General features: G+C 60.9%; 48 protein-coding genes and 2 pseudogenes (1 of these 50 running past the window's edge). 27 read left to right on the forward strand and 23 right to left on the reverse strand.

The window, feature by feature from the left end; translation table 11 throughout:
* Positions 1-301: 301 nt before the first annotated feature.
* Entirely contained in the window at positions 302-2,194 is a 1,893-nt protein-coding gene (gene mrdA, locus HDC32_RS31355; RefSeq protein WP_184746655.1) for a penicillin-binding protein 2, read from the forward strand.
* Between the two features lies 1 nt (position 2,195).
* Here the strand turns inward: mrdA and HDC32_RS31360 are convergent, their stop codons facing one another.
* A complete protein-coding gene (locus HDC32_RS31360; protein WP_184746657.1) occupies positions 2,196-2,597 on the reverse strand; it encodes a GFA family protein in 402 nt (133 codons plus the stop codon).
* 99 nt (positions 2,598-2,696) lie between these two features.
* Here HDC32_RS31360 and HDC32_RS31365 point away from each other — a divergent pair, with 99 nt between their 5' ends.
* The gene (locus HDC32_RS31365; protein WP_131700062.1) at positions 2,697-3,164 is read left to right on the forward strand and encodes an SRPBCC family protein; all 468 of its coding nucleotides are present in this window, start codon (positions 2,697-2,699) and stop codon (positions 3,162-3,164) included.
* Between the two features lie 44 nt (positions 3,165-3,208).
* Here HDC32_RS31365 and HDC32_RS31370 read toward each other — a convergent pair.
* Positions 3,209-3,534: pseudogene (locus HDC32_RS31370) on the reverse strand (TonB-dependent siderophore receptor); the annotation flags it as partial.
* Positions 3,535-3,577: 43 nt separating this feature from the next.
* Here HDC32_RS31370 and HDC32_RS31375 point away from each other — a divergent pair.
* The 3 genes from HDC32_RS31375 to HDC32_RS31385 all read left to right on the forward strand — a co-directional run bounded on the left by HDC32_RS31375 (position 3,578) and on the right by HDC32_RS31385 (position 7,339).
* Complete coding sequence (locus tag HDC32_RS31375) at positions 3,578-5,935, forward strand: DNA polymerase II (RefSeq protein ID WP_145337053.1); 2,358 nt, start codon at positions 3,578-3,580, stop codon at positions 5,933-5,935.
* Between the two features lie 31 nt (positions 5,936-5,966).
* On the forward strand, positions 5,967-6,599 hold the full coding sequence (locus HDC32_RS31380; RefSeq protein ID WP_145337054.1) for a glutathione S-transferase family protein: 633 nt from the start codon (positions 5,967-5,969) through the stop codon (positions 6,597-6,599).
* A gap of 164 nt (positions 6,600-6,763) precedes the next feature.
* On the forward strand, positions 6,764-7,339 hold the full coding sequence (locus tag HDC32_RS31385; protein WP_131700059.1) for a DUF4174 domain-containing protein: 576 nt from the start codon (positions 6,764-6,766) through the stop codon (positions 7,337-7,339).
* A gap of 36 nt (positions 7,340-7,375) precedes the next feature.
* Here HDC32_RS31385 and HDC32_RS31390 read toward each other — a convergent pair whose 3' ends face one another.
* The 15 genes from HDC32_RS31390 to HDC32_RS31460 form a co-directional block, all read right to left on the reverse strand.
* Positions 7,376-8,410, reverse strand: a complete 1,035-nt coding sequence (locus HDC32_RS31390) for an acyltransferase family protein (protein ID WP_311771996.1) — start codon at positions 8,408-8,410, stop codon at positions 7,376-7,378.
* A 68-nt stretch (positions 8,411-8,478) separates the two neighbouring features.
* On the reverse strand, positions 8,479-9,888 hold the full coding sequence (locus tag HDC32_RS31395) for a lipid II flippase MurJ (RefSeq protein WP_184746659.1): 1,410 nt from the start codon (positions 9,886-9,888) through the stop codon (positions 8,479-8,481).
* Complete coding sequence (locus tag HDC32_RS31400) at positions 9,888-11,315, reverse strand: O-antigen ligase family protein (RefSeq protein ID WP_184746661.1); 1,428 nt, start codon at positions 11,313-11,315, stop codon at positions 9,888-9,890. The genes HDC32_RS31395 and HDC32_RS31400 overlap by 1 nt, the downstream gene beginning before the upstream one ends.
* Before the next feature lie 2 nt (positions 11,316-11,317).
* Positions 11,318-12,421, reverse strand: a complete 1,104-nt coding sequence (locus HDC32_RS31405) for a glycosyltransferase family 1 protein (RefSeq protein ID WP_184746663.1) — start codon at positions 12,419-12,421, stop codon at positions 11,318-11,320.
* Positions 12,412-13,629 carry a glycosyltransferase family 4 protein gene (locus tag HDC32_RS31410; protein ID WP_184746665.1) on the reverse strand — a complete coding sequence of 406 codons (1,218 nt, stop codon included), beginning with the start codon at positions 13,627-13,629 and terminating at the stop codon, positions 12,412-12,414. Before HDC32_RS31410 ends, HDC32_RS31405 begins: the two co-directional genes overlap by 10 nt.
* An 8-nt stretch (positions 13,630-13,637) precedes the next feature.
* Positions 13,638-14,966: a beta-galactosidase gene (locus HDC32_RS31415; protein ID WP_184746667.1), complete on the reverse strand. Its 1,329-nt coding sequence runs from the start codon at positions 14,964-14,966 to the stop codon at positions 13,638-13,640.
* Positions 14,956-16,146, reverse strand: a complete 1,191-nt coding sequence (locus HDC32_RS31420; RefSeq protein ID WP_167656624.1) for a glycosyltransferase — start codon at positions 16,144-16,146, stop codon at positions 14,956-14,958. Before HDC32_RS31420 ends, HDC32_RS31415 begins: the two co-directional genes overlap by 11 nt.
* Entirely contained in the window at positions 16,146-18,137 is a 1,992-nt protein-coding gene (locus HDC32_RS31425; protein WP_184746669.1) for an exopolysaccharide transport family protein, read from the reverse strand. Before HDC32_RS31425 ends, HDC32_RS31420 begins: the two co-directional genes overlap by 1 nt.
* Before the next feature lie 14 nt (positions 18,138-18,151).
* On the reverse strand, positions 18,152-18,928 hold the full coding sequence (locus tag HDC32_RS31430; protein WP_131700050.1) for a polysaccharide biosynthesis/export family protein: 777 nt from the start codon (positions 18,926-18,928) through the stop codon (positions 18,152-18,154).
* A gap of 29 nt (positions 18,929-18,957) precedes the next feature.
* Positions 18,958-19,869, reverse strand: a complete 912-nt coding sequence (locus HDC32_RS31435) for a glycosyltransferase family 2 protein (protein ID WP_131700049.1) — start codon at positions 19,867-19,869, stop codon at positions 18,958-18,960.
* 1 nt (position 19,870) lies between these two features.
* Positions 19,871-21,331 carry a mannose-1-phosphate guanylyltransferase/mannose-6-phosphate isomerase gene (locus HDC32_RS31440; protein WP_184746671.1) on the reverse strand — a complete coding sequence of 487 codons (1,461 nt, stop codon included), beginning with the start codon at positions 21,329-21,331 and terminating at the stop codon, positions 19,871-19,873.
* The gene (locus tag HDC32_RS31445) at positions 21,331-22,770 is read right to left on the reverse strand and encodes an undecaprenyl-phosphate glucose phosphotransferase (RefSeq protein ID WP_184746673.1); all 1,440 of its coding nucleotides are present in this window, start codon (positions 22,768-22,770) and stop codon (positions 21,331-21,333) included. Before HDC32_RS31445 ends, HDC32_RS31440 begins: the two co-directional genes overlap by 1 nt.
* 441 nt (positions 22,771-23,211) lie before the next feature.
* Positions 23,212-25,698 carry a TonB-dependent receptor gene (locus tag HDC32_RS31450; protein WP_184746675.1) on the reverse strand — a complete coding sequence of 829 codons (2,487 nt, stop codon included), beginning with the start codon at positions 25,696-25,698 and terminating at the stop codon, positions 23,212-23,214.
* Between the two features lie 106 nt (positions 25,699-25,804).
* Entirely contained in the window at positions 25,805-26,755 is a 951-nt protein-coding gene (locus HDC32_RS31455) for a FecR domain-containing protein (RefSeq protein WP_184746677.1), read from the reverse strand.
* Positions 26,742-27,257 carry a sigma-70 family RNA polymerase sigma factor gene (locus HDC32_RS31460; RefSeq protein WP_184746678.1) on the reverse strand — a complete coding sequence of 172 codons (516 nt, stop codon included), beginning with the start codon at positions 27,255-27,257 and terminating at the stop codon, positions 26,742-26,744. Before HDC32_RS31460 ends, HDC32_RS31455 begins: the two co-directional genes overlap by 14 nt.
* Positions 27,258-27,417: 160 nt before the next feature.
* Between HDC32_RS31460 and HDC32_RS31465 the strand changes: the two genes are divergently transcribed.
* Complete coding sequence (locus HDC32_RS31465) at positions 27,418-28,047, forward strand: LysE family translocator (RefSeq protein ID WP_184746680.1); 630 nt, start codon at positions 27,418-27,420, stop codon at positions 28,045-28,047.
* A gap of 11 nt (positions 28,048-28,058) precedes the next feature.
* On the opposite strand, the gene inhA is transcribed toward HDC32_RS31465, so the two are convergent.
* Positions 28,059-28,739 carry an isonitrile hydratase gene (inhA, locus tag HDC32_RS31470; protein ID WP_184746682.1) on the reverse strand — a complete coding sequence of 227 codons (681 nt, stop codon included), beginning with the start codon at positions 28,737-28,739 and terminating at the stop codon, positions 28,059-28,061.
* 90 nt (positions 28,740-28,829) lie between these two features.
* Between inhA and HDC32_RS31475 the strand changes: the two genes are divergently transcribed.
* Positions 28,830-29,798, forward strand: a complete 969-nt coding sequence (locus HDC32_RS31475; protein WP_184746684.1) for a GlxA family transcriptional regulator — start codon at positions 28,830-28,832, stop codon at positions 29,796-29,798.
* Here HDC32_RS31475 and HDC32_RS31480 read toward each other — a convergent pair.
* The 3 genes from HDC32_RS31480 to HDC32_RS31490 form a co-directional block, all read right to left on the reverse strand.
* Positions 29,768-30,694 (reverse strand): alpha/beta fold hydrolase, encoded by a 927-nt coding sequence (locus HDC32_RS31480; protein ID WP_184746686.1) that lies wholly within the window; start codon positions 30,692-30,694, stop codon positions 29,768-29,770. The two genes, HDC32_RS31475 and HDC32_RS31480, sit on opposite strands and share 31 nt — an antisense overlap.
* Before the next feature lie 84 nt (positions 30,695-30,778).
* Complete coding sequence (locus HDC32_RS31485; protein ID WP_131700039.1) at positions 30,779-32,605, reverse strand: glycoside hydrolase family 15 protein; 1,827 nt, start codon at positions 32,603-32,605, stop codon at positions 30,779-30,781.
* The gene (locus tag HDC32_RS31490; protein WP_131700038.1) at positions 32,598-33,398 is read right to left on the reverse strand and encodes a glucose 1-dehydrogenase; all 801 of its coding nucleotides are present in this window, start codon (positions 33,396-33,398) and stop codon (positions 32,598-32,600) included. Before HDC32_RS31490 ends, HDC32_RS31485 begins: the two co-directional genes overlap by 8 nt.
* Before the next feature lie 253 nt (positions 33,399-33,651).
* Between HDC32_RS31490 and HDC32_RS32280 the strand changes: the two are divergent.
* From HDC32_RS32280 to HDC32_RS31565, 15 genes and pseudogenes are all read left to right on the forward strand, one after another.
* Positions 33,652-34,242, forward strand: a pseudogene (locus tag HDC32_RS32280) (HAD family hydrolase); the annotation flags it as partial.
* 123 nt (positions 34,243-34,365) lie between these two features.
* Entirely contained in the window at positions 34,366-35,589 is a 1,224-nt protein-coding gene (locus HDC32_RS32285; RefSeq protein ID WP_131700072.1) for a transaldolase family protein, read from the forward strand.
* Positions 35,586-36,314, forward strand: a complete 729-nt coding sequence (locus HDC32_RS31505) for a sulfotransferase family protein (RefSeq protein ID WP_131700037.1) — start codon at positions 35,586-35,588, stop codon at positions 36,312-36,314. The genes HDC32_RS32285 and HDC32_RS31505 overlap by 4 nt, the downstream gene beginning before the upstream one ends.
* Before the next feature lie 10 nt (positions 36,315-36,324).
* A complete protein-coding gene (locus tag HDC32_RS31510; RefSeq protein ID WP_131700036.1) occupies positions 36,325-37,050 on the forward strand; it encodes an SDR family oxidoreductase in 726 nt (241 codons plus the stop codon).
* Positions 37,047-38,183: a hypothetical protein gene (locus tag HDC32_RS31515; RefSeq protein WP_184746688.1), complete on the forward strand. Its 1,137-nt coding sequence runs from the start codon at positions 37,047-37,049 to the stop codon at positions 38,181-38,183. The genes HDC32_RS31510 and HDC32_RS31515 overlap by 4 nt, the downstream gene beginning before the upstream one ends.
* A 7-nt stretch (positions 38,184-38,190) precedes the next feature.
* The gene (locus HDC32_RS31520) at positions 38,191-38,961 is read left to right on the forward strand and encodes a bifunctional 2-polyprenyl-6-hydroxyphenol methylase/3-demethylubiquinol 3-O-methyltransferase UbiG (RefSeq protein WP_131700034.1); all 771 of its coding nucleotides are present in this window, start codon (positions 38,191-38,193) and stop codon (positions 38,959-38,961) included.
* 10 nt (positions 38,962-38,971) lie between these two features.
* A complete protein-coding gene (locus tag HDC32_RS31525; RefSeq protein ID WP_131700033.1) occupies positions 38,972-40,201 on the forward strand; it encodes an MFS transporter in 1,230 nt (409 codons plus the stop codon).
* A complete protein-coding gene (cysC, locus tag HDC32_RS31530; protein WP_145337072.1) occupies positions 40,198-40,812 on the forward strand; it encodes an adenylyl-sulfate kinase in 615 nt (204 codons plus the stop codon). Before HDC32_RS31525 ends, cysC begins: the two co-directional genes overlap by 4 nt.
* Positions 40,813-40,908: 96 nt before the next feature.
* On the forward strand, positions 40,909-41,544 hold the full coding sequence (locus HDC32_RS31535; protein WP_184746690.1) for a CGNR zinc finger domain-containing protein: 636 nt from the start codon (positions 40,909-40,911) through the stop codon (positions 41,542-41,544).
* Positions 41,545-41,635: 91 nt separating this feature from the next.
* Positions 41,636-42,136 carry a sigma-70 family RNA polymerase sigma factor gene (locus tag HDC32_RS31540; protein WP_131700030.1) on the forward strand — a complete coding sequence of 167 codons (501 nt, stop codon included), beginning with the start codon at positions 41,636-41,638 and terminating at the stop codon, positions 42,134-42,136.
* 29 nt (positions 42,137-42,165) lie between these two features.
* Positions 42,166-43,119 (forward strand): FecR family protein, encoded by a 954-nt coding sequence (locus tag HDC32_RS31545; RefSeq protein WP_184746692.1) that lies wholly within the window; start codon positions 42,166-42,168, stop codon positions 43,117-43,119.
* Between the two features lie 97 nt (positions 43,120-43,216).
* Positions 43,217-45,622: a TonB-dependent receptor gene (locus HDC32_RS31550; RefSeq protein ID WP_184746694.1), complete on the forward strand. Its 2,406-nt coding sequence runs from the start codon at positions 43,217-43,219 to the stop codon at positions 45,620-45,622.
* Positions 45,623-45,820: 198 nt separating this feature from the next.
* Positions 45,821-46,798: a type III secretion effector protein gene (locus tag HDC32_RS31555; protein ID WP_184746696.1), complete on the forward strand. Its 978-nt coding sequence runs from the start codon at positions 45,821-45,823 to the stop codon at positions 46,796-46,798.
* Positions 46,799-47,089: 291 nt separating this feature from the next.
* Complete coding sequence (locus tag HDC32_RS31560; RefSeq protein ID WP_131700069.1) at positions 47,090-47,257, forward strand: type III secretion effector protein; 168 nt, start codon at positions 47,090-47,092, stop codon at positions 47,255-47,257.
* A 171-nt stretch (positions 47,258-47,428) separates the two neighbouring features.
* Positions 47,429-48,334: a hypothetical protein gene (locus HDC32_RS31565; protein ID WP_237683179.1), complete on the forward strand. Its 906-nt coding sequence runs from the start codon at positions 47,429-47,431 to the stop codon at positions 48,332-48,334.
* A gap of 58 nt (positions 48,335-48,392) precedes the next feature.
* Here the strand turns inward: HDC32_RS31565 and HDC32_RS31570 are convergent, their stop codons facing one another.
* Positions 48,393-49,544 (reverse strand): MFS transporter, encoded by a 1,152-nt coding sequence (locus HDC32_RS31570; protein WP_131700028.1) that lies wholly within the window; start codon positions 49,542-49,544, stop codon positions 48,393-48,395.
* A 332-nt stretch (positions 49,545-49,876) separates the two neighbouring features.
* Here HDC32_RS31570 and HDC32_RS31575 point away from each other — a divergent pair, with 332 nt between their 5' ends.
* The 5 genes from HDC32_RS31575 (at position 49,877) to HDC32_RS31595 (ending at position 56,968) form a co-directional block, all read left to right on the forward strand.
* The gene (locus HDC32_RS31575; protein ID WP_167656638.1) at positions 49,877-50,863 is read left to right on the forward strand and encodes a diaminopimelate epimerase; all 987 of its coding nucleotides are present in this window, start codon (positions 49,877-49,879) and stop codon (positions 50,861-50,863) included.
* Between the two features lie 312 nt (positions 50,864-51,175).
* Complete coding sequence (locus HDC32_RS31580) at positions 51,176-53,194, forward strand: type VI secretion system tip protein VgrG (protein WP_145337075.1); 2,019 nt, start codon at positions 51,176-51,178, stop codon at positions 53,192-53,194.
* Positions 53,194-54,030 (forward strand): DUF4123 domain-containing protein, encoded by an 837-nt coding sequence (locus HDC32_RS31585; RefSeq protein WP_184746698.1) that lies wholly within the window; start codon positions 53,194-53,196, stop codon positions 54,028-54,030. Before HDC32_RS31580 ends, HDC32_RS31585 begins: the two co-directional genes overlap by 1 nt.
* On the forward strand, positions 54,023-54,805 hold the full coding sequence (locus HDC32_RS31590) for a hypothetical protein (RefSeq protein ID WP_167656641.1): 783 nt from the start codon (positions 54,023-54,025) through the stop codon (positions 54,803-54,805). The genes HDC32_RS31585 and HDC32_RS31590 overlap by 8 nt, the downstream gene beginning before the upstream one ends.
* 12 nt (positions 54,806-54,817) lie before the next feature.
* Positions 54,818-56,968: a lipase family protein gene (locus tag HDC32_RS31595; protein WP_184746700.1), complete on the forward strand. Its 2,151-nt coding sequence runs from the start codon at positions 54,818-54,820 to the stop codon at positions 56,966-56,968.
* 9 nt (positions 56,969-56,977) lie between these two features.
* Here HDC32_RS31595 and codA read toward each other — a convergent pair whose 3' ends face one another.
* Positions 56,978-57,671, reverse strand: the 3' portion of a protein-coding gene (gene codA, locus HDC32_RS31600; RefSeq protein ID WP_131700023.1) for a cytosine deaminase. The gene runs 542 nt beyond the window's last position; the window shows 694 of its 1,236 coding nt (coding positions 543-1,236); its start codon lies beyond the right edge, outside the window; its stop codon occupies positions 56,978-56,980.

Below are 57,671 nucleotides of genomic sequence, written 5' to 3' on the forward strand. Positions count from 1 at the left end.
TTCCCCATGTGAGAGTAGGTCATCGTCAAGATTAAATTCCGAAACCCCATTTGCGAAAGCAGATGGGGTTTTGTTTTGCGCGGTCGAAAAGTGCGCACGCCTAGCCGAGTGAGCTGTTGAATATCCTCAAGGGCGGCTGCCGTATCACCGTACCCGTCGAGATGGAACTCACTTCAGAGTGCCGTTGGGGAATTCAATGCAAAGTGTTTCTGCATTTTTGGTATGGTGCAGCACATTTCTCAAGGACTGATCTTTCATCGCAGGACGCGGCGTCGACCTTCTTCAACGAGATGCTGTAGAAATGCCCGCACCGATACCGATTAAAGATCACGAAAAAGAGAACCGCCTAGTCAACAAGCGCCTGCTCGCTTGTGCGTTGTTGGTGATAGGCATTACGTGTGCCCTGGTGGGGCGTATGTATTTCCTTCAAGTCGTACAGTTCGACTACCATTCCACGATTTCTGAGAACAACCGCGTCCACGTGCTGCCCATCACTCCGACGCGCGGCCTTATCTATGACCGTAATGGCGTGGTGCTGGCTGATAACCGACCCAGCTACAATCTGACCATCACTCGCGAGCGCACCACCGACCTCAAGGGTGAACTCGACGCTATCGTCAACTTGCTGCACCTGCCTGTCGAAGACCGTGCGCTGTTCGACAAGGCCCTGAAGCAGGCACGCCACCCGTTCGTTCCTGTGACGTTGTTTTACGAGTTGACCGAAGAGCAAATTGCATTGCTGGCGGTGAATGAGTTCCGCCTGCCAGGGGTAGACGTAGAACCGCAATTCGTCCGTCACTACCCGCTGGGTGCGCACTTTGCCCACTCCATCGGCTATGTGGGACGGATCAATGAGAAAGAATCCAAAGCCCTTGATTCGGTGGAATACCGTGGCACACAGTCCATCGGCAAAACCGGTATCGAGCGTTTCTACGAATCCGAACTGCATGGTCATGTCGGCTACGAAGAGGTCGAGACCAATGCCCAGGGCCGCGTACTGCGTGTGCTCAAGCACACCGACCCTATCCCCGGCAAAAATATCGTCCTGAGCCTCGACGTGAAGCTCCAGGAAGCTGCGGAAGAGGCCTTGGGCGATCGCCGTGGTTCGGTGGTTGCCCTTGATCCGCAAACCGGCGAAGTGCTGGCCATGGTCAGCAAGCCGAGTTTTGACCCGAACCTGTTCGTCACCGGCATCAGTTTCAAGGAATATGCCGCGTTGCACGACTCCATCGACCGGCCGCTGTTCAACCGCGTATTGCGGGGGCTCTACGCGCCGGGTTCGACCATCAAGCCGGAAGTGGCTATCGCCGGCCTCGACAGCGGAGTCGTCACCGCACAGACACGTGTGTTCGACCCTGGTTACTACCAGCTCCCTGACTTTGACCACAAATACCGCAATTGGAACCACAGCGGCGACGGCTGGGTAGACATGGACGCTGCCATTATGCGTTCCAATGACACTTACTTTTACGACCTTGCTCACAAGCTCGGCATTGACCGCCTGCACGACTACTTGGCCGAGTTCGGCCTGGGCCAGAAAGTCTCCCTGGACATGTTCGAAGAGTCCGCTGGCTTGATGCCATCCCAGGCTTGGAAGCGCGCCACACGGCGCCAACCCTGGTTCCCAGGAGAAACCGTGATCCTCGGCATTGGCCAGGGTTACATGCAAGTCACACCGCTGCAATTGGCCCAGGCCACGGCGTTGATCGCCAACAAGGGCGTGTGGAATCGACCGCACCTGGCCAAGACTATCAATGGCGAGCCGCCGGTGGACGAGAACCCGATGCCCAACGTCGTCCTCAAGGATCCGCGTGATTGGGAGCAGGTCAACCACGGCATGCAACTGGTGATGCACGACCCACGAGGTATCGCCCGGGCCGCCGCACAAGGGGCGCAATATCGCATTGCCGGCAAGAGCGGTACCGCGCAAGTGGTTGCGATCAAGCAAGGCGAGCGTTATAACCGCGAGAAGACCCTGGAGCGCCACCGTGACAACGCGTTGTTCGTTGGCTTCGCCCCGGCCGAACACCCGAAAATCGTTATTTCGGTGATGATCGAAAACGGTGAGGCCGGTGGCCGCGTCGCGGGTCCGGTGGTGCGGCAAATCATGGATGCCTGGTTACTTGACCAGGAAGGTCACCTGAAGCCGCAATATGCGACGCCGGCAAAAGCGCCAGGTGACCCGCACGTCTAAGTCATGCCTTCCACTCGTCCCATTGCTCTATGCCTTCATGGGCAAGCCAGGGCACATCATGGGCCGTCCAGATGTGCGAGGTGGGCCTGACGCCCGGATCATCGTCCAGCGTCGCCACCCGCACGATCACATGGGGTTGATGCCCACGTTCCGCTATCAGATGTGAGCCACAGCGCGAGCAGAAATGCCTGAGCTTGCCCGGCGAAGATTCAAAGGACGCCAATAGTTCCTCCCCTCGCGTCCAGCGAAAATGTTCGCGCATTACTCCAGCGGTGGCGACAAACGGCGCCGCATGTATTTTGCGGCAGCTCGAGCAGTGGCAGTGGCTGATCGGCATGTCCAGCTGGTCCACTTGATAGCGAACACCTGTGCAGAAGCAACTTCCATTCAATGGGTCAGTCATAAACGTATTGCCGGTTCAAGGACGGGGTCATCATGATTGCTTACAACCTGAGGTTGCGCATTGTTTGATGTCGCCTACTGTCAACGGAGGAGGTGACTTATGCACGTATTAGATCGCATCGAGCGAAAAGTTCTGCTGAACGCTTCACGTAAACAGGTCTGGGAAGCGCTCACCAATGCCGAGCAATTTGGTAATTGGTTTGGCATCGCCCTTAAGGGCAAAGCCTTTGTGGCAGGGGAAACCATAGAGGCGCCGATTACCTACCCAGGTTACGAACATGTGATCTGGAAAGCCAGAATCGAACGCATCCTGCCGCAGACGCTGTTCTCTTTCTGGTGGCACCCCTTCGCAGTGGAGGAGGGCGTCGACTACGACAAGGAAACACCGACACTGGTGGAATTCACCATTGAGGATCGGGCGCCGGGCATTTTGCTACGGGTGGTGGAATCCGGTTTCGACGCGGTACCGGAGGCTCGTCGGCAAAAGGCCTTCAAGATGAATTCCCGTGGCTGGGACGAGCAGATGGGCAATATCGAAAACTATTTGAGCAAAGCACGTAGGGCGTGAGCCGGTTAGCGGGCATCATCCACTGTTGCCCGCTTTCGCCGCCGTTAGAAGTCCACCGTCGCCGACAACTTGGCTGCGCGAGGATCGCCTTGGCTCAGGACCCCGCCCTGAGCCGATTCCCAGTATTTTTCGTTGGCGACGTTTTCCACAGTGGCCCCGAGTGTCACATCACGCTGGTCCAGCGTGAACGTATCGCGCGCGCCTCTATCGAAGCGGCTCCAGGCCGGCAGGCTCAGGTTGTTGGCCGCACCGCGTACTGGCCACCGGTGCGCAGCATGCGCCCGTTGAGGGTCACGCCTTGCAGGACGGGTACATCCCAGTCCACGCTGGCGTTGAGCCGGAAGGAACGTACACCGATGGCGCGGATGCCGAGTAGAATCAACGCCTGAAAGCTATTCCTGAGGTGCGGTACGGTGGATTTACAGCAGGGTTTTGTCCTGACCCGGCATTGGCGCGATACCCTGGCGGGCACGGAGGTCAGTTTCTGGTTGGCCACAGACCACGGCCCACGGTTTATCCGCCTACCCGTGCAGACCTCGGTGATGTTCATTCCCGAGGCCCATCGCAAGCCGCTGGATTGGTTGCTCAAGGGCGAGCGCGATATCGAATTGCGCCCGCTGCAACTCTGCGATTTCCATCACCGTCCGGTTCTGGGCCTCTACACTCGCCAGCATCGCCAGTTGATGGACGTAGAAAAACGCCTGCGCGCCGCCGGTGTCGACGTCTACGAAGCCGATGTGCGCCCGCCCGAACGCTACATGATGGAGCGTTTCATCACCGCTCCGGTCTGGTTCGGCGGTACACCCGATGCCAGTGGTGCCCTGTGCGATGCGCAGATGAAGCCCGCGCCCGACTACCGCCCGCCGCTCAAGCTGGTGTCCCTGGATATCGAGACCACCGCCCAGGGCGACCTCTATTCCATCGCCCTCGAAGGCTGCGGCGAACGCCAGGTGTACATGCTCGGCCCGCCGAACAAGACTGGCGCGGTGGATTTCAAGCTCGACTACTGCGACACCCGCGCCCAACTCCTCGAATGCCTTAACCAATGGCTCGCCACCCATGACCCCGATGCAATCATCGGCTGGAATGTGGTGCAGTTCGACCTGCGCGTCCTGCATGAACATGCCCAGCGCCTCAATGTGCCGCTGATGCTCGGCCGCGGCGATGAGCCCATGGCCTGGCGCGAGCACGGCAGCCGCAACCATTACTTCGCCGCGGCCGCGGGGCGCCTGATTATCGACGGTATCGAGGCCTTGCGTTCGGCCACTTGGAGCTTCGAATCCTTCAGCCTGGAAAACGTCGCGCAAACCCTGCTCGGTGAGGGCAAGGACATCTCCACCCCGTATCAACGCATGGACGAAATCAACCGCATGTTCGCCGAGGACAAGCCTGCCCTGGCGCGCTACAACCTCAAGGATTGCGAGCTGGTCACGCGGATTTTCGAGAAGACCGAACTGCTCAAGTTCCTGCTCGAACGCGCCAGCGTCACCGGGTTGCCGGCCGACCGCAACGGCGGCTCGGTGGCGGCGTTTACCCACCTGTACATGCCGCTTATGCACCGCCAGGGCTTCGTTGCGCCAAACCTGGGCGACAAACCGCCCCAGGCCAGCCCCGGCGGGTTTGTCATGGACTCGCGCCCCGGCCTCTACGAGTCGGTGCTGGTACTCGATTACAAAAGCCTCTACCCGTCGATCATCCGCAGCTTCCTGATCGACCCGGTGGGCCTGATCGAAGGCCTCAAGCACCCCGACGACAGCGACTCAGTAGAAGGCTTTCGCGGCGCACGTTTTTCTCGCACCCGGCACTGCCTGCCCTCCATCGTCGCGCGCGTCTCCGAAGGCCGTGAAGAGGCCAAGCGGGAGCACAACGCGCCACTGTCCCAGGCGCTGAAAATCATCATGAACGCCTTCTACGGCGTGCTCGGTTCCAGCGGTTGCCGCTTCTTCGATACACGGCTGGCTTCCTCGATCACGATGCGCGGCCACCAGATCATGCGCCAGACCCGCGAACTGGTTGAAGCCCAGGGTTATGAGGTGATCTACGGCGACACCGACTCCACCTTCGTGTGGCTCGGCAGTGCGCATTCCCAGGAAGACGCCAGCCGTATCGGCCAGGCGCTGGTCAAACACGTCAACGCGTGGTGGCGTGAGCACCTGCACAGCACGTTCGGCCTGCAAAGCGCCCTGGAGCTGCAATACGAAACCCACTTCAGCCGCTTCCTGATGCCGACCATTCGCGGCGCGGAGGAGGGCAGCAAAAAACGCTACGCCGGCCTGGTCACCCGTGCCGACGGCAGCGAAGAGATGATCTACAAGGGCCTGGAGACCGTGCGCAGCGACTGGTCGCCCCTGGCCCGCCGGTTCCAGCAGGAACTCTACCAGCGCATCTTCCACCGCCAGCCCCATCAGGACTACATACGCGACTACGTGCGCCGCACCTTGAGCGGCGAGTTCGATGAACTGCTGATCTACCGCAAGCGCCTGCGACGCCAATTGGACGACTACGAGCGCAACGTGCCGCCCCATGTACGCGCGGCGCGCCTCGCTGATGAATACAACGACCGCCTGGGGCGCCCGCGCCAATACCAGCGCGGCGGCTGGATCCGCTACGTGATCAGCGTCAACGGCCCCGAACCGCTGGAAGTACGCCAGGCGCCGATTGATTACGACCACTACGTCACCCGGCAATTGCAACCGGTCGCGGATGCCATCCTGCCATTCGTGAATGACGATTTCAGCACCCTGGTCGGCGGGCAAATGGGTCTTTTCTAAAATCCTTGATTCATCCAATGGAGGAAAGGCAATGTATACGCTCTTTGGCATCGACGAGTCCGGCTCCTGCATGATCGAAATCGCCCTGCAGCGGTGCGCGGTGCCGTGGCGACGGGTGGACGCTGCCTCCTGGGCCGACGGCGAGGGCAGCGACGAGCTCGCCCGTATCAACCCGCTCAAACAGGTGCCCACCCTGGTCACCCCTGATGGCCAGGTGCTGACCGAAAGCGCGGCCATCCTGATCCACCTCGGCCTGGCGTTTCCCGGCGCGCATCTGCTGGGCGGCGACCGTGCCCAGATCATCCGGGGCCTGGTGTACATCGCGGCCAATTGTTATTCGGCCATCGGCATCATCGACTACCCGCAACGCTGGCTGGGCAACGCCGATGAAGCGGTGCAGGCGCAATTGGTCGCGGGCACGCGCCGCTATCTGCATCAGGCCTGGGTGGTGTTTGCCGAACAGTTTGCCGGCCAGTTGTTTGCGCCCAACGGCGAGCCGAATGCGCTGGGCATCATGGCGGCGGCGGTGTCGCGCTGGGATCAGGCACGGGAAGCGTTGAGCGCCCTGGCGCCTGGCTTTGCCCAGACTCTCGCGCAAGTGGATGTCGACCCTATCGTGGCGCCTGTGTTTGCCCGGCATTGGCCGGACTGGAAGGTCTCGTAATGTTTCCGCAATCAAAGGAAACAATGCCGGATGTCTCCTCCAACCCCTTGCGTAGCGGGCGTCCTGACCTACGCTTTCTGAACGCGGTGTAGGAATCATCCTTGAATTTGACTGTCGCAGACATGAAACTCAAGAACCCTGCATGGAATTCAAAGGAGGTGCGCATGCTCATCCGGTCGCTGACCCTGGCTACCTTGATGGCTTTTACGGGGCCGCTGTTGGCTGCTGATGATATCAACCCGCTTAAGCAGGACCTGGGCAAAGCCCGGCCACTGGTGGTGGTGGAGCTTGATTCCGGCAACGACACACTGGCGACCCTCAAGAAACAACTGGACGAGCCTGCCACCAAGCAGTCCTTTGAAGAGCGCAGCATGGTGTTCTACACCGTGAAGTTCGGCAGCATCGGTGCCGAAGGTGAGAAGTTCGCCAAAGACCCCAAAGACAACAAGAAGCTCACGCCGCCTGAAACCAACGCGCTGATTCGCGCCCTCAAACTGGGTGCCGGCAGCGGCACCAAAGTGATCCTGGTGGGCAAGGATGGCGAGAAGAAAGTCGAGAAAACCGTACCGCCGGATACCCTCGATTTGAAGGAGTTTTTCAGTGCCATCGACCAGATGCCGATGGCCGAGAAAGAAACCGTCGCCGCCCCGGAACCAGAACCCGTTGCACCGGCTCCGGCCAAGGGCGCCAAGCCTGCGAAACATGCCGGCAAGCCCGCTGCACAACAACTGGATGACTGAACCCAAATAACGGTAGGAGCAACCTCGCTCCTACCGTTATTTGGCAGCCTTGCGCACCGGAAACGGAAAGTAGAAAAAACGCAGGAACGCCACTCGCTTGATCACTTCCCCGATCAACAACGGCACCGCCACCGCCACCACAAACCCAATACATGCCGCGACAAACGCATGCAGCCCAAGACGCTCCATCAAATCAAACGTCTTGTGCTGGATCTCCCCGTGGAAGATCAGCAGGATCAGGGTCGACTGGCCGATGTAGGTCATGGCCCGGGTGATCAACGTCGAGGCCATCAGCACCCGCGCCAACGCCCAGCACAGGTACACCCCAATCACCGCCAGCAGGCTGGTCCACAGCCAGTGGTCGTAGCGACGCTGTGCCAGGTCCATGGTGTCGTGGCTGTAAATGAACACTGCCGCGAACAGCACCACCGAAACCAACAGCGTCAGCAGTGACCCCGCATGGGTACGCAACCAGTCCCGCAGCAGGTAGCCGTAGACGAAACACGCGCTGCTGATCAGGGTGATGTCCAGGCTGAACGGCAAGCCGGGCAGCACCCAGGTTTGCCCGCCGAAGGTCACCGGCAATTGCCAGAAGAATGGCAGCATCCAGATGCCGATCAGCAGCGGCACCAGCATCACCGCGCAACTCACCGCCAGCGGCAGGCGTTGGATCAGCCGCAGTACCGCCCAACTGAACAGGATCGCCACCCAGAAGTGCGGCAAAAACCACAGCGCCTGCCACGGGATGGTGTCCACCGAGGCGTACAGCACGCCGCCAATGTCCGGTAGCAGCGGTTGGCCGCGCAGCACATCGCGCACAATTACGTACACCAGCAGGGTGAAGAAAAACGGCTTGAGCAGGCCATCCGCCTTGCGCACCGCCATCTCGACAAACGGCTGTTCAGGCTTGAAAAACACCCCCGACAAAAAGAAGAACAACGGCAGCACGAACGACGCCAGGATCGGGTACATCAAGTCCGGGGACGTGGCGACAAACCAACTGTGGGCATACACGATCACCAGGATGCCGATGCCTTTGGCGATATCCATTTGAATCCAGCGATTCTTCACCTGATGACTCCCCTCTATAAACTCCACCGCCCCTTTAGGCGCTGGCAAGCCAGCGCCTACAATAAGCGTCATGCCTTGCGCCACGGCTTGAGCCACAGCCCCATCCCGAGCAACACCATGGTGCCCGCCAGGGTGCTCAGCCCCAGTTGCCGCCACACGCCCTCAATACCAAACAGCACCAGAGCCGCCAGCCCCATCAGCAGCGCACTGAGCAGCCAGTGCCGGGCCCAGGGCAATGCGCCGAGCAAGGCCTGGCGCTGCATCAGCAGCAGTGCGGTGCAGATCACGCCGGCCAGTGCGGCCAAGGGGATACCGGCCAGGCCGAACACAAAGGGCAGGGCGGCCAACAGCAACACGTTGACCAGGCTTCCGAGCAACTCGCAGCGCAGCGGCTGGCGCGTATCGCCGGCGGCGTAGGCATAGCGTGCGAGCAAGGCGTTCCAGGCGCCGAATACCAACGGCACGGCAAACCAGGCCAGCAGCAGCGGCAACGGCGAATCCATCGATTGCTTGGGCAGCAGCAATGCCACCAGGCTCGGGGCTGCAGCCACCAGGCCGACGCCGGCGGGCAAGGTCAGCACGCTGGCGGTTTCCGCGCCGCGCTTGAGCAGGGCCAGGCGCTCATCTCCCTGGCGGCGGCTCATCATGCCCAGCAGCACCTGGTTGAGGCTCATCAGCGCAATCAGCGGCAGGTTCATCAGCTTGCGCGCCAGGTTGACCCAGGTCACCGCGCCTTCGCCCAGCAGCGACGCCACCAGCCGCTCGATCAGCGCCAACCCTTGGCTGGCGCCATTGCTCAACAACAGCGGGCCGATGCGTTGGCCCAGCTCACGCAAGGGCGCGAAGGTCAGTTGCCAGCGCCATGGCCGCCAGCCTTGGCGCCACACCGAGGGCAACAGCGCCAGCGGCATCAACAGGCTGCCGGCCAGGCAGGCCAGGGCCAGCGAGTGCGGTTGGCTGGCGGTGCCCGCGAGGGCGAGGTACGTCACCGGCGGCAGGTTGAACAGCAACGAGCCCAGCCCCGCGAGGACAAAACGTTCGCTGGCCTGCAAGGGAATGCTGAACAGTGCATGCAGCATCAAGCCCGGCACACACCAGGCGACGATCTGCAGGTTACGGCTGGCCAATGCCGTGGCGGTGTCGGCCAACCCCGGGCCGAGCACTTGCACCAGCCACGGTGCCAACAGCGTCAGCAGCAGGCTGGTGACCAGCGCGATCAGCAGCAACGCCGGGAACAACACCGCCAGCCAGTTCAGGCGCTCGTCGTCCTTGCGCTGCAGGTACAGCGGCAGCGCGGCGGCGCTCAGCACACCGCCAGCCAATGACATGCGCAGCGCTTCCGGCAAAAACAGCGCGATCAGGAAGGCGTCACTGCGCTCTCCGGCGCCCCAGGCCGCCACCAGCAACCATTCGCGGGCAAACCCCAGGCACAGGCCCAACAGGGTCGCCAGGGTCAGCCAGGCGGCAGAGCCGAGCATCAGGGACGTGCCCCATCAAGCAGGGGGTTGCGGTAGGCCACGGACTTCACCTGCGGCAGCCGCGCCGGAAACAACCGCCGCGCCTCCAGCACATTGATGCCCACCATCAGCCAGAACAACGCCACCATCACCACCGCAAAGCTGAAGTAGTGGTCGAACAGGCCGCTGACCAGCGCCGACAGAATCCCGCCGGTGGTGCCCAGCCACAGGGCATTATCCTTGGTCAGGCGGATCGGGCCTTTTTCCGGACGCGCTTCACGCCACCAGCGCACAGTCACCGCCACAAAGAACAGCATGCCGACGATGCCGGTCTTGTAGATGTAGTTCAGCCACAGGTTGGAGATACCCAGCAGGTCGGTGCCGGGCACCGGCGGGTCAACCTTGAAGCCGATGCCAAATGGATAAGACACCACCGCCTGCGGGAACATGCGGTACTCGTCGAACCGTACTTCGGTACTGGCGTTGTCCGACGAGAAAATCGTCGCCAGGCGTTCCTGCAACGGTGGGTAGGCCATCACCAGCGCCACCGTCAACGCCGCGCCGATCATCAACAGGCGCCCGGTGTAGGGCACGCGGCGCGTGGCCATCCACAGCAGCACCAACGCCAGGCTGACCATCGCGCCGCGGCTGCTGGCCAACAGCAACGCGGCCGCGCCCAGGCAGGCGACGCCCAGGCCCAGTGCGCGCTTCCAGCCTTGCTCGGTTATGCCGAAGCAGAAGGCCAGGGGCAGCAGCAATGCCATGATCCCGCCGATGGCATTCGGGTGCATCCACGGCGAACCCATGCGCGAAGACATGGCCTCCAGGCCGAATTTCAACATGTCGAAGTTGCCGTAGTTGAACAACGCCAGAATCGGCGCAATGCCGGCCCCGGAGCGCGTGCGCACGAACACCGCAATCGAGATCACCAGCATCGCCAGGCTGCCCAGCAACAGGGCGATCACCAAGGATTCGCGCTGCTTGCGGTCCACCAGTAATCTGGCGCAGAGGAACACCGCCGACAGGCTCAGCAACCAGCGCAGCCAGTTGGCCACGCCGCTGCTGTCGGCGTGGATGGTGACTTGGCCGACGATGAACGGGAACACGCTGAACAGCATCAGCCACAGCAGCATCTGGTCGGTGGGACGGCGGGTCAGGCTTGGCGTATCGGGCAGGCGGGCCAGGAAGTGGTGCCACAGCACCGCGCCCCAGGTCAGGGCCAGGATCGCCTCGCTTACCGTACTGCGGATCCCCAGGTTGATGGTCGAGTAGGGCATGAATGTGGCGATCATGGCGAACAGCAACAGGCCCCACAACGGGAAGCGCAGGATGGTCACCGCCCCGGCCAGGCCGATCACGGCGAGGAACGCCTTGGCCGGCGACAGCAGCAGGGCGAGCGCGCCAAACAGCAGGCCGAAGAGGATCGCGACGAGGCTTGCCAGGTTCACTCTCACTGGAGTTCCTCGATCAGTTCAGCCAGGCGCTGGCGATAAGCGTGATGGTTGAAACGTTGCGCCCACAGGCGCCGTTGCTCGGCGGACTCTTCATCCGGCCCCACGCTCAGGCTGACCATCAATTGCACCAGCGCCGGGCCATCGGTGGGCGAAAAACGCGGGGCCGACGGCGGGGTGATTTCATCCAGCGAAGTACCACTGGCCACCGCCACCGGCGTGCCGACGCTCAGGGCCTCGATCACCGGCAGGCCAAAGCCTTCGGCATAGGACGGCTGCCACAGGCGTGATGCCTGACGGTACAGCGCATGCAACTCGGCGTCCGACACGCCGCTCAGCGCGCGAATCCCCGGCAGTGTGCGCTGGGCTTCAGGCAAATGATCAAGGCTACCGACCAGCACCAACTCCGGCACGCTGGGGGATTGGCGCCGCGCCTGCTGCCAGGCGTCCACCAGAAACGGCACGTTCTTGCGCAGCTCTCGGGTGCCGACCAGCAGCCAATAGCGCTCGGGCAACTGACGCTTGCTCAGGTCGGCCGCCAGCTCGGCAAATCCGTCGACCTGGTTGGGCAGCACGCGAATCTTGCCCGCCGCTTTGGGAAACAGCCGCGCGGTTTCATCTGCGCTGTACTGCGACGGCGTCCACACACGGTCGGCGCTGTGCACCGCGTAGGCAATCGACAGGCGATCGCTGGTCTTGTAGATCAGCGCCTTCAAGCGGTTGGCGTGGTAGTTGTTCAGGGTGATCTGGAACAGGTCATGCAGCAGCACCACCGTGCGCAACCCCGTCGGTTTGGGGGGCAGCGGCAGGCCCATATTGAAGGTGCTGATGTACAGGTCGATGTGCTGCTCACGCAAGGCGCTTGGCAGGAAGCCGGCTTCGAAACGCAGGCGATGGTGCGGCTGGTGCATGGCGGTCTTGGCACAGCCCCACGCCGGGCAATGGGCCTGCAAGCGGGTCTCATCCCCCAGGGGCGCCACGGTAAACCGCTCAAGTTCGATGCCCGGCAAGGTGTACAGCGCACTCTCCAGCGCATACACCTGGCGACTGATGCCCGATTGCGGCGAGGTGCCGACGGTGCGGTAATCCAGGCCTATACGCATACGGGCGCCCTCTGACTCAGCGGCACGAGGGTGGCGTACACCTGTTCCAATTGGCTGGCGGCGACGCTCCAGTCATGGGCGCGGCGCACATAGGCGCGGCCGGCCTCACCCATGGCCGCAGCGGCCTCAGGACATTGCAGCAGGCGCACCACGGCATCGGCCAAGTCGTCGGCGCTTTGCCCGCCGAGGTAGTCCAGGCCTTCCACCAGGTCCAGCCCCGACACGCCTTGTTCGGTGCTGGCCAGTGGCAGGCCGGCGGCCAAGGCTTCGAGCACCTTGAGCTTGGAGCCGCCGCCATGGCGCAACGGCGCCAGGAACACCGAACAGCTCGATTGCAGGTCCAGCAGGTTGGGCACGAAGCCTAGCCATTCGATACGCGGGTCTTTCCAACGCTCGCGCCAACTGTCGGGCATGCCGAAGCCGCACACGCTCATGCGCGCCTCCGCACAGCGCGCCCAGACCTTGGGCAGGATTTCATCCAGGGCCCATTCGATGGCGTCCACGTTCGGCGCGTATTCATAGTTACCGAGGAACAGCACGCGGCGTGTCGAGGGGTCGGGATGGGCCGCAGCGAAGTGATCGCAGTCCACGCCGTTGACCACCACTGGCACGGGTTTGCCGGCGATCTTTTCCAGGATGTGGGCATCGCTTTGAGTGACCGCCACCACCTGCGTGGCCTGGCGCATCACCCGGCGTTCCCAGCGGGTATAGCGCCATTGATCGTAGCGAATGAACGGCAGCGACCAACGCGGCAAACGGTCGTAGGTGGCCGCGCCCAGGGCCGACTCCACATTGTGTTCGGTCAGCACAAAGGGCTGGGACTTACGCGCCAGTGCCTCTTCGCAAGGCTGGAAACTGTAGCTGTGTTCGATCTGCACCACGTCCCACTGTTCACCCAGCAAGCCATTGAAGGTGTCCCGCAACTCGCCCGACAGGCCGTTCACACTGGCCAGCAGCGGGTAGGGGGCAAACAGCCCCGCCACCAGGGTCTTGAGGCTGCGCAACGGGCGGCGCGGCAGGATGATCAACTGTTCGACAATTGCTTCCAGTACCTGGCGGTCGGCGAGGGATACCGGGTGCTTGTCATGCAACAGCAAGGTGATCCGATGCCCACGCGCGGCCAGGCTGCGCAGCAGGTGAAACTGGCGCGTCTTGCCGCCGCTGGTGGCGGGCCAGGGCGAGTAGGGCAGGATCCATAAAATGCGCATGGCAGGCCTCAGTCCCATAACAGGATTTGCAAGTTCGTTTTGACCGGCACGGTCAGGCCGTCGGTACCGGTTACCGGGGTTTGTGTGCCGCGCAACGGGTCGTACAGCGTGGCGCCGGCCAGGCCGGGCAAGTGTGCCTTGCCGCCCTCGGCCGACCAGAAGAACCATAGCTTGCGCCCGTCGGCGCGGGTCCAGCCGATGCTGAACAGGCCGTCGGGCAACTGGTCGGCGCCGGGCGGGTCGCCGGGGGTGAGCGTCGGACCGCTGACATCGAGGAAGTTTTTCAGCGCGGTGTAGACCGGCTTGGGGTTGGCGTCGATGTCGAGCAAACCGTAAGACTGGTCCCGCACACTGGCGCGCTGGTCCAGGTCGCTGAGGGTAAACAGGAAAATCCGGTCGTAATCCAGCGCACTCATCAGCGCCAGGCGGCGCACCACGTAATCGGCCTGGGCCTGTGGGGTGATGATGTCCTGGGCGTCTTTGGGACCGGTGTAGGTCGACCAGCCCCATTCGGTGCTCCACAGGGCCTGCACACCGCCGCTGCGCAGGGCGTGGTTGAGGGCGGTGGTCCTGGCGATAAAGTCCAGGTTGGCCGGGTCGTTGCCTTCGGGCAATTGGGTATAGGGGTGGTACGAGACGACGGTATTCAGGCTGGCTACGCCCAAGGCGCCGAGGGCATCGAACATGTTCTGGCCGTTGGGCATTTCGCTGAAGAACGCCATGCCGGCGGCCACCACCGGTTTGCTTGGGTGTATTGCGCGCAACGCGGCGGAGCTGGTGGTCAGCAGCGTGGCGTAGCCGGCCGGGTCGGCCACCGGGCGCCAGAAGCCCAGCAGGTTCGGTTCGTTCCACACCTGCCAGGCGTCGACACTGGGGTAGCGCTGGGCCAACAGCGCCATGCGGTTGGCGAACACGTTCGGGTCTTTCGGCGGGTACTGGTCCTGATAGGGCGCGCCCACCGGCGCCGTGGTGGCGAACGGCGCCGACCCGACCAGGTAGAACACGGACTTGAGCTGGTTGTCCTGCAGTTTGCCCACCAACTGATCCAGCGTCGCAACCTGGTACTGCCCTTCGACCGGCTCCAGTCGGTCCCAATGCAAATCCAGGCGTACCCACTCCAGGCCCAGCGCCTTGAGACGGTCGATCTGCTTTTGATAGCGCTCAGGGGCGAACCACAGGAACTGCGCGTTCACCCCGAGGAAATCCTTCCACACCAGCGTTTTGTTGCCCTTGAGCACATGGCTTTCGGCATCGGCCTGGCGCCCCCACAAAAACGCGGTGAGGCCCAGGGCGGCGACCACGGCCAGGGTGGCGACGTAAGTGCGTTTACGCGCCATGGCGGCTGCCCTCGATGGCGTGTTCAAACAGCGTCTTGAACGTCTGCGCGGTCAACGGCCACAAACGCTCGCGGCCGATTTCGCCGGCGCGTTCGGCCCAGTCCCGGGCCAGCAGCGGCGTGCGTGCCAGGCGCAGCAGTTGCGCGCTGAGCGCGGCCACATCGCCTTCGGGGTAGATGGCGCCATTGCCGCTGGCGACTTCCTCGGCAAACGCGCGAGCGTCAGACGTGATCGCCCCGCGCCCGCAGGCGGCAGCCCAGGACAGCGCGCCACTGGTCCCGCGTTGGCGCCCGAGCAGGCCGAGCTTTTTCGATTCGCGATAGGGCAGCACCATCACATGGTGGGCCTGGATGGTCTGGGCAATCTCTTCAGCCGGCAGGTTCAACCGCCAGTCGATGGCATCGGCCAGGCCGAGTTCGGCGATCTGCGTGTTCAACTGTTCCAGATAATTGCCGCCCGCGCCAAACGCCATTTCGGCAGCGGTGCCACCGGCCAGGGTCAGGCGCACACGGCCACGCAATTCGGGGGCTTGCTTGAACACGCCGGCCAGGGCCTGCAACAGGTCTTCGATGCCTTTGCCCCGGTAGATAAAACCGAAGTACAGCAGGTGCAGCGTATCCAGGCGCGGTAACGGCGCCGATGGAATCGCCAGGTTAGCATGGTGGATCACCGCCACTTTACCCGCCGGCAGTTGCATGCGTTGGCTCAGGCACTCGGCGCCCAGGCGGGTGAGGGTGATCAAGCGCGTCAAACCGGCGGCGACCTGGCGCTCTTCACGCAAGGTCAGCGGATCGGCCAGCACCACCGCCGCCTGTGGCAACGGGCTGGGCAAGCGCTCCATCAGGTTCAACGGGAACGGCAAGCGCTCACGCCGCCAGACGATGCGTTCGGGATCATGCACCGTGGCGGTCAAGGGCAGCGCCGGGTAGGCCTTGCGCAACTCGCGCAGTGCCAGGAACTCCCCCAGCCGTCCGCCGCCCAACTCGGCGTGGACCAGGTCCACGCTGTGCCAGTCGAACCCACCGACGGCCTGCTTGATCGCCTCGCTATTGCCCGCCACACCGGCCAACGGCGTCAGCACCGTCACCCCCAGTTGTTCCAGGGCCGTGCGGAAATGATTCGCGTAGTCGGCGATGCCATTTTTCTCCGGTGGCAGCGGGGCGAGCAGGGCGACACGCATCAGAACGCCCCCCGGTACTTGGCGATGGTTTTAAGCACCTTGGCCGGCACTTCGAATTTGCGCCGGTTGATGATGATGCCGTCCACCTTGCCGAACGCCGTGTTGAGGATCGACAGCGCGTGCTCCACCACCGGCACCGTGCTCTTCTGCGCTTCCACCACCAGCCCGATCAGGTCGGCGCGACGCAGGTTGATAAACGCATCGCGGTTATCCAGCAGCGCCGATGCGTCCAGCAGCACCACTTCACCCGGCGCCGCAGGTGCAACCCCGCCGACGCGCACCGTGATGCCGTTTTCCTGCAGCAACTGGCGCAGTTGTTCCACCACGAAGGTCACGCCCTCACCATGGCGCGCCGAGGTCAGGCCAAGGGTCAGGCCCTGTTCGGCGATGCGGTCCAACTGCAGCAAACCGTACAGGCGGTAGATGCTCGCATTGAACGCGTTGGTGCCTTGGGCGGTGCTGGTGTCCAGCTCCGGCAGGGTGGTCCACAGCGGCAAGCCGAACTTGCGTTCTGCCAGGCCGCCATCGTGGATGCGCTGGTCGAGCAGGTAGCACAGGTAGATCACCAGCAGGCCGACGACGAGCGCAAACGGGAGCGCCAGCACCAGCATCACCAGGGTTTTCGGGAAGATGCGGCCGGGGTTCAGGGTGGCTTCTTCGATCACCGCGATGTTGCTGATCTGGCTGTTATCCAGTTCACGGTCGATGCGCGATTTTTCCAGGTTGTCCACGTACAGCGCGTAGTTGCGTTCGGTGGCGCTCAGCTCGCGGGCAAGGCGGGTCAGCTCCGGTTCAATCTCCAGGGCCTGCTTGCGCTGTGCTTCAAGGTTGGCCAGTTGTTTTTGCTGTTGAGTCAGCTGGGTACGCAGCGCCAGGTTGTTGCTCGATTCATCCAGCAGCACTCGCTGCAAGTGGATTTCCAGGGTGTTGGGGGCACGGTTTTCCGAGCTTTGCACGGTGTTGCTTTCATTGGCGACCTGGGCCTGCATCGCACGGATCGACGCATCCAGGGCTTTGACCGGCAGCGCGTTGTCCGTGTAGGTGCGCATCATGTCGGCCTTTTCCAGCAGCTTCTGGTTCAGCAGGCGACGCAAGTCCTGCTGCTGAGGGTTCAGTGCGATCTGGCGCACCGTGGTGACTTCCTTGGGCTGGCTCTTGAGCTGGGTGCGGGTGCTCTGGATGGCGCTGTCGGAGGAGGCGATCAGGCGCGTGGTATTGAACGTTTCGCCACGCAGCACGTTGATGCGCTCGGACAAGTCTTCCAGGCGATCAGTGATGCTCGCCGCGCCGATCTGGTTCAGGTGCGTGAGGATCTGCTCCTTGTAGCGCTTGATCTCAGTGGCGCTGTTCGATACCTGCCCTTCATAGAAGGCATACAGGCTTTTGCGCCCCAGGGCCTGGGTGCGTTCGTTGATATAGGTCTCGACCCAATCCTTGACCACCGCCTGGGCAATCTGCGGGTTGCCCCAGGTGAAGGTGATGTCCATCACCGTGGAGCCGGGGGCATGACTCACCTCGAAGCTTTTTTCCAGGCCGGCGGCCAGGCGTTCCACCGGGGTGGTTTTTTCAATCACGCCGACGGTTTCCAGCACCACGCGAATACCATCGAACACCGCGCCCACGCCACGCTTGATGGCGAACTTGGTGCGCTTCCAGAAGCCTTCCGGCGGTGGCGCGTTGTTGATCACTTCCAGGTAGTGCTCGGCCACTGCGCGCACAATCGGGCGCCCGGTCAGCAGGCGCTCCTCATCGACAATTGGGTCGCGCTGGGTGCTGGGCATGACCAGCGCCTGGCGGTTGCTGATTTCGATGGGCAGCGTCGAATCGCGCCCCGGCTTGACCAGCAGGCGTGCCGTGGATTCGTACTTGGCCGGCAGCAGGAAGGCCCCCAGCAGGATGATCACCAGCGCCGCCATGGCGGCCAGCTTGAACTCGTGTCGGAAGATAAAGAACAGGCGCAGCAGATCACGAAAAGAACGGATCTCGATCATGGGATGTCGCTCCTTTAGTTGCCGCCGCCGCTGGTGCGCGTGTAGTTGTAGCCGACCCCGATGGACTTGGTGAACGGGATCAGTTGGTTCATGTAGGTATCCACGCCCTGGATGCGCTCGCCCACGTTGGATTTGGGCACGAACACCACATCGCCGCGTTGCAGGTGCACCGGTTTGCGCCCGTTGGCGCCGGTCTTGAGGAGCTGGCTGAAGTCCAGGAAGTAGGCGCGATAGGCGCCCTGGGCATCTTCGCGCAGCAGCGCGACCATGCTCGCGTTGCCTGCCGGGCTGACGCCGCCGGCGCCGACAATCGCCTGTTCCAGGGTGTTGGCCGTGGCAATCTGCACCGCCGTCGGGTTATTCACCGCGCCGCCGACGATCACCGAGTTGCCCGGCGCCTGGTTGATGTTCACCGTCACCCGGGGTTCGCGGTAGGTGGCCGCGAGTTCGTGGGTCAGTTGGGTGGCCAGCTCCGATGGCTGGCGTCCGGCAACCTGGATCGGCCCCAGGAACGGGTAGTTGATCTTGCCGTCGGTCTGCACCGTGTACAGCGTCAGCTCATAGATAGTGCTGACATTGAACGCCGACAGTGTCGGCATCTCGCCAGCATCGCGGACGATGCGCAACTGGTCGCCGATACGAATGCGCTCCACTGCCGGGGGCAGTTGGGCCAATTGGTCGAGGGCGCGCTTGCCGTCCTCGACGGTCTTGCTGTCCGGTGGCTCGATGCGCGCCGGGGTATTGCAGGCGGCCAGGGCCAGTATGGCCAGGACGAGCACGCTTCGCTTCATCAAGGGGGACTTCCTGTGGGTCATGCTGCTCACCTCCAATAACCGGGAAACATGCTGATGCGCCGCTTGATGGCCAGGGGCAGGCGGCGCTCAAGATGGCCCAGGCGGTAACCGAGCCATTTGAACGCACTGCGCACCAGCACTTCGGGCACGCGTTGCAAGGCGCCGGCTTTGCGCAGGGCCGCGAGTTCGGCCAGCACATAGCGCTTGCCTTCGCCACCCGCGTCGCCAAAGGCTTGCTTGATCCACGGCTCGCGGCCGTAGAACACGCCAATGTCGAAGTAGCGGTGAAACTCGTCCATGAGTTTGTAATCGTGGGAGTGATGCACCAGCGCGGTGGCGGCGTAACGCACCTTGTAGCCCTCGAGCAGCATGCGCGCGGCCACAAAGGCGTCTTCGCTGCCGATCACGTCGGCAGGGAAACCACCCACTGCTTGCAGCACGCTGCGTCGGTACACGGAAAACGAGTCGGAGCTGAAGCAGGTCTTGATCCCAAGCTCCGGTGCATCGGCCAGGCTTTTGCTGCGGCTGTGTTCCGGGTAGTTGAAGTGCCGCGATTGCGCGCCCAGCACGCCCGCGTCGGGGTGGGGCAATTGCCGTCCGTAGGCGACGCCGTTGAGCGGGTCCTGCTGCAATTCATCGAGCAGGTTGGCAAAGGTCTCGGGCGTCGCCGGGATGGCGTCCTGGGTCATCACGATCAATGCGTCGCCACCCACCTGTTCGCTGGCCCAGCGCCGGGTGCCGCCGTGGTTGAAGTCACGGGCGTCGATCACCTCGACCCGTGCACCGAACGCGCGAAAGCGTGCCACGGTGTCATCGCTGGAGGCGCTGTCCACCACCAGCATTTCGTCAGGTTGCAGGGTTTGCATCTTCAGCGCCGGCAGCAGGCGTGCCAGGTGGCTGGAGGCGTTACGGGTGGGGATGATCAGTGAAGTGCGCATGTCATTTTTTCACCTCGGCAGGCGCGCGGCCGTAGATGTCGTCGAAGCGCACGATGTCGTCTTCGCCCAGGTACTCGCCGCTTTGCACCTCGATCATCACCAGGTCGATGATGCCGGGGTTGGTCAGCCGGTGTTTGTGCCCGGCCGGAATGTAGGTGGACTCGTTGGCGTTGATCAGGAACTCGCGGTCGCCATTGGTGATCTGTGCCGCGCCGCTCACCACCACCCAGTGTTCGCTGCGGTGGTGGTGCATCTGCAACGACAGCGAGGCCAGGGGCTTGACCACGATGCGCTTGATCTTGAAGCGGCTGCTTTCCTCCAGCACGGTGTAGGTGCCCCACGGCCGGGTGACGGTGCGGTGCAGGCTGTACGCCGGATGGTTCTGGCGCTTGAGTTCGGCGACGATGTAGCGCACATCCTGGCTGCGGTGGGCGTCGGCGATGAGCAGCGCGTCGGGGGTGTCGACGATGATCAGGTCGCGCACCCCCACGGCGCCCAACACGCGCTTGGGCGAGTCGATGTAGCAGTTGTGCACGTCATGCAAAATCGCCTCGCCATTGACCTGGTTGCCATGGGCGTCGCTGGGGGTGAGCTGGCGCAACGCCTCCCAGGAACCGATGTCGCTCCAGCCAATGTCACAAGGCACCACGGCGACTTGCCTGGACTTTTCCATCAGCGCCACGTCGATGGAAATGTCCGGCGCACTGCCGAACGCATCCGCCTCCAGTTCACGCTGGCGCGAAGTCTTGTTTTGCAGGCTCTGGCTGTGTTCCAGCGCGGCGCGGGAGGCCTCCAGCACGTCGGGCGAATGGGCGGCGAGTTCTTCCACCAGGGTGCTGGCCTTGAAGCAGAACATGCCGGCGTTCCACAGGTGTTTGCCGCCGTCCAGGTAGGCCTGCGCGGTGGCCCGGTCGGGTTTCTCGACAAAGCGTTTGACCCGGTAGCCGTGGCTCAGCGGCTCGCCTTGTTCGATATAGCCAAAGCCGGTTTCCGGGTGATCGGGTTGGATGCCGAACGTCACCAGGTAGCCGGCTTCGGCCAGGTCGCGGGCCTGGGTCACGGCCTCGGCGAACGCGACTTCATTGAGGATCAGATGGTCGGCGGGCATCACCAGCAACTGAGCATCGCCGCCGAAATGCTCCTGCACATGCAGGGCCGCCACGGCGATAGCGGCCGCCGTATTGCGACCGAACGGTTCCAGCAGCAGGTCCAGGGGCAGGCGGGCGTTGTTCACCCCACGGTAGTCGTCGAGGGTACGAAACAACAGGTCGCGGTTGGTCACCGTGAGCACGCTTTCCACGCCGGGCAGTTTGGCCGCGCGCAGGAAGGTTTTTTGCAGCAGGCTCTGGCCATCGCGCATGCGCATGAAGGGCTTGGGCATGTTCTGCCGCGACACCGGCCACAGTCGGGTGCCCGAACCACCGGAAACGATGCAGGGAATTAATCCGTTGAGGGTATTCATCAATAGACTTCCTTGGTGGAAAGCACGGCCGGGACCGTCATGAAAACGATGTACAAGTCAAACCACACCGACCACTTGGAGATGTACTCCAGGTCGTACTCGACACGTTTCTGGATCTTGAACAGAGTGTCGGTCTCACCCCGGTAACCGTTGATTTGCGCCCAGCCGGTAATCCCCGGTTTCACGCGGTGGCGCGAACTGTACTCGCTCACTGCCACTTCGAAGGGCACGCCGGCGGCTTTGGTCGCCGTGGCATGGGGGCGCGGGCCGACCATGGACATGTTGCCCAGCAGCACGTTGAACAACTGCGGCAGCTCGTCGATGCTGGTCTTGCGGATGATGCGGCCCACCCGGGTGATGCGCGGATCGGCGCGGGTGGTCTGGCGCTCGGCCGTAAAGTCGCTCTGGTCGGTGTACATCGAGCGGAACTTGAACACGCGGATCTCGTTGTCGTTGTAGCCAAAGCGGTTCTGGCGAAACAGTATCGGCCCTTTGGAGTCGAGCTTGATCGCAAGCGCCGTCGCCACCATCAGGGGGGACAGCGCCAGCAGCGCCAGGCTGGCCAGCAGCACATCCTCCAGGCGCTTGATCACCGGCGACCAGCCACGCAACGGCAATTGCGAGGTGTTGAACATCAGGATGCCGCCCACGTCGGTGATGCGGCTATGGCCGTAGCGCAGGGCGGCCATGTCAGGCACCAGCATCACATTCACCGACATTTGCCGCAGGCGATTGACCAGCCCGTGGATGCGCTGCTCGGCGGCCCAGGGCAGGCAGATCATCACTTGGTTAACCTGCTCGGCGCGGATGAGTTTCTCCAGCTCGAGGGTGTTGCCGAGCAGGGGCAGGTTGCTCAATTCCTTGGGGATCCGCTCGGTGCGATCGTCGATAAAACCGACCAGGCCGGAGCGGATATCACCGTTGCGTTGCAGGTGCTCGGCGACGTGCACGGCGGTGTCGGTAAAGCCCAGGATCACCGTACGTTGCAGGTATTTGCCCTTGCGCATCAGGCTGCGGTACAGGCGCAGCATCAGCAGGCGCTCAAGGCAGAACAACCCCAGGCTGGCGACGTACCACGCCACCAGGTTACGCGGGGTTAACTGCGGGAAAAACTGCAGGATCTGGTACATGAACAACAGGATGCAAAACGCCGCCGACCAGGCCTTGACCTTGGTTTTCAGGCGCAGGCGGTTGCTGAACAGTTCTTCGGAATAGATACCCAGGGCCTGGAACAGAATGATCGTCAGGACCGCAAAAAATACCAGCAGGCCGAGAAAGTGCCCGCGCATTTCAGGGGCCATCGGGTCGATGAACATCACCAGGATCAGCGGGGGCAAAATGGCACTCAGGCCATGTATGAACTTGACGAAAACAACAAAGAATTCAACAAAACCGGCGCGCGTTAAAAACAGGCTGTCGACGGACGACTTTTCTTGCATAAAACATCCCTCATTGCACACCAGAGGCAGTTGTCCGTTGAGTGATTCAATAAAGCACCGGCCGCTTTAAAGGGCGCTTCGAACTACGGCAACTCTGGGTAATACGCAACTATCAATCCAAATGCATAATCCAAAACGAGCTATCCATTTGAATTGTTTTGCGGGGGTGGCGACTAAAGGCGTGTTCCCTTTATGTGTCAGTCAATTAATTGACTGTGCTGCGGAAGTGGCATGGCAGACGGGTTTGTAAGTCATCTTGTCGGCATTTTATTGACATTCCTTGTCGGGCATTCGGTGATGGGGGTGTGTTTTTGAGTGTAGAAACAAATGTGGGATTTTTCCTGTTTAATGGAAAAACCTTTTTGGAAGGCAGTAGGAAAAGGGCACAAGGAGAGGCTGGCAGGGCGTACTAAGTGCCTTGCCAGCGGGACTTTCGCCGGATTAGAAGTTGCCTTTCAAGCTCACCGTAAAATTACGCGGCTCGCCATAAAAGTTACCCCAGGAGGCTGTTCCGACGGTGTTGTAGTAGGTTTTATCAAACAGATTGTTGCCATTGAGTGCCACCGTCCAAGTGTCATCTACGCGGTAGGCCAGGCGTGCACTCCATATCGCGTAACCCGCCTGCTCGAGCTTGATGGTCTGCACGCGGTAATTGCTGCTCTGGGCGTTGACGCCGGTGCCCACGCTCCATTTCGACAGTGCACCGTCGAGCTGGTAGTCGCCCCACATGCGCAGCATGTGTCGAGGTACGTAGGTGTTGGACGTGCCGCCCTCCAGGGCGGTATCGATATTCTTCAGGGACTTGGTCTGGGTGTAGGTGTAGCCGCCGGATACCTGCAGGCGCTCGAGGACTTCACCGCTGATTTCCGCCTCCACGCCCTGAGCGCGCACCTTACCGCTGTCGGTGTAGCAATAACCGTCGGCAGAGGTCGGGCACTGGGCGATATAGTCGGATTCAGCCGCGTTTTTCTCGACGGCGCGGAATAGCGCCAGGGAGCTGTTGAGGCGCCCGTTGAACCATTCGCCCTTGATACCCAGCTCGTAGTTGTCACCGATCTTCGGCTTGAGCGCGGCGCCATCGAGCGTGGCATAGGAACTTTGCGGCTGGAAGATATCCGCGTAGCTGGCGTACACCGACAGATGTTCGTTGAGGTCGTAGATCAGTGCGGCAAACGGCGTCACTTCACCGGTTTCCCGGGTGCGTGCATCCTGCAAGGCCCATTCGCCCCAGGCCAGGTTGTTGGACTGGCGACGGTTTTCGTACCAGCTCACGCGGCTGCCTACGATAAACATCAACGGCTCGGCCAGGCGCAGGCGCAAGGTGGTGTAGGCGCCGTACTGGGTGGCGGTTTCCTTCACTGTGCCGCCGCGATACATATTCGGCCAGAAGGTGCTGTTGGCCGGTTCCGGGAAGTGGTGGTCGGGTTGGTAGATGCTCTGGCGCCTGGGCAGGTTCTGGATCGCGTACACATCGTCCTGGGTACCACGGCTGCCATTGGCACCGAGGATCAGTTCGTGTTCCAGGCCGAAGGCTTCGAACTTGCCGTCCACATAGGCGTCGAGGCCGAAGTCCTTGTGGTCGTAGTCCATCAGCGCCGCATAGGAGTTGGCCGTAGGCGTTGGGTTGTCATAGGCAATGGTGCCTTCGCTGGCGGCGTATTTGGTGTCTTGCAGATTGCGGCTGTGCACGGCCGCAACCTTGAGTTTCCAGTCGTCGTTGAAGTGGTGGGTGAGGTCGGCGAAGAAGGTGGTGCGCCGGCTTTGCCAGTCGTTCCAGGATTGGCCCAGGCAGGTGGAGCGACTGAGGTTGGCGCTTTTGCCGTCGGCATAGCGCGGCAGGCCGCCCCAGCACGGTGTGGCGTCGACGTCTTCATAGCTGGCGCCGAAGCCCAGGGTGGTGTCGGCGCTGAGATCGACATCCAGGGCGCCGTAGAACGCCTGGTCCTGGCGCTTGGAAATGTCCATGTAGGAACCGCGATTCTGTTGGCTGATCGCCGCGCGGCCGCGCACTGTACCGCTTTCATTCAGCGGGCCGCCGGTGTCGACGTCGGCGCGGTAGTTGTCCCATGTGCCGGCGGACAGCGACAGGCTGGTGGTGGGCTTGGCCTGGGGCCGCTTGCGCACGAAGTTCACCGCGCCGCTGGCGGTGCCGGCGCCCTTGAGCATGCCGGCGGCACCCTTGAGCACTTCCACGCGGTCATAGATCGCCATGTTCGCGCTGAAGCTGTCGGCCTGCACGTAGTCCTTGCCCATGTCCAGGGGCACGCCATCGTACTGGTACTGGCCGAGCATCTTGAAACCACGGGAATAAAAATACTTGCCGCCCATGGGCGATTCGTAGGTGGTGATCCCGGGCGTGCGTTCCATCACGTCATCGATGGTGGTGAGGTTCTGGTCATCCATCAATTGGCGGGTCATCACACTCACCGATTGCGGCGTTTCCCGCAGGCTGTGTTCGCCCTTGCCGATAGTCACCGCGCCCGTGGTGTAGGCTCCGGTGCCATCGGTGGTGGCGCCCAACCGCTCACCGGTGACCGTAGTGGCGCCCAGGTTCAGCGCGCCGCTGTCGGCCACTTGCGGCAACAGCAGCCAGGTACTGCTGCCCTGGCGCTGGGCCTGCAGGCCCTGGCCACGCAGCAACTGGCCGAGCGCCTGTTCGCGGTCCAGGCGACCACTCAGGCCCGGGCTGGTCTTGCCGGCGACGCTGGTGGCGTCGTACGACAGGCTAATGGCGGCCTGGCGCGCGAACTGGTCCAGTGCCGTGGCCAGGGAACCGGCGGCGATGTTCCAGTCGCGGGCCTGGGTGTCGCTGGCCGGCGTTTCGGCCCATGCGAACGGCGGCGCGGTTGCGCAGCTCAGGCACGCGCCGAGCAAAGCGGCGTGCACCGCGTGCTTGAGGGGTGAACGTGGGGAGGGGAACGCTTGCATGACCGCGGGATGCTCCTGAAGGAAGTGAACAGAACCGGCCTGTTGATCGGCCTTTCCTTACAGGTCGAGCGGCAATGAGAATTCACCTCATTTATTTTCGAGAAAGTTAGACGCGCGGTGTGACCGTCACCCAGTAGCGGCTGCGGTAAGTGACATCGAGCTTGAGTGATTGCGCTACCAGGCCCAGCACTTGATCGGTATCGTCCAACTGATAAGTGCCCGACACCCGCAGCCCGGCCACCGCTTCGCTGCAGCGCAGCAGGCCGTTGCGGTAGCGGCCCAGCTCGGCGAGGAAAGCATCCAGGCGCATGTTCCGGGCGCTGATCACGCCATCGCTCCAGGCCCAAGGGTCCAGGCCATTGGCGACAAGAGAACGAATGCCTCTGCGGTCGAACAGCACCTGTTCGCCGGGTTCAATCACTTGGCGCACGCTGGCGGCGTGGTTGTCGGCAAACACCGCCACCGTGCCCTGTTGCACGGCGAGCATTGTGCCTTGGGCGTCTTCGCGCACCAGGAAGCGCGTGCCGAGGGCGCGCAGGTAACCGTCACGGGTCTGTACCCAGAAGGGCCGCTTGTCGGCACCGGTATTGACCAGTATTTCACCCTGGCGCAACTGCACCAGGCGCCGCTCCTGATTGAACGCCGTGTCGAATGCGCTGGCACTGTTAAGTTGGATGCGGCTGCCGTCGTTCAACGCCACCCAACGCCGTTCGCCGGTAGCCGTGCGGTAGTCGGCCATCAAGGCGGGTAGCGGGGTGTAGTCGCGGCCGAGCCAGGTCAGGCCGGCAGCACCGGCCACCAGGCCGAGCAATTTCAACCCTTCGCGACGGCTGATACGTTGCCGCGCACCGCGCAGGGCGTGGCGGCCGACCTGCGCGGGCAGTTGACTGAACTCATCATTCATCGTCGCCACCCGCTGCCAGACCTGCTGGTGTTCGGCGCTGGTGTGCAGCCAGCGCTCGAACGCAGCGGTGCTGGCGTCGTCGGCGACGTTGAAGCGCAGTTTGATCATCCACTGGATGGCCTGGTCGACCAGGCGCGGGTCAGAGGTCGGCATAGCGCAACCGATAGCAGGCGTGCAGCGCCTTGGACAGGTCACGCTCCACCGTGGCCTTGGACACCCCGAGGCGCAGGGCGATCTGGGCACAGGTCAGGCCGTCCAGTTGCGCCAGCAGGAACGCTTCACGCACCCGCGGCTTGAGCTGGTCGAGCAGGCGGTCGATACGTTCCAGGCTGTCGAGAATCAGCAGGCGGGTTTCTTCCGACGGCACGTCGGCCTGGGGGAAATGCGCAAGGCTTTCGAGGTAGGCGCGCTCCAGTTCACGGCGCCGGTATTGGTCGATCATCAAGCTGCGGGCGATGCTGCTCAGGTACGCGCGCGGCTGCGGCACGGCCTGCTGCTTGCGTGCGTTGAGCAGGCGCACAAAGGTTTCCTGTGCCAGGTCGGCGGCACGTTCACGGCAACCGGTGCGTCGGCTCAACCAGCCGCGCAGCCAGGAGTGATGGCTGTGGTAAAGCTGGCCGATGGCGGCATGGTCCAGTGGGTGATCGCTCGACATGGGCATCCTGGCGCAGCAGTCTTAATTGATAATGTTTCGCATTCTAGACGCTGGCCGTGGCCATTCGCAATTACCGATGAACAATGTATCCAGCACAATTTTTTGTTTGCCCTGGGGCCACGCACTAATCTGCAGGCTTTTTCCGGTGGAAGGCTTGAGCATGATCGACCTTGCGACCCTGGCGGTTTTTTCAGGTGCTGTTCTGCTGTTGCTGTTATCCCCGGGGCCGAACATGGCCTTTGTGATCAGCCATGGCGCCACCCACGGCTGGCGCGGGGGAGTGGCCTCGGCCCTGGGCATCGGTGTGGCCGACATGCTGCTGACCGCATTGACCGCCACCGGGGTAACGGCGTTGGTCGCCAGTTGGCCGCCATCCTTTGACGTGATCCGTTATGCGGGGGTGGTCTACCTGCTGTGGCTGGTGTTCAAAACACTGCAGAAAAAACCTGGGCTGGACCCTGCCTCCCTGCACCGCGTGCCCCTTGGCCGGGTGTTTCTGCAGGCGATGCTTAACAGCTTGCTCAACCCCAAGGCGTTGCTGTTTTTTGTGGTGTTTTTGCCGCAGTTCGTACGGCCGCAGGCCGGCTCCATCGCCGTGCAATTGATGCTGTTGGGCGGCGTGCTGACCTTGATCGCTGGGGTGTTTCACGTGCTGCTGGGTATTTTCGGCGGGGCGCTGAGCCGCTTCTTCGCCAGGCGCCCAAAAGGCGCCTGGCTACAGAAATGGGGCTTGGCGACGGTGCTGACCGTGCTTGCGGTGCGTCTGGCGGTGATGTCTCGTCCCGCCTGACTTCTACAGGTTCAGCCCAACCGTGCAGCCGCCCGCGCGACGATTTCACCGCGCACCCTGCGCGATTCGGCAGTGCGTTTGTTGGCTTCTTCGCGCACATGCGTGGGCGCTGTGTCGGGGCTGCCTGAATCGAACGGCGGCGCCGGCGCGTATTCAATCTGCAACTGCACCAGTTGCGCCGCTGCTTCGCTGTACAACTCCGCCGCCAGCACCAGCGCAAAGTCGATACCTGCGGTAATGCCACCGCCGGTGAACAGATTGCCGTCACGCACCACACGTTCCTGTACCGGGATGGCGCCGAGCGGAGCGAGCATGTCGTGGTAGGCCCAGTGCGTCGTCGCCTTGCGCCCGCGCAGCAACCCCGCCGCGCCCAGCACCAGCGAGCCGGTGCACACCGAGGTCACGTAGCGCGCGGTCTGCGCCTGGGCCTTGAGGAAGTCCAGGGTCTGCGGGTCTTCCATCAATGCGCCCACGCCGGAACCACCGGGCACGCAGATCACGTCCAGCTTCGGGCAGTCGGCATAGGTCATGGTCGGGGTGAACACCAGGCCCGTGCTGGACGTGACCGGCGCCAGGTCCTTCCACACCAGGTGCAGCTTCACGTCCGGCAGCGAACCCAATACGTCGTAAGGGCCGGTCAGGTCCAGTTGCTGAATGCCGGGGAACAACAGAAAGCCGATCTGCAAGGTCATGAATGAAGCTCCGAGAAAGGGGTAGACGGCTTTACTCTAGCGGCCTAGGCTTTGGCGGATACGCCATTGAGCCCACGAATCACGCCAATCATGCCCAGAATAGTTCACGTACTCGCTTTCGATAATGCCCAGGTGCTCGACGTCACCGGGCCGTTGCAGGTGTTTGCCTCGGCCAATGACCTGGCACGCCAGCGTGGCCTGCCGTTGCCTTACGCGGTCACGGTGATCGCCGACCAGGCCGGACCGGTCATGACCTCCGCCGGCCTCGCGCTGTTGGCCGAGTCGTTGCCCGCGGTCGACCAACCCTGCGACACCCTGGTAATCGCGGGTGGCTGGGGGGTGTACGGCGCCGCAGAAGACCTTTCGCTGGTGGACTGGGTGCGCGAAAAAGCCCGGCACACCCGGCGCATGGCCTCGGTGTGCACAGGCGCGTTTTTGCTCGCGGCCAGTGGCTTGCTCGATGGTTGCCGCGTCGCCACCCACTGGACCCGTTGCGAAGAACTGGCGCGCAAGTTTCCGGCGTTGAACGTGGAGTCCAATCCGATCTTTATCCAGCAGGGTGCGGTGTGGACCTCCGCCGGTGTGACCGCCGGCATCGACCTGTGCCTGGCCCTGGTCGAAGAAGACCTGGGCCGCGCCGTGGCCCTGGAAGTGGCGCGGCACCTGGTGGTGTTCCTGAAGCGCCCCGGCGGCCAGTCGCAATTCAGCGTGACCCTGTCCCTGCAAAAGGGCGGCGGCCGTTTCACCGAGCTGCATGCCTGGATAGCCGAACATCTGACCCTCGACCTGAGTATCCCGACCCTGGCCGCCCAGGCTGGGATGAGCGAGCGCAGCTTCGTGCGCCACTACCGCGCCGAAACCGGCCAGACGCCCGCGCGCGCGGTGGAACTGATCCGTGTCGAAAGCGCGCGTCGGCAACTGGCCGATAGCACGGCGTCGATCAAACGCATCGCCGTGCAGTGTGGTTTCGGCTGCGAAGAAACCTTGCGCCGCAGCTTTATGCGGGCTTTGTCGGTGACGCCCCAGGCCTACCGCGAGCGGTTCTCGCCGGTGGCCTGATCGAGCAGTTCAAGCAGGGCGTCGAGGCTGGCCTGCGGCGCTTCCTGGGGAATATTGTGGCCCACACCCGGCAACACCCGGCGCCGGTAAAAAGCGCTGAAATGCTTCACGTCGTCATCTTCTTGCGGCGGCGGGCCTACGCCATCATCGGCGCCGCACAGCGAAATGCTCGGCACCGCAATCGCCGGTTGCCGCGCCAGGGCCTGCTCGATGGCTTCCAGCGCCGGATCGCCAGGCGCATACATGAAGCGGTGGCGATAGGAGTGAATCACCACCTCGACAAAATCCGGGTTATCGAATGACGGCGCCGTCTGCCCATACAGCCCCGGCCCCTTGGCCCAGGACGGCGACCACAACGACCACAGCAACTCACAGAGTTCGCGGCGATTGGCCGTCAGCCCGTCCACACCGCGCTGGGTGTGAAAGTAGAACTGGTACCACAACCGATGCTCCGTCGCCGGCGCCCGTGGCGTGAGCGACCTGGCAATGTCCTGGATGTTATAGCCATCGCCGGTCACCAGCCCGCGCACTCGTTCGGGCCACAGCGCCGCGACGATACACGCGGCACGCCCACCCCAGTCGTACCCCGCCAGGGTGGCGCGCGGGATCGCCAGCGCATCCATGAAATCCAGCAAGTCCTTGCCGAGCGCCGCCTGTTGGCCGGAGCGCATCACCTGCGCGTTGATAAATCGCGTAGGGCCGTAACCGCGCAGGTACGGCACCAGCACCCGGTAGCCGCGTTCGGCCAGCACCGGCGCGATCTCGTCATAAGCGCGAGGGTCGTAGGGGAAGCCATGCAGCAGGATTACAGGCTCGCCGTCGGTAGGGCCGTGGGCTTCATACGCCACATCGAGCATGGAGGTGCGCACGTAGAGCATTGGGGGGACGGTGGTCATGATGGGCTCCTGTCAGGTGTTGAAACTCTAGTCGAAAGACATGACGGGATGCCCTGCCTGTGAAGACAGGGCGCTGACTGGATCTCAGGGCTGCCAGGTAGTCTTCTCGCCACTGAGCTTGCGATCCAGGAACGTCGCCGCGCTGATCAAGGCCAGATGGCTCAGCGCCTGGGGCGTATTGCCCAGGTGGCGGGCCTGGCTGTCGAACTCTTCGGCATACAGACCCAGCGGATTGGCGTAGCGCAGCAGTTGTTCGAATTCCAGGTGGGCCTTCTCCACTTGCCCGGCGCGGGCCAGGCACTCGACGTACCAGAACGAGCAGGCGGCAAACGCGCCTTCGGTGCCTTGCAGGCCGTCGATCGCGTTGTCGTCGTTGCGGTAGCGGTAGACCATGCCGTCGCGCACCAGGCTTTTCTGGATCGCCTCCAGCGTGCTCAGCCAGCGCGGATCGGTGGCGGCGACAAAGCGTACCAGCGGCATCAGCAGCATCGAACCGTCCAGTGCGGTGCTGCCGATGTGCTGCACAAAATGCCCGCGCTCTTCGTTCCAGAAGTTGCTCCAGATATCGGCGTAGATGGCCTGGCGCGTCTGGTCCCAACGTGCAAACGGCGCCGGCAACGAGCGCTTGGAGGCCAGGCGGATCGCACGGTCCAGGGCCACCCAGCACATCAGCCGCGAATGCAGGAAGTGATGCTGCTCGCCGCGCATCTCCCAGATGCCCACGTCTTTCTGGTTCCAGATTTCGCAGACCTGGTCAGCGACTTCCACCGTGTGTTTCCAGCCCTCGTGGGAGATGGCTTCGCCGTACTTGTTGACCAGGTACACCGCGTCCATCAACTCGCCATAGATATCCAGCTGGACCTGGTCGACCGCGCCATTGCCGACGCGCACCGGCTTGGCGCCGCCGTGGCCGCTGAGGTGCTTCAGCTCGGTTTCGGGCAGCTCCTGGCGGCCGTCGATGCCGTATAGGATATTGATCTTGGTCGGCTGCCCACAGCAGTCGCTGACCCGGCCCTTGAGCCAGCGCATATAGGCGTTGGCCTCGTCGACAAAGCCCAGGCGCATAAAGGCGTAGACGGTGAACGAGGCGTCGCGGATCCAGGTGTAGCGGTAGTCCCAGTTGCGTTCGCCAGCGGGGGTTTCCGGCAAGCCGAAGGTGGCGGCGGCGATGATTGCGCCGTGTTTGCGCGAGGTCAGCAGCTTGAGGGCCAGGGCCGAGCGGTTGACCATTTCGCGCCAGCGCCCGCGGTAGTTCGACTGCGCGATCCAGCCGCGCCAGAACTTCAAGGTGTGGTCCAGCGCCAAGTCGGTACAGCCACTGTCCACACGTTCATCGTCCTGGCCGCCGAGTACGAACTCGGCGCCTTCTTCCTGATCCAGGGTGAAGCGGGCCACGGCGGCGTTATCTTCGATCTGCAACGGATGGCTGCCGCACAGGCGCATGCCCGGCTGGCCATCGGCGTTGAAACAGATGCTGGCGTTATCCAGGCTCGCCTCGGTGGGGGCGCGCGCATAGTCATGGCGCACGGCGCAGCGCAGGTGGAGGGTGGCCGTGCCGCTAACCACACGCACACGGCGAATCAGCAGGGGCAAGTCGTCGATCTCTTCGCTGATGACCAGCAGGTCGGTGATTTCCACCACGGCTTCATCGCTGAGCCAACGGGTTTGCAGCACATTGGTGTCGGGCAGGTAGATCTGTTCGCGACGGGCGTTGGGCAGGTCCGGGGTGAGTTGGAAAGTGCCGGCATCGGGGGTGTCCAGCAGTGAGCAGAAGATCGATGGGCTGTCGAATTCCGGCCAGCAGAAGAAATCGATGCTGCCTTTATCGTTCACCAGCGCCGCGCTGCGCATATCGCCGATGATGCCATGGGCGTCGATGGCGCTTTGTGGTTCGTTTTTCAAATCAACCATTGTCACGAAACTCCGGGTAAAGGCTCATGCCGCCATCAATGAACAGGGTACTGCCGACTACGTAATCGGAGGCGTCACTGGCCAGCCATACCACGGCGTTGGCCACGTCCTCTACGTCGCCGACCCGGCCATACGGGATCAACTTGAGCAGCTCTTTTTCCGCCGCACCTTCGGTGGCAGCACGGTTGATCGCCGTACGAATCGCCCCCGGCGCAATGCCGTTGATGCGAATGCGCTGTTCACTGACTTCCTGGGCGAGGGTGCGCATCAGCATGTCCACGCCGCCCTTGGACGCCGCGTAATTCACATGGCCGGCCCAGGGGATCAACTGGTGCACCGAGCTCATGTGGATGATTTTGCCGGCGGCACGGGATACGCCTTCACGGATGCCCTGGCGCTTGAAGAGGCGCACCGCCGCACGGGCACAGAGGAACTGGCCGGTGAGGTTGACGCCGATCACGGCGTTCCAGTCGTCGAGGGTCATGTCGACCACGGCTGCGTCCTTCTGCATACCGGAGTTGGCCACCAGGATGTCCAGATGGCCGAACGCTTCGAGGGTCTTTGCGAACAGGCGTTCTACATCGGCCTCTTTAGACACGTCGGCGCCGATGGCAATCGCCCGGCCACCCTCGGCATTGATCTGCTCTGCCAAGGCTTCGGCGGGCGCGGCCTGGCTGTTGTAATTCAGCACCACCGCAGCGCCGGCTTGCGCTAGAGCCTTGGCCGCACCGGCGCCGATACCGGAACTGGCGCCCGTGACCAGTGCTACTTGTTGTTCCAACGAGATACGCATTGCCCACCCGGCCTTAAATTCGTGAGTTCAAGTAGCTGACTGACGGCGCGTAACGGAAGTTCAGCCGTGTGAAATTAGCGACTACAACCATGGTGAAAAATGGAATAACAGAAGAATAAAAAATAACCATAAGATACTAAAAAACCGCTAAAAAGCGTTTGACAGGATTTTTTGCCCCGTGTCTTATAAGCACACCTCAACCCGTTCCGCTGGTAGTTCGGAAGTCATGCGGAGTCACCTATAAGAGATGCCTATGTGTTTATCGGCAGCTATAGGGGAACTACCAGAGCAGGGAGCTACGACGTTGCCCAAGTTAGTTATTTTCGATTGCGACGGTGTACTCGTCCAAAGCGAAGAGATCACCCTGTCTGTATTGATCGCCATGCTTAATGCTCAGGTACAGAACGGCAAAACACTTGATAGTGCGTATTTCATTGAGCACTTTCGTGGAAGAAAGATTGCCGATTGTCTGCGCGAGGCAGAACAGTTATTGGGTATTTATTTGACCCCTCAGTTTGAAGAGGACTTCCGAGTTCGAGCGCTGGAAGCATTGACGCTTAATGTAAAAGCGACCGATGGAATACTTGACGTATTGAACGTGCTGGAGATTCCCTATTGCGTGGCCTCGAGTGCGCCGCGCAATAAGATTGAACAGTGTTTACGCCTTGTGGGGTTGTTGCCTTATTTCGAGGGGCGAATATTCAGTTGTTATGAATTGGGGCGTTGGAAGCCTGATCCGCTGGTGTTTTTAACGGCGTGTGAAACTTACAACGTTGAGCCCTGTCATGCGCTGGTGATTGAAGACAGTGTCACAGGGATTCAAGCCGCCGTTGCAGCCACTATACAAGTCCTGGGTTTTGGTCCGGTGTCTCGACATCGAATATTGGCCGAAGCCGGCGCGTTACCTTTTGCCGATATGCGTGAGTTACCGACCCTCATTGATCAAGTTACTCAAGGAGCAAGTGTTGTGGGCACACTGGGTTATATAGAGCGACTTAAACGTAATGATCCCTGTTCGGAAGTGTGGTGGGATTCGTCGCCCGTGGTGTACGCACCATATAAAAAACATTTGTTGGACAAGTACCCGGCGGCGGCCGCCCATATCGAACAGTTGATGCCGCAGGATCTCTCCCAGCCTTGGGGCTTCAGCAGTGTGACCACCAACCCCCGGCTGGTGACGGCGGCGATCCTCGACAAGAAAGAGTATTGGTCGTCGCGTTTTAACCTGGCCAGCCTGTCTCCCGGGGAATTGCGCAAGCAGCTGTACAACGAAGTGATTGCTGAAGGTGCCTCGACGCTCAAGCCACTGTGGGTTCAATCGGCTCAGGCCGACGGCTGGATATGCGCCCAGGTCGATCCTTCGGATGTGCGGTGCACCGAACGCATGACCGCACGAGGCCTGGAGCTGCATCGCCTGGCCGCGAATGTGATGGTGAAAGTGCCGGGCAGCCAGGAGGGTTTCGCGACGATCGAACACCTGGTGGCCCAAGGCGTTTCGGTCAACATCACGTTCTGCTTCACTGTTTCGCAGTTCCAGGCCGGAATCCAGGCAATAGAGCGGGGCATCGCCAGTGCCCGCCGCAATGGTGTCGACACCGGCCGTTGCAAGTATGTGATCACCTTTATGATCGGGCGTTTTTCCTGCCAGCCCGAGTTCGCCTTGCAGGCCGCCGAGCGTGGCCTGGCGCTGGGGCCGGAGGACATGCGCTGGGCCGAGCTAATGATTTACCAGCAGATACAGGCCTTGGTCGCGGGCTCGAAAGTGCCGGTCAAAACCCTGCTTTCCAGTATCAAGGTCGACGTTGACGAGCGTGGCCACAAGCACTGCTGGCACCTGGAAAAGACCGGGCTGACGACCACGTGCTACACGCTGACGCCGGATGTGGTGGAGTTTCTGATCGAGCGTGAAAGCCACGGCAAGCCGGTGGCACCCGCCCGCGAACCTCAACAGGTGCCGGCGGAGACGTTCGCCAGGCTCATCCGCATTCCGTACTTCTGCGAAGCCTATTTCATCGACAGCATCGAACCCTACGACTTTGGCAATCATGAGGCGTTTATCAACGCCTGCAACGAGGCCAACAGTGCGCATCGGCGCCTGACCGATTACTGCGTGCGCCTGTGTCCGGTAGCGAAGCCTTTCGCACGCTCGCTCAACGCCATCCTGGCTGCTGAATATGGGGTGCTGGCATGAACAAGATGGTCGGGTTGTGGGCGCACCCGCGTTCCCGTTCCACGGTGCTGGAGCGTGTGTTTATCGAGCGGGGGGATTTTGAGGTCTTCCACGAGCCGTTTGCGCATATGGCATTTTCCGCAGATTCAGTGATTCCTTCGGATGAGTGGGATCACAGTTTGCCCACCACGTATCAAGGCATAAAAGAGCAACTGCTCAAGGCCCGGGAAAGTGCCAATGTGTTTCACAAAGACATGTGTTACCACTGCCTTGATGACTTGAAAGTTGACCGGGATTTTCTGGCACAACAACACAATATTTTTATTATTCGCGAGCCCGCCAGCAGCATTATTTCCCATTACCGGGTACACCCCGATATGCCCGTGCAGGCCATCGGGCATAAAGCCTTGTACGAGATTTTCTGCGTGGTGACCAAACTCATCGGAAAAGTGCCTTATGTGATTAATGCCGATGACCTTGCCGCGGAGCCGGAGCGTGTCATTCGTAAACTGTGTGACTACTTGCAGATTGAATTTCTGCCCCACGCCATGACATGGAAACGCGAATGCCCGCGGCAGTGGAAAACCTGGAGAAGTTGGCATGTGGCGGCGGAGAACAGTGAGCGCATTGCGTTGCCGCACACACCACCTATCGATATGGACGCTTTCGATCAGTCACCAAAATTAAAAGCCCTTTACGAATACCACCGACCCTTCTACGCACGCATGAATGAATTTTGCCAATAAGGATTGTTGTATGAAAAAGTTGATTGTCACCGGTGCGGCCAATGGGATTGGCCGGGCAACTGTGGAAAAGGCTATCCAGGCAGGTTATTTCGTCATCGGTGCCGACAAGGACGCCGAAGGCCTGTGTGCGTTACAGCGCACTTACACGGCGGATGTATTGGAAACCCATGTCGCGGACTTTTCTGATAATGCGCTGATCAAGGGTTTTATACCTGCACTGTACGAGCGCCACGCAACGATTCATGCCTTAGTTAATAACGCTGGTATTTACCACGGCAAAAGCGTCTACGCCTATTCCGATGCTGAAGTGGACGAAATCCTGACGGTGAACCTCAAGGCACTGGTTTATCTCTCCAAAGACTTCGCCGAACGGGAAATGAAACACGAAGCGCCGCGCAGCATCGTCAATATCGCCTCTGTGGCCGGCGAAGTGGGCAGTTGCGATGCCTTGTACGGCGCCACCAAGGCGGCAGTGATCGGCCTGACCAAAGCCAACGCCTGGAATTTCGCGCCGTTCGTGCGGGTTAACGCGGTGTCGCCGGCGCTGATCCACGACACCGCCATCTACGACACCATCCCCGAATACCGCCGCGCCGAGTACGCGCGCCAGGAAATCCTCAAGGAGCCGATCTTGCCCGGCGGCGTTGCCGAGGTCATTTTGCTGGTGATCAGCGATGCCATGCGTCATGTCACCGGCAAGGTCATTGCGGTGGACAACGGAGCCTACCCACGATGAGCCCGTCCACCCCCAAGAAGAAACTGCTGCTGGTGGGCGCAGGCAACCTGTGCCTGCAGATCCTGAAGATTCTCGGGCCGAAAAATGCCTTTGAATTCGTGGTGCTGGGGCGCAATGAAGACGCGACCTTGCGGCTGTGCAACCTGGTGGCACTGTCGTGTGCGCAGTTGGGGCACGACATTGCGATCAAGCCGGTGATTGCCGACCTCACCGATATCGACCGGGTGACGCGGGTGCTGCGTGAAGAGGCGCCGGACCTGGTGGTGAACTGCGCATCGTTGCAATCGTGGCGGGTAATTACCGGGTTGCCCAAGCTCTCGTTCGAGCAACTCGACCAGGCGCAGTTCGGCCCCTGGCTTCCCATGCACCTGACGCTGATGCATCACTTGATGCAGGCGGTAAAAGCCTCCGGCATCGTGACCAGGACAGTCAACGCGGCCTTTCCCGATGCGGTCAACCCGATCCTGGCCAGGGTCGGTCTGGCGCCGGATATCGGGGTGGGCAACGTGGCCAACCTGATCCCGGCAGTGCGATTTTCCATCGCGCGGCTGCTCGAGTGTGAGCCTGCCGATGTGCAGGTGTGCCTGTATGCCCAGCACTATTTCAGCCACTACGTGCCGCGCGGCGGCTTGCCCCCGCGTGCCAGTTACCGCTTGCTGTATGAGGTTCGCGACCGTCCGGCCGTGACCCACCTGCCGGCCGAAGCGATTTTTTCCACGGTTAAATCCGAGTTCCGCCGCCTGGGCGGTATCGATGGGCAGTTCCTCACGGCGTGCTCGGCCGTCACCGTGATCGAAGGGCTGTTTTCGCCCACGCCGGTGCGTGTGCACGCGCCCGGCCCGCTGGGGTTGCCGGGCGGCTATCCGGTGTGGTTGCAGGAGGGGCAGATCAACGTGCAGTTCAGCGCCGAATGCCCCCAGGACGAAGCGGTGCGCATCAATACCATCTGCCAGAGCCAGGATGGCATCGATGAAATTCATTGCGATGGCTCTGTCACCTATAACCCGCAATGCATGGCGGTGATGCAGGCGATGCTGGGGTACTCGAAGAAAACCATGTCCATCGAACAGTCCGCCGAGTTTGCCCACGAATTGTCGAGCAAATACCTGTCTTTCAAACATTCAACCTGGTAGGTGTGTGATGAATCAGATGTCGGTGCACAAGCGCAGCGAAGTCGCCAGTTACGCAACGCAATACTCGAAAAAATTCGTCGAACGCTGGGATGATTTGATCGATTGGGAGAAAAGAAAGGCGGGTGAGAACGGGTTCTTTGAGAACCTGCTGAGGCAGCACGGCGTGAAGTCGGTGATCGACGTGTCCACGGGCAGTGGTTTTCATGCGGTACAGCTTAAACAGGCGGGGTTTGATGTCGTCGCTACGGACGGCAGCAGCACGATGTTGACCAAGGCCCGGGAGAATTTTCGGCAACGCGGGTTGGCGATCGAATCGCACTACCGGGACTGGCAGTCCCTCGATCCTGCTGAGCTCGGGCGCTTCGATGCCGTGGTGTGCCTGGGCAGTTCGCTGTGCCATGTGTTTGCAGCCCATGAACGGTTGGAGGTGCTGGAGAAGTTCAGGGCATTGCTCAATCCGGGCGGCTTGCTGATTGTGGATCAACGTAATTTCTTTGCCATTCGCGCAGGCAAGTTCAAATCCAGTGGTAATTACTATTACTGCGGTACACACGCATCCGTTGGCTTGGGGCAGGTCGATGAACACGTGTGTGAGTTCATCTACTCGTTCGATAACGCCGAGCAGTACCGGTTGCAGGTCTATCCGCTGTTGCCGGGCGAGTTGAAGGGGGAGGTGCTCAAGTCCGGATTTTCCGCCCATGAGAGTTACGGGGATTTCCAGCGTGACTACGACATGATGAATTGTGATTTTGTCATCCACACGGCGCGCGCCGTTTAAGGAGAGCCTGATGAGCACATGGGTACAAAGTAGCGCGCGCCCGTTGGACAGCGTCGTGCTGGCGGTGGTGTTGACCGGGTTCGTGGCCAGTACCTACGGGTTTGGCGTTTACCTGTTCGCCAACCTGGTGGTGGACATGCGCCGCGACATCGGTTTCGACTACACCACGGTGGGCCTGATCACCGGCGGCGCGCAGATCGGCTTCCTGCTGTTTTCATCGGTCACCAGTTATATCAGCCGTTTTTTCGAAGGCTGGAAAATCAGCCTGGTGTCGACGGTGATGACATCCCTGGCGTTGTTGGGGCTGAGTGTCAGCAACAGTGTCTGGTTATCCGGGGCGCTGTTGATTTTGCTCGGCGGCTGCTCGGCCTCGGTGTACATCCCGCTGGCGGAGATTGTCACTAAGGGCTTCAGCCCGGGTAATCGCTCGCGGGTCATGGGGCTGATTTCCAGTGGCACCAGCTACGGCGTGTTCATAAATGGCTTGCTGGTGTCGTTCCTCACCCTGCAGGGTGGTTGGCGCTCGATCTGGCTCACTGCGGGCCTGATCTCGGTGGCCCTGTGCGTGGTGGCCTGGTTTCTGCTGCGCAACATGGAGGCGGACAAGGACGCCGGCTTTTCCGGGCAGCGTTCGACGGCCTTCGACAGCCACGCACCTTGGTTGAGTCGCTCGCTGTACCTGACCTGGGCCATTGCCTTTTTGAATGGGATGGCGCTATTGCCGTTCCAGACTTACCTGGCTCCGTTCCTGCGGGATGAGTTGGGGGTGTCGGTGCAGGACGCCGGGTTTGTCTGGACCACCATCGGCGCGGTGGGCATGGCCTCGGGCTTTCTGGTGGGATGGATTGCCGACAAGGTGGGCGTCAGGGCGTCGCTGGCCATGTGCTTTCTGAGTGCGGGGCTGGCCGCCACCCTGGTGTTCAGCTTCAACAGCCTCCCGCTGTTTTACCTGGCGGCATTTTTGTTTGCGCTGGCGTTCTACCCCATATTCGGGCTTGTCCCCAGCTACATCGGGCAAATCGTGCCGGTCAGCCGACTGACCCAGGCATTTGGTATTGCCAATGTGCTGATCGGCCTGGGTGGTGTGTGCGGCAACTTCCTGGGCGGTTTTTCCAAGGACCTGACCGGCTCGTTCTCCACCGTCTACTGGGTGGTTGCGCTGTTGCTGTTCGTGCAATGCGTGATGGTATTCCTGTTGGGTAAACCGCCTGTGGCGGTGACGGAGGGTAAGCGGCCATGAGTCATTTTGCGGAACGTCCAGACCGGAATCTGCATGCGTTTGCGTTCAGCCATCTCGGCGCCGAACGCTCGCGTATACCGCAAAAGCCTTTGGTCATCTGGATGACGGGCATCTCGGCTGCCGGCAAGTCGACGATTGCCGATGCGTTGGACAGGGCCTTGCAGGCACAGGGGCGCTTGACCTGCATCATTGACGGCGACTCGGTGCGCGGCGGCTTGTGCCGGGACCTGGGTTTTACCGACAGCGACCGCACTGAGAATATCCGGCGGGTCGCCGAAGTGGCGCGCTTGATGCTGGACGCTGGGCTGGTGGTGATCGTGGCGCTGATCTCTCCGTCGGCGGCCAGCCGGCATTACGCGCGCGCCATTGTCGGCAATGAGCATTTTGTCGAGGTGTATGTGGACGCGCCGCTGGAAACAGCCGAACAACGTGACCCTAAAGGCTTGTATAAAAAGGCCCGCCTGGGGCTGATCCAACACTTCACCGGTATTGATTCGAACTACGACGTGCCGATCTTTCCAGAAGTGCACGTGGACACCCAGGCGCTGTCTGTCGAACAGTCTGTCGCGACTATTCTCGATTGGATGGCCCGCAACAACGAGCGCACATAGCCGCTGGTCTTCGCGCCGAGGTGGCGGTGCCTGCACGTTCAGAAAACAAGGTAATCTGCGCCATCGCAGCCATACCGCGTTTTTTCAGGAGCAGGCATGACGCATTTCACCGGCACTGCAAAATCCATCCGTCTGATTGGCGGGGTTCAGGTATTGGACTTCATCAATACAACCAACGGCCGCCGCCCTGGGTCGCCGCTCAAGGTAATGGAAGAGCGGCTCACCAGTTTTCAGTTCTTCTTTGAATGGGCGCTGCACGCCTCGTTGATCTCCGCCCAGGAGTTCGCTGAATACAAGGCCATGGTGTTTGAGTCGCCTATTTCCTACCAGCCGGATCTGGACGCCATCATTGCGTTCCGCGAATGCCTGTATGCCGTGTTTTATCCGTTGTCCTTGCGTCAGGCTGCGCCTGATGACGCCTTGCAGCAGATCAACCTGAATTTCCAGCAAGGCACCGCCTGGCGTGTACTGCGCACGGTTGACGGGACGCCGGCCTGGGCGTGGAAAACCTGCACCTCTGCCCAGGAACTGAGTGCAATGTTGATCGGACGGCTGGCAATCGAGGCCACGCAATTGCTGGTGTCCGGTGATCTTCGCGCCTTGAAGTGCTGCACGGCCACCGACTGTGATTGGCTATTCCTGGATATCTCCAAGAACAAACTGCGCAAATGGTGCCAGATGAGCGTGTGCGGCAGCCGGGAGAAATTGAGTCGCCTTAAACAGGCGCTTTAGTCTCCAGGCAGTGTCGCGGTCGACGGGTAGCAATTGCTCCGCTTAATAGGAAGCATTACTATTCACGCCCCGCCTCCCCAGTGCTCCCGCGATGATCCCTCAGCCGCCCCGCAGAACAGGCTTTTTCGAGCACTACGAAGAGTTGATCGGAACCTGGACGCGCCGCCTGAGAAATCGTCAGCAGGCCGAGGACCTGGCCCATGACACCTTTGTGAGAGTGCTGGAGACAACCGCCTCCCAGGTAGAGCAACCGCGCGCTTATCTGCATCAAACTGCGCGAAATATCGCCGTGGACGCCTACCGACGCGAAGATCGGCGGGAAGCCATGGCGTTGGAAGCCTTTGATCAGCGCCAGCCCCACGGCGGCGACCCGGAGCATTTCATGCATGCGATCCAGTTGGCGGACTCTATCGAACGGGCCTTGGCCGAGTTGCCGCTCAACTGCCGCAGGATTTTCATCTGGCAGAAGATCGAGGGCCTGACCCAGCAGGAAATCGCCGAGCGCCTGGGCTTGTCTAAAAATATGGTGGAAAAGTATATGATCCGCACCCTGCGGCATTTGCGTGACCGCTTGGACGCGATGGCCCCATGACACACGCTCGCTCTGAAACAGGACCTTCCATGATGGATAACCGTGCCCGCGACGAAGCCGCGCAATGGTTTGTACGCCTGCAAGACGGCGAACTGAGCGCCTCTGAGCGTCAACGGTTCGAGGCCTGGCGCAATGAGCATCCCGATCATCCATACGAATTCGATGTCTTGCAGGGAATGTGGAGCGCCACTGACCTGCTGCCCAAGGCCCGCTTGCAGGCGCTCTGTGATGGGCCGGCCGAACGCCCCAAGCGCCAAGCCATGTTGCGTTATGCGGTGGCCGCAAGTGTCGTCGCTGCTGCCTTGGGCCTGGGATTATTCAGCGGGCTTGATCATCCAGAACCCTACAGCGCCGAGTTCAGTACGCGTGTGGGTGAGCATCGCCAGGTCGCGTTGCCCGACGGTTCAGTGCTGGACCTCAACAGCCGCAGCGTGGTCGCGGTGCACTATGAAAAGGACCGGCGCGGCGTGGAACTCAAGCAGGGCGAGGCGATGTTCAGCGTCGAGCACGATACCCGCCGGCCCTTCGTGGTCGATGCCGGGGCCGGGCAGGTGACGGTCACCGGCACCCGTTTCGATGTCCGCCGCGATGATGACCAGACCCGCGTGATGGTCGAGGCAGGTACCGTAAAGGTGCAGGGGCACTCTGTGGACAACGTGGTGACGCTGACGGCAGGCCTGGGTACCCAGGTCGACAGCAAAGGGCGGGTAGCAGCGGCCTATGACGTGAACACCGAGGAACTGACTGCCTGGCGTAACGGCAAGCTGGTCTTCAATAACGCCTCGCTGAGTGAAGTCGTCCGGGAAGTGTCCCGCTACCGCGAGCAACCGCTGCGGGTCGGCACGCCGGCTGTGGGTCGCCTGCGCCTGACCAGCGTGTTCAAATCCGACGACACCGATGCCTTGCTCAAGGCCCTGCCACACATCCTTCCGGTCGCACTGCGCACCTTGCCGGACGGCAGCCAGGAAATTATTTCACGCTGACATTCAGGTTTTTTTCGAGTTCTTCGTCTTCTCCTGCAACTGCAACTGGTTTGCATTAACAGCCGTGTACTTTTGCGATCACAGGACTAGGTTCGACGTGAAAAAACTTGCCGCCTATCACAATAAAATCTCCCGCTGGGTACCTCTGGCGCTGGTGCTCGCTGTCAGTGCCTCCATGCCTATGGCCTACGCTGCCGAGGGTATTCATATCCAGGCCCAACCCTTGGGCGCGGCGCTGAGCCAGTTGGGCCAGCAGACTTCCCTGCAAGTGTTCTTCAGCCCCGATTTGGTCGCCGGCAAGCAGGCGCCGGCGGTAGACGGCAACCTTTCCCCTGAGCAGGCCCTGCGCCAGCTCTTGCAAGGTAGCGGCCTGGATTACCAGATCGACGCGGGCTCCGTGACCCTGCGCCCGCTGAGCAACGGCACCGGAGAAGCCGGCTCGCCTCTGGAACTGGGTACCACCGATATCAAGGTGGTCGGTGACTGGCTCGGCGATGCCGACGCCGACGTGGTGCAGAACCACCCCGGCGCGCGCACGGTGATCCGTCGCGAAGCGATGGTCGAGCAGGGCGCAATGAACGTCGGTGACGTACTGCGCCGCGTGCCCGGCGTGCAGGTGCAGGAATCCAACGGCACTGGCGGCAGTGATATTTCCCTCAACGTTGGCGTACGCGGCCTGACGTCGAGGCTGTCGCCACGCTCCACCGTGCTGATCGACGGCGTACCGGCGGCGTTCGCCCCGTATGGCCAGCCACAATTGTCGATGGCACCGATTTCCGCCGGTAACCTGGACAGCATCGACGTGGTGCGCGGCGCCGGTTCCGTGCGTTATGGGCCACAGAACGTCGGTGGCGTGATCAACTTTGTGACCCGTGCGATTCCCGAGAAGTTCTCCGGCGAAGTCGGCAGCACCCTGCAAACCTCGGCCCACGGCGGCTGGAAGCATATCGACAACGCCTTTATCGGCGGCACGGCCGATAACGGCATCGGCGCGGCTTTGCTGTACTCCGGGGTCAATGGCAACGGCTATCGCAACAGCAACAACGGCAACGATATCGACGACGTGATCTTCAAGACCCATTGGGCGCCGACCGACCAAGACGACTTCTCGCTGAACTTCCATTATTACGACGCCAGCGCCGACATGCCCGGTGGCCTGACCCAGAAGCAGTTCGACGCCAACCCCTACCAATCGGTGCGTGACTGGGACAACTTCAGCGGCCGCCGCAAGGACGTGTCCTTCAAGTACATCCGGCAGATCGACGACCGCACCCAGGCTGAAGTGCTGACCTACTATTCCGACAGCTTCCGTGGCAGCAACATCGCCAACCGCGACCTGAAAACCCTTGGCTCCTACCCGCGCACCTACTACACCTTCGGCATCGAACCACGGGTGTCCCATGTGTTCGACGTGGGCCCCAGCACCCAGGAAGTCAGCGTCGGCTATCGCTACCTCAAAGAAGGCATGCACGAGCAGGCCACCAGCCTCAACCTGGTCAATAACGTACCGACACCGGGCGGGCAGAGTGATGGTCATGTCTACCAGGACCGCACCGGTGGCACCGAGGCCAGCGCCTTTTATATCGATAACAAAGTCGATATCGGCAAGTGGACCATCACCCCGGGTATTCGCTTCGAAGACATCCGTACCGAATGGCACGACCGCCCGGTGGTTGCGCTGAACGGCACTCGCACTCAGGAAAAACGCCGCGAAATCCACAACACCGAACCGCTGCCGGCACTGAGCGTGATGTACCACGTGTCCGATGCCTGGAAACTGTTCGCCAACTACGAGACTTCGTTTGGCAGCCTGCAATACTTCCAACTCGGGCAGGGCGGCACCGGCGACCAGACCGCCAACGGCCTGAACCCGGAAAAAGCCAAGACCTACGAGGTGGGGACACGCTACAACGACAGCGTGTGGGGGGGCGAGCTGACATTCTTCTACATCGACTTCTCGGATGAGCTGCAATACGTCAGCAACGATGTGGGCTGGACCAACCTCGGCGCTACCCAACACACGGGTATCGAAGCCTCGGCCCACTACGACCTGTCGAACCTGGACTCGCGCCTCGACGGCCTCACGGCGAATGCCGGCTTCACCTACACCAAAGCCACCTCCGAAGGCGACGTACCGTTCAAGGGCCGTGACCTGCCGCTTTACTCCCGTGAGGTGGCCACCCTGGGCCTGCGTTACGACTTCAATCACTGGACCCACAACCTGGATGTGTACGCCCAGTCCGGCCAACGCGCACCGGGTACCACCAGCACTTACATCACCCAAGGCACGGCGGACGGGCGGTTCGGCGATATCCCAGGTTATGTTTCAGTCAATGTGCGCAGCGGTTATGACTTCGGCGAACAGTTGTCGAACCTGAAGTTGGGCGTCGGCGTGAAAAATATCTTCGACCAGCAGCACTACACCCGTTCCAGTGATAACAATGCCGGCTTGTACCTGGGCGAACCGCGTACGTTCTTCGTTCAGGCCAGCGTCGGGTTCTGATCCGTCCCGGTTTGGAAATATCGCAGTCCTTGGCCGGGCTGCGATTCTTCTGCTCCTTTCCTACACTGTTTCGGCGCATCTTGCTGCTTGATCAGGAACCGATTCCGACAAAAAGCCACACATGGGCTAGCTGACAAGCTTCGACTTCATGGTTGGAGCGCCCGGCTGAAGATTGCGCTCACCGTATTGGAGAAACTTATGTCGGTATCGATGCTCGATACACCCGTACCCACCTCATCAAACCCTGATTCTTCGCAGGTCAAATCCAGCCCTGCGGCAAACAACAGCCGTGCGGCACCGGCCGCACCATCCTTCAGCGGTCAAAACGCTGCAAACGTCAGCTTCCAGTCCCGGGAAAGTGCGGCCGGGCCAGTGTTCGGCGGTCAATCGCAGGCGACAGCGCGTAATAGTGTTGCAGATCCCGCGGCCCATCAAAAAAGCGCTTCTGCGCAGTCGGGTTTACTGGATCAGATCAGGCATTGGGTGAACCCATGGTTGGGTTGGGGGCGACCACCGCACCATCCAGGTTGGAGCAATCCTCCACCCCGACCCATGCCTGTCATCAGCAACCCACCGCCACGCCCATTCCCTACCTTGCCAGGCATGCCTGACCCGCAGTACTCCCTCAAGAACAATGAAGACTTGGCAATGCAGCTGCGTGACAACTTCAATGCCTTCAGGGACCCCAGGAACCCTGGGTATATCAGTGCCGACAGCATTCGAGCGATGGCGAATAAAGGTTGGTCTCCGTTTCCCAGCGTCAACGAGAACATTCGCCTGGCCAAAGAACTGCTGCGACGTCCGGAACTGATGAGTGCGCTTGACCGGCACACCTCTACCGGTGCGCTCGATGGTCTGATCGACCGGAATAATGTGAACGCAGTTATCTACGGACAAAACTACTTCAAATACAAGACTGACAAGGAACTGGCCGGTGAGATGCTCGAGCATTTCAACGAGTTGAAAGGCAGCCCCTGGAACCGAGAACTGAACGTCAACGATCTGAGAAAGCTGGCTGCCGAAAACCTGACGGGTGACTCTCCCAGGGATCACCTGATCCAGTTGTCCCAGGAAATTCTAAAGCGCAGTGATGTGCTGAGGCAGATGGATGACCTGCTCAGCAGGCCGGGTGACCATAAGATCAGTTGGGCTGGGCTTTACTTTCTGGCTCGCTGAGCGACACCCAGGCGCCGCGAATCGGATGCGGCGCCTGCATCCATCCTTTCAGGAACTGTTTACGCCAATTCGCCACACAGACTTTATCCACCGGCACCAATCAACTCCGGCGGTTTTCAGATTCTGAGTGAGGGCTAACCAATGACTTCAACCTCGTTTCGTTCATCCCAGCCCAGCTGCCAAGAGCTTTTTCGCAACCCCCATGCAGAGGACACCACGCTGTTGGAGAGGGATGCCGCATCGCGCGATACCTTTGCCCCTTCGAATGTACATGCGGCCGAAGCCCAGCGGATGAAGGCTTTTGTCGGCCAGCACAAATTCCAGGCACCTGTTGCGGGTGACTTTTTCCGGGGCATGCGGGTGGAGGAAAAAAGCGCCCATGACGATACTACTGCGCCGAAAAACGCCGGCCTGCTCAATGGCCTGACCGCTTGGTGGCGCAAGCAGAAACTAGGTTGATGCTGCCCTGCGGTTACAAACACTCAAATTTTACTGGAGTCCATTTGGCCTCTCTCCGGAACCACTGTTTTCCGAGAACCACTTAATCGCTGGTTGTTGATTTCGAGGCGTTTTTGACGATCGAACAACCAGGGGCCGGTCCACGGAATCTAACTATGCTGGAGATGAACTATGTCTTTCATGATCAATAATCCAGGGGGTGTCCCGCCTGGGTTGAATACAGCGACGGGGAACGGCCATGCCCGATACGGGGTAGATGCACGCGCGCTTGGCAAATCGCTCCCCACGCAGCAGCCTTCATTCGATAGTAAGTTCGCGAACGGTGCCCAGCGGCATTTCGACGGTCAAAACCTCTACGGGGGCATGTCGAATGTGGGGAACCCCTATGTCAGTTCGGACGACCACCTGCTGGCGACTCAACTGAACAACGTCTTTCCTATGCTGGGTGATTTCAAGGAAGGTGGCCGCCTGACCCTGAAATCATTGACGAACATAGCCAACGCGAAACCTGGCGAGAGCAAGGTCCCCGAACGTACGATCATGCTTGCCCGGGAGATACTCAATCGCCCACGACTGGGCGAGTCGATTGTTGGCAAGGGCAATGAAATCACCCCGGACAGCCTCGAAAAAGCCGCCAGTTTGATGATTGGCAATACCAATCCCAACACTCAGAGCGCCGACCCCTACCATGCGAAAACCGACGCACAGGTCGTCCAGGCGTTCAGGGGCATGTTTGATGACTTGCGGGACACGTCGGAAGACCGCACCTTTTTTTTCGAGAAGCACCGGTATGTGAAGAAAGAGACGATTATCGAGATGAGCAAGGATCCTGACGAAACAGACAAAAATGGTCAGGTTGTGCGGGATATGGCCACTGGGTTCCCCAAGAAGAAATACAGCGAGCAGCAGGTATACATGGCCAAGAATCTGGTCGAACGACCCGGGCTGTTGGCTTCGCTGGACAGCACCAAGGCTAACGGAACCAACATTTTCGGCAGCCACAACGATGATGGCTGGTTGAAGAACTACAGCATTGATCGCTGGTTGAAAAACGATAAGGAAGAGAAGGGGCGATAAATCACTCAGGCGTGCATGAGCTTCTTGAAAGACTCAAGAGGCTCATGTTTTTCTTCGTTCATACCCGCAGTATTTTTCCGCTGACCGCCACCGCTACCAGCAGTACCCCGATCAACAGGAAGGCGGTTGCCAGGCTGCTGCCATGGGCAATGAACCCGATTACGGCAGGCCCGGTCAGAATGCCGGCATACCCGAGGGTAGTAATGGCCGGGACGGCAATGTGTTCCGGCATGACGTTTTGCTTGCCGACGGCGGTGTAAAGCACCGGAACAATATTTGAGCAGCCGGCCCCTACGAGGGCATAGCCCAACAGCGCCATTTCCCAGGCGGGTGATAGCGTGGCGAGGAAGATACCGGCCGCAGCGAGCGAGCCACCGGCCACGATTACCCAGGTGGCGCCCAGGCGCCGTACGATGGCATCACCGGTCAATCGCCCCGCCGTCATGGTCAAGGCGAACGCCGCGTAGCCCAGCCCGGCGTAGGCTTCATCCAGGTCGCGCTCGGCGCTGAGGAACACCGCGCTCCAATCGAGCACCGCGCCTTCGGCCAAAAACACAATAAAACACAGGCAGCCGATAAACAGCACCACGCCATGGGGAACCGCAAAGGCAGGCCCTGAGCTTTCACTGCCATAAGGCAACAGGTGTGGGCCGGCCTTGAGCAGCGCCACCACCATGACAGCGATCACCACCAAGGTCGCCTGCAGTGGCGACAGGCCCAGCCCCAGGAGCCCGGCGACACCCGCCGCGCCGACAATCCCCCCCAGGCTGAACAATCCGTGAAACCCCGACATCATGGTTTTGCCGCTGGCTCGTTCGACAATCACCGCCTGCAAGTTGACCGTGGAATCCACTGTGCCCAGGCCGGCACCGAACAGGAACAAACCGGCCATCAGCAACGGAATCGAACTGACCGTGGCCAGCATCGGCAAGGCCAGGCAGATCATGATCGTACCGGCCGTCAGCACACGTCGGCAGCCAAAGCGCGACGCCAATGCGCCCGCCGCCGGCATGGCGATGATCGAGCCCACCCCCAGGCACAACAGCAACAGACCCAGCGTGCCTTCACTCAGGTCTGCGCGCGCCTTGGCATAGGGCACCAAGGGAGCCCAGGCGGCGATACCGAAGCCGGCGATGAAGAAAGCGATGCGGGTCGACATTTGCTCCAGACGCCCGGGAACCACGGGCGCAGAGGTGGGGATGGCAGTCATGAAAAATCCTTGGTTTAGCGTTCAACGAACGATGTCCGGCGCGACATCCTTGCACATCAGGCCTTGGGGGGCGAGCCGGGTTCCCCTCGAGATAAGTGCCGATGATTTTTTTTACAATTCGGGAACGTTATAGGCGTTGGCAACCACGCATGGGTTGGCGTTCCGGAAGGTGTGTAATTCCTGTGGGAACTGGTGAACCCCGGGTTTCTCACGGTGGATTACCACCTTCCGGACCGCCTCCCACACACCCTGCGTTGTGTAATACGCTGCTCGCCCAATCCTGTAGACAACCGAGCGGACGCATCGATGAAGATTGCAAGGCAAGTGGCGCCATGACCCAGTTCTATGACGCACGGGGCAACATTTACGGGGTCGCCAGCCCGGCGTTTTTACGACAGCAGGGCATCGAGGTGCCCAACAGCGCGGCGCATGCCGCGAGGACTCGCGAGGCTTGGACTGCGTCGGCCGTAAGCTCCGAATGCGAGTGGGGTTCGACGCCGCGCCCGGCCAATGCCAAGGCCCACCGCTGTGATGGCTTGCTGGTTGGCCCGTTCCAGGCCGAGCCGCCGTTTGACCTGTTGATCGTGAACACCGACGGCTCCCTGGCCGAGCGCAGTGGCAATGGGTTGACGATTTTCGCCCAGGCGCTTACTGACCAGGGCTTGATGACCGAGGCCTGTGATTTGCGCGTGCACCATGACAAGCCCGACGTGGTGTCGCCGGTGGTGACTCGGGTCGAGCCTGCTGTCTATGAACACCGCTCTGGATTCTGGCTGGCATTGGGTTTGCCCGGATTCGGGCCATCTGCCGTGGGTGCGCAAGGGGTGGAGCAGGTGTTCCTGGGCGGCATTGAACTGAGCCATGTGAAGGCGTTGGCGGTGATCAACCCACAGTGGGCATACAGTCAGTTTGTGCGTGTGGGCAATCCTCATTGTGTGACCTTGGTCGAACACGTGTCAGCCTTGCCGAACAATCTGCTGATGCAACAGCCGGCGCTGTTCGAACCGTTGCAGGCGATTGCCTTCGCCCCCCCGGCAGGAAGCGGCGAGCCATGTTTGGCCGGAGTCAATTTGCAATGGGTCGCCAGGCAATCCGGCAACCGTGTTGTTGCCCGGGTGTTCGAGCGGGGAGAGGGCCCCACGGCGTCCTCCGGCACCAGCGCCAGTGCCGTGGCATGTGCGGCGTGGCGAGCGGGTTGGGTTGAGGGCGATGATGTCGCGGTGGTGATGCCGGGCGGCACTGCGCCAGTACGCTTGCATACCCAGGTTGATACGCTGCTGAGCGTCAGTCTGTTCGGGACTGCACGGCCTCAGACATGAAGTCTTTTGAACAGTTGACGCCCTGAGTGGGTGTCAGCTGTTTCGCTATTAATTAATTGATTAGATAAAAGTTGGTGTAGGGCATTTCTTATACTTTAAGAAGTAGCACATTGGCTTGGGTTGTTATTTCGTAAAAGACACTTCAATCTCAGTTGTACGAAACTTCTTTTTTATTTTTTGGGGGACCGGTTTTTTTCTGAGACCGCTACGCTTCAAGGTGTTCAGGCGCTTTTTCTCGGCAACTTATTCAATGTTTGGCGGGGGAAGTATTTCAGTCCGGTAATAAATATCTATATTGGCGGGTAACAACGGATGGTTAACGCGTTTGTTTCGTCACGTTTCAAATTAATCCTTCCAGGCATAAAGACTGACTTTCAAGTACTGGCGTTCAAAGGCCAGGAGGTGCTTGATCAGCCGTTTTTCATCCAGGTGCAGGTGGTCAGCGAAAACCCTTCACTGGATCTGGAGTCACTGCTCCACCAGCCCGCCTACCTGGCTTTTGGCGACGCCAATGAAGGCCTGAACGGGCAGATTTACGCAATTGGCCGCGATGACCCCGGGCGGCGGCTCACCCGCTATCACCTGACGTTGGCGCCGCATCTCGCCTACCTTGCCCATCGACGCGACCAGCGGATTTTCCAGCAGCGCAGCGTTCCGCAGATCATCGCGGCAGTCCTCGAACACCACGGCATCCTGGCCGACCGCTATGCCTTTGAACTGGGGCCGGTGGTCTACCCACCGCGTACGTTCTGCGTGCAATACGCGGAAACCGACCTGCATTTCATCCAGCGGCTGTGTGAAGAGGAGGGCATTCATTACCACTTCCGTCACAGCGAGAACCAGCATGTGCTGGTGTTTGGCGACGACCAGACCGTATTTCGCCGCCTGCCTGCGCAGCGTTATTCGCCTGCCGGCGGGCCGCTGGCCGAAACGCGAGTTATCCAGCGTTTCGACGTACGCCTGGCTACCCGCAGCCAGCAAACGGTGCGTCGTGATCATGACTTCGAGCATCCGTCCTTATGCCTGCAAGACACCGCGGGTTCTGCCTCAGCGCAACCTCTTGAGGACTACCACTACCCGGCTGGGTTTACCGGCCATGCACGGGGTGCGCGCCTGGCTCGCAGGGGGTTGGAGCGCCTTCAGATCGGCCGATATCGAGCGTTGGGCAAGAGCGACCAGGCGGTGCTGCGCAGTGGGTATTTTCTTGAGCTGCACGACCATCCGGATCCGGCCTGCAATGATTTATGGTTGATCACTTCGGTCCGTCACGAGGGTTATCAACCGCAGGTGCTGGAGGACGCGGCAGGTGAGGTGGATGGATTCCAGGGGTATCGCAACCGTTTCACTGCGACACCCTGGAGTGCACCGTATCGACCCCCTCTCAAGCACCCCAAGGCGACCATCCACGGCACCCAGACCGCAACGGTGACCGGGCCTGCCGGTGAGGAGGTGCATTGCGATGCATACGGCCGGGTGAAGGTACGGTTTCACTGGGACCGACTGGACAAGAGCGATGACAAAAGCAGTTGTTGGGTGCGGGTGGCATCTGGTTGGGCCGGAGACGGGTTTGGCGCAACGATGATCCCGCGGGTGGGCATGGAAGTGCTGGTGACGTTCCTTGAGGGCGACCCGGATCAGCCGTTGATCAACGGTTGCCTGCCCAATGCATTGCACATGCCGACCTATTCCTTGCCGCAACACAAGACCCGCAGCATCTTGCGCAGTCGCAGCACCCCGGGCGGAGGCGGCGGCAACGAATTGCACCTGGAAGACCACCGTGGCAAGGAACTCATCTACCTTCGGGCTCAGCGGGACCTGGAGCAACAGGTGGGGCATGACAGTCGCCTGGAAGTGGCCGGTGAGCGGCATGAAATCATCCGAGGATTAAGCGCGGTTCACCTGGAAAGCGAGGAGCATCGTCACGTCACCGGTGACCGCAAGGTTGTGCTCAAAGCCAGCGACCATCTGGACGTGCAAGGCGATAGCCAGACCTATGTCGGGCAGACCCTGGTGATTGAAGCCGGGCAACAGGTGCATCTCAAAGCGGGTGCCGGCCTGGTGATCGACGCGGGCGTACAACTGAGCTTCAAGGCCGGCGGGGAGCACCTGGTGATCCAGGCAGGCGGCATTTTCAGCAGTCGGCCAATCACCCTCGGTGGCACCCCGTCCGCGACCGGGTCGGCGAACTCCCTGTTGGTTGCCGAGAACCCGAAAATCTCTGCCACACAGGGCGCCATCATGCACTTGGCCAGACAACTGGATGCGGACTTCTGCCCTGTATGTGAGTGCTGCAGCGAAGGCCTCTGCACTGTCGGCGGGAGGGCAGCCTGATGGAAAACCTTCCACACCGATGGATGAACCAACAGCAGCAGGCGGGGTACAGGCTGTGCCTGATGCTTGAGGGTAGTAACGCAGCTTGCCAGCCACTGTTGGCGGCACGTGGTTTTCCAGCGTACTGCCGCCTCTACGCACAAACCCCACTGGCGGAAATGGCCACGGCCGGCCCCGTGATCCTGTTGCTGGATCAGGTAGGGGAGCCCGCATTGCTCGATCTTCTGCAGGAACCTGAGATGAATTGGGGGTGGTTGGGCAGTTTGCCAAACGCGGACCTGACGCACATGTCCCGGCATTGGCGCGACCGGCTGCTGGTCGGACCGGAGAATAACCGGACGCTGTACCGCCTTCACGACAATCGTACGTTGGCGCGTGCACTCAGCCATCTGGGTCTTGAGCAATGGCCAGCATTCCTCGGCCCACTGATCAGTGTGTGCTACTGGCATGAAGGCAGTTGGCACTGTGGCGACAACCCTGCTCCCGGTGACTATCCGGTGCCCGAGCCAGCCCCTTGGTTGAACACGCCCAACCCGAATGCCTGCGCCATCCTGCACGCCAATATCCTGCGTTACCTGCTGGCTGAGCACAGTGAAGACCTGGCGGCATTGGTTGAATTTCATGATCCAAGAGTCTGGCTGACCCAGGTCCTTGAGCAGGCTCGCGCCTGGCAATGGAGTAGCCCGGAACAGCTGGAGTTCCTGGTCGTGCGACGGTTGGAAGAGGCCACTCGCAGCAGCGTGATTCGGTGGCAGCCGATGGTTGGAGAAACACCGCAGGATCACTTTGAACGAGTTAAGCAGCAGTGGCACATGTTGGAGAACAAGGATGAGTAAGCGTGTATGGGGCGTGTTGCTTGCGCTGGCAATGGCGGGACTTTCGGGGTGTGCGATGAAGCCGGTTGATCGCTTTACGTTGGAGGTGGATTTACCTGCGGAATTTGAACTTAAAACTGCCGCCAACTACGGGCCCGCAACGGGTGAGACCTGCACCTTGCCAAGGCGCAGAGGCAAGAGGCCGGAGCGGAAGGTCTTTTTTACCGAGTACAAGCCGGTGGCAAGTCGGGCGAGTTATGAGTTGCCGCTGAGTGAAACGGTAGAGGGGTGTCCGCTGGTATTACGCAGTGTGGAGTTTGATTTTTACGCGAAGTGGGGAACGCGGGATTCGGATGTTGGGGGGGATATGGGGGGGATTTCCATTCGGGATCGTCTGGAGGGGGATAGGCCAGGAATGCCTGAGTCGGGAGTTCAGGAACTGTCTTGGCAATGTCAGTGGTTGTTTCGAACTGTGGGGCCGATACATGCGATCAGAAAGGTTCTGAACTGTAATTCGCTGGGTGCTACAGGGCAAAAATATAAAGCTCACTCGCGCGGTGTTTTTTCGCGAGATGAATTGGGCGGGAAAAAAGTATTGATAAAGCTGAGCCTCATGAGTGAGGAGCGACCTTATATGGGCGATAACTGGGTTCGTTTTCCTCAAGGATGGAAACGCTGTAGAGGCAAAAGTTTTGAGGACCAGTACGCGTTTTGTGGGGGGAACACTACAGATTTCAAATCCTTCAAAATGCCCGATGGGCGTGTATGTGACATATATCCAAGTTGCAGTGAATAAGGATGTTCAAGCATGACGATGGAACAATGGAAAAAACCGTTTTTTAACGCAAAAATGCCCGCCTGTACGGTGCGTGGAGACTGGTTGAGTTTTTGTCTAGTGGACGAGTACGGTGACGGGAAAGCTTATGGAGGGCTCAAGTATGAAATTTTTGACAGTGTAGGGCAGCGATACGCGGGCCGTTTGAATGGAGATGGCTTTGTACGATTAGAGGGGCACTGCCGTGGTCCTGTAGTGTTGGTTTTCGATGCTATGTATCAGGAGTTGGGAAGCTACTATTCGACATTGCAGAGGCGAGAAAAGTATCCGTTACCCATCACCGACCTTCAGGTCAGAGCTGAACAAACGAAATTTTCAACATCCAGCGGTGAGCAAACCGAGAGCAATTCTGCGCGGCAGAAAGCTGACCACTTTTATCAGGTTGAAGTGAGCGACTTGGTTCGTCAGGGCTCCCATTTACCGGCCGTGACACCCACTGCTTACCGGCCCAAACGCCACGCACTAAAAATGATGGCCGATCTGGGGTTCGGTCCTTCCCAACCCTCCTTATCAGGGGTCGTGTTGTTCCCGAGCAATCACACCGTTCTCGAAGTACGTCCACTGCGAGCCCTGCGTCCAATGCTCTCCACGGAAGACCGCTTCTGTGCCTTGAATCTGTATCAACTGGCACTGTTTGCCGCGTTGAGTTACTGCGATTTTGGCCAGGAGCCCCCAGACAAACCATTTGATCAAGTACGCTTTCCACTGGATCCCAGTGTTGGAAATTTGTTTGCTGAACAACTATCTGGGTTTCACCAGGCCTGGCGAGTTGATCCGGAGCAAGTGCGACGTTTTTATCCGCTTTATGAGGATGTCCCTTACTCACGGCGTTTTGAAATTCTGCCCTTCGATCCTGAGCTGTATCCGCAAAATCGTCCGGAGTTGGAGGAAAAACAGGAACACCCTGCGGGTTTGCACTTCTTCGATGACGAAAAAGGCGGTACTGATACCCAGGCTTTCATAACTCACCACGATGAGGTCATCCTGATAGCGGTGCGTGGCACCGCCAGCCCATCTGATGGATTGCGAGATGCCAACGCCCATCAAGTGCCCTTCATCGATGGCGTAGGCAAGGCGCACGAGGGTTTTTATCAGGCGTACCGAGCAGTGCGTAACTTCGTGTTGCGATACCTCGACCAGTTTCATGTCGGGCAACGAATAGTTATATGTGGTCATAGCCTTGGCGGCGCCATCGCGTTGCTCTTGGCTGAGGGGCTGCGCCGAATTTCCGACGCGCACTACAACATCCTCCTCTACACCTACGGCGCCCCCCGCGCCGCCGACTCTGAGTTCAACACCGGCGCCTCCACGTTGGTTCACCACCGCATCGTCAACCACAACGACCCGGTCCCCAGCGTCCCGGCCCCTTGGATGAACACCACCGCCAAACTCTGGATCCCCGGTGCCGTCACGCTGTTCAGCGCCCCCACGGCCGGGGGCCTGTTATTCGCCGCCGGCCTGGTGCGTATTGGCGGTAACCCCTACCAACACCACGGCGATCAACAGCACTTCATGCCGATCGTGCTCCCGGACGGTACGCATTCGTCCGTGCTGTGGAAGCCGGGCTGCGAGTCCATTGAAGAAGCCGGCCGCAACCGAGCATGGCAAACGCGCGGTGACATGCCCGATCGCGATGGCCTGATCAAGCAGTTGGTGCAATACAAACAGCATTTCATGACTGCCAGCTACATCCCGGCCGCCTGGGCGACGTTGCGTCGCTGGCAACAAGCTGTGGATAGCAACGGTCCTCTGGTTACCCAAAGGGAGTTTGAACTGCTCGACCATGCCCTTGCGACCATGCGCAAACAACTGCGAGACAAGCGGCGTGAACTGACTCGACAGCGCCCGGCCAACGACCGTGCCTATGAATACCATGAGCCGCTGAACGCCGAGATCGACCGCCTGCACACCAGTCGCGAGCGCCTGCAAACCCTGCGCTGGCGTCGTCTTGAAGCGCGTGATGTGTATGGCAGCCATAGCCACTCCTCCAACCTGCAACCCAGTCTCAAGCGCTGGCTTCGCCATCGTGAAAACCAGGAGTTGCCTCAGGTCGCCAGCATCCCTCCCGCTGCGCAGAGTGAGCTGGGGAGGGCACAACCGCTGGATCTCGACTCAATCGTGTGATCGGCGTGCTTATACAAACTCCACCTGCGCCGGCTGGCGTTTCATCAGCACCTTGCCGTGGCGAATCGAGTACAGCGGTAGCCCTTGGCTGCGAATCACCTCGTAGTCGCTGTCGGCTGAGAGGATCAACAGGTTGGCCGGGCGCCCGGCCTCAAGGCCGTAACGGTCACCCAGGGCCATGGCCTTGGCGCTGTTGTCGGTCACCAGGTCGAGGGCGCTTTGCAGGTTGCGGTAGCCGAGCATATGGCAGATGTGCAAACCGGCTTCCAGCACGCGCAGGATGTTGCCGTTGCCCAGCGGGTACCAGGGATCGACGATGGAGTCCTGGCCAAAGCATACGTTCATGCCGGCCTCCAGCAGCTCGTTGACCCGGGTGACGCCGCGGCGTTTCGGGAAGCTGTCGAAGCGGCCCTGCAGGTGGATGCTTTCGGTGGGGCAAGAGACGAAGCTGATCCCGGAGTGCCCCAGCAGGCGGAAGAGTTTGGCGCAGTAGGCATTGTCGTAGGAGCCCATGGCCGTGGTGTGGCTGGCGGTGACGCGGGCGCCCATGTCGCGGCTGCGGGCTTCTTCGGCGAGTACTTCGAGGAAGCGTGAATGCGGGTCGTCGGTTTCGTCGCAGTGCACATCCACCAGGCAGCCGGTGCGTTCGGCCAGGTCCATCAGGAACTTGACTGAACTCACGCCTTGGTCGCGGGTGTATTCA

The sequence above is a fragment of the Pseudomonas sp. JAI120 genome, from assembly GCF_014207255.1.
Taxonomy (GTDB): Bacteria; Pseudomonadota; Gammaproteobacteria; order Pseudomonadales; family Pseudomonadaceae; genus Aquipseudomonas.

Excerpts from the sequence above, each read along its gene's own strand:
- HDC32_RS31535 (WP_184746690.1), top strand. The coding sequence starts at position 40,909 with ATGACGCATTTCACCGGCACTGCAAAATCCATCCGTCTGATTGGCGGG.
- HDC32_RS31430 (WP_131700050.1), bottom strand. The coding sequence starts at position 18,928 with ATGAAGCGAAGCGTGCTCGTCCTGGCCATACTGGCCCTGGCCGCCTGC.
- mrdA (WP_184746655.1), top strand. The coding sequence starts at position 302 with ATGCCCGCACCGATACCGATTAAAGATCACGAAAAAGAGAACCGCCTA.
- HDC32_RS31515 (WP_184746688.1), top strand. The coding sequence starts at position 37,047 with ATGAGCCCGTCCACCCCCAAGAAGAAACTGCTGCTGGTGGGCGCAGGC.
- HDC32_RS31595 (WP_184746700.1), top strand. The coding sequence starts at position 54,818 with ATGACGATGGAACAATGGAAAAAACCGTTTTTTAACGCAAAAATGCCC.
- HDC32_RS31455 (WP_184746677.1), bottom strand. The coding sequence starts at position 26,755 with ATGCCGACCTCTGACCCGCGCCTGGTCGACCAGGCCATCCAGTGGATG.
- HDC32_RS31555 (WP_184746696.1), top strand. The coding sequence starts at position 45,821 with ATGTCGGTATCGATGCTCGATACACCCGTACCCACCTCATCAAACCCT.
- HDC32_RS31545 (WP_184746692.1), top strand. The coding sequence starts at position 42,166 with ATGATGGATAACCGTGCCCGCGACGAAGCCGCGCAATGGTTTGTACGC.
- HDC32_RS31435 (WP_131700049.1), bottom strand. The coding sequence starts at position 19,869 with ATGCGCACTTCACTGATCATCCCCACCCGTAACGCCTCCAGCCACCTG.
- HDC32_RS31560 (WP_131700069.1), top strand. The coding sequence starts at position 47,090 with ATGAAGGCTTTTGTCGGCCAGCACAAATTCCAGGCACCTGTTGCGGGT.
- HDC32_RS31440 (WP_184746671.1), bottom strand. The coding sequence starts at position 21,331 with ATGAATACCCTCAACGGATTAATTCCCTGCATCGTTTCCGGTGGTTCG.
- HDC32_RS31410 (WP_184746665.1), bottom strand. The coding sequence starts at position 13,629 with ATGCGCATTTTATGGATCCTGCCCTACTCGCCCTGGCCCGCCACCAGC.
- inhA (WP_184746682.1), bottom strand. The coding sequence starts at position 28,739 with ATGACCTTGCAGATCGGCTTTCTGTTGTTCCCCGGCATTCAGCAACTG.
- HDC32_RS31590 (WP_167656641.1), top strand. The coding sequence starts at position 54,023 with ATGAGTAAGCGTGTATGGGGCGTGTTGCTTGCGCTGGCAATGGCGGGA.
- HDC32_RS31365 (WP_131700062.1), top strand. The coding sequence starts at position 2,697 with ATGCACGTATTAGATCGCATCGAGCGAAAAGTTCTGCTGAACGCTTCA.
- HDC32_RS31460 (WP_184746678.1), bottom strand. The coding sequence starts at position 27,257 with ATGTCGAGCGATCACCCACTGGACCATGCCGCCATCGGCCAGCTTTAC.
- HDC32_RS31505 (WP_131700037.1), top strand. The coding sequence starts at position 35,586 with ATGAACAAGATGGTCGGGTTGTGGGCGCACCCGCGTTCCCGTTCCACG.
- HDC32_RS31425 (WP_184746669.1), bottom strand. The coding sequence starts at position 18,137 with ATGATCGAGATCCGTTCTTTTCGTGATCTGCTGCGCCTGTTCTTTATC.
- HDC32_RS31415 (WP_184746667.1), bottom strand. The coding sequence starts at position 14,966 with ATGGCGCGTAAACGCACTTACGTCGCCACCCTGGCCGTGGTCGCCGCC.
- HDC32_RS31395 (WP_184746659.1), bottom strand. The coding sequence starts at position 9,888 with ATGCTCGGCTCTGCCGCCTGGCTGACCCTGGCGACCCTGTTGGGCCTG.
- HDC32_RS31405 (WP_184746663.1), bottom strand. The coding sequence starts at position 12,421 with ATGCGTATAGGCCTGGATTACCGCACCGTCGGCACCTCGCCGCAATCG.
- HDC32_RS31380 (WP_145337054.1), top strand. The coding sequence starts at position 5,967 with ATGTATACGCTCTTTGGCATCGACGAGTCCGGCTCCTGCATGATCGAA.
- HDC32_RS31570 (WP_131700028.1), bottom strand. The coding sequence starts at position 49,544 with ATGACTGCCATCCCCACCTCTGCGCCCGTGGTTCCCGGGCGTCTGGAG.
- HDC32_RS31360 (WP_184746657.1), bottom strand. The coding sequence starts at position 2,597 with ATGACTGACCCATTGAATGGAAGTTGCTTCTGCACAGGTGTTCGCTAT.
- HDC32_RS31525 (WP_131700033.1), top strand. The coding sequence starts at position 38,972 with ATGAGCACATGGGTACAAAGTAGCGCGCGCCCGTTGGACAGCGTCGTG.
- HDC32_RS31465 (WP_184746680.1), top strand. The coding sequence starts at position 27,418 with ATGATCGACCTTGCGACCCTGGCGGTTTTTTCAGGTGCTGTTCTGCTG.
- HDC32_RS31580 (WP_145337075.1), top strand. The coding sequence starts at position 51,176 with ATGGTTAACGCGTTTGTTTCGTCACGTTTCAAATTAATCCTTCCAGGC.
- HDC32_RS31575 (WP_167656638.1), top strand. The coding sequence starts at position 49,877 with ATGACCCAGTTCTATGACGCACGGGGCAACATTTACGGGGTCGCCAGC.
- HDC32_RS31475 (WP_184746684.1), top strand. The coding sequence starts at position 28,830 with ATGCCCAGAATAGTTCACGTACTCGCTTTCGATAATGCCCAGGTGCTC.
- HDC32_RS31450 (WP_184746675.1), bottom strand. The coding sequence starts at position 25,698 with ATGCAAGCGTTCCCCTCCCCACGTTCACCCCTCAAGCACGCGGTGCAC.
- HDC32_RS31420 (WP_167656624.1), bottom strand. The coding sequence starts at position 16,146 with ATGCGTGTCGCCCTGCTCGCCCCGCTGCCACCGGAGAAAAATGGCATC.
- cysC (WP_145337072.1), top strand. The coding sequence starts at position 40,198 with ATGAGTCATTTTGCGGAACGTCCAGACCGGAATCTGCATGCGTTTGCG.
- HDC32_RS31540 (WP_131700030.1), top strand. The coding sequence starts at position 41,636 with ATGATCCCTCAGCCGCCCCGCAGAACAGGCTTTTTCGAGCACTACGAA.
- HDC32_RS31385 (WP_131700059.1), top strand. The coding sequence starts at position 6,764 with ATGCTCATCCGGTCGCTGACCCTGGCTACCTTGATGGCTTTTACGGGG.
- HDC32_RS31485 (WP_131700039.1), bottom strand. The coding sequence starts at position 32,605 with ATGGTTGATTTGAAAAACGAACCACAAAGCGCCATCGACGCCCATGGC.
- HDC32_RS31480 (WP_184746686.1), bottom strand. The coding sequence starts at position 30,694 with ATGACCACCGTCCCCCCAATGCTCTACGTGCGCACCTCCATGCTCGAT.
- HDC32_RS31445 (WP_184746673.1), bottom strand. The coding sequence starts at position 22,770 with ATGCAAGAAAAGTCGTCCGTCGACAGCCTGTTTTTAACGCGCGCCGGT.
- HDC32_RS31490 (WP_131700038.1), bottom strand. The coding sequence starts at position 33,398 with ATGCGTATCTCGTTGGAACAACAAGTAGCACTGGTCACGGGCGCCAGT.
- HDC32_RS31510 (WP_131700036.1), top strand. The coding sequence starts at position 36,325 with ATGAAAAAGTTGATTGTCACCGGTGCGGCCAATGGGATTGGCCGGGCA.
- HDC32_RS31565 (WP_237683179.1), top strand. The coding sequence starts at position 47,429 with ATGTCTTTCATGATCAATAATCCAGGGGGTGTCCCGCCTGGGTTGAAT.
- HDC32_RS31520 (WP_131700034.1), top strand. The coding sequence starts at position 38,191 with ATGAATCAGATGTCGGTGCACAAGCGCAGCGAAGTCGCCAGTTACGCA.
- HDC32_RS31585 (WP_184746698.1), top strand. The coding sequence starts at position 53,194 with ATGGAAAACCTTCCACACCGATGGATGAACCAACAGCAGCAGGCGGGG.